Origin of the sequence: Pseudomonas sp. (assembly GCF_046581935.1) — a bacterium.
Lineage (GTDB): Bacteria > Pseudomonadota > Gammaproteobacteria > Pseudomonadales > Pseudomonadaceae > Aquipseudomonas.
Map to the genome: position 1 here is coordinate 1 of NZ_JAYGFK010000002.1, position 57,671 is coordinate 57,671.

Annotated in this window: 50 protein-coding genes; 22 read left to right on the top strand and 28 right to left on the bottom strand. The window is 58.2% G+C overall.

What is annotated here, in order from left to right:
* Nucleotides 1–984 precede the first annotated feature (984 nt).
* The 7 genes from trfA to VCA57_RS01565 form a co-directional block, all read right to left on the bottom strand.
* Nucleotides 985–1,791 (bottom strand): plasmid replication initiator TrfA, encoded by an 807-nt coding sequence (gene trfA, locus VCA57_RS01535; RefSeq protein WP_411183198.1) that lies wholly within the window; start codon nt 1,789–1,791, stop codon nt 985–987.
* A 1,002-nt stretch (nt 1,792–2,793) separates the two neighbouring features.
* On the bottom strand, nt 2,794–3,591 hold the full coding sequence (locus VCA57_RS01540) for an alpha/beta fold hydrolase (protein WP_411183199.1): 798 nt from the start codon (nt 3,589–3,591) through the stop codon (nt 2,794–2,796).
* An 86-nt stretch (nt 3,592–3,677) separates the two neighbouring features.
* The gene (locus tag VCA57_RS01545; RefSeq protein ID WP_411183200.1) at nt 3,678–4,835 is read right to left on the bottom strand and encodes an iron-containing alcohol dehydrogenase; all 1,158 of its coding nucleotides are present in this window, start codon (nt 4,833–4,835) and stop codon (nt 3,678–3,680) included.
* A 100-nt stretch (nt 4,836–4,935) separates the two neighbouring features.
* Entirely contained in the window at nt 4,936–6,582 is a 1,647-nt protein-coding gene (locus tag VCA57_RS01550) for a 3-(methylthio)propionyl-CoA ligase (RefSeq protein ID WP_411183201.1), read from the bottom strand.
* A 15-nt stretch (nt 6,583–6,597) separates the two neighbouring features.
* Nucleotides 6,598–6,909 carry an EthD family reductase gene (locus VCA57_RS01555; RefSeq protein WP_411183202.1) on the bottom strand — a complete coding sequence of 104 codons (312 nt, stop codon included), beginning with the start codon at nt 6,907–6,909 and terminating at the stop codon, nt 6,598–6,600.
* Nucleotides 6,910–6,945: 36 nt separating this feature from the next.
* Nucleotides 6,946–8,553: a phytoene desaturase family protein gene (locus VCA57_RS01560; RefSeq protein ID WP_411183203.1), complete on the bottom strand. Its 1,608-nt coding sequence runs from the start codon at nt 8,551–8,553 to the stop codon at nt 6,946–6,948.
* 46 nt (nt 8,554–8,599) lie between these two features.
* A complete protein-coding gene (locus VCA57_RS01565; RefSeq protein WP_411183204.1) occupies nt 8,600–9,388 on the bottom strand; it encodes an SDR family oxidoreductase in 789 nt (262 codons plus the stop codon).
* Between the two features lie 104 nt (nt 9,389–9,492).
* Between VCA57_RS01565 and VCA57_RS01570 the strand changes: the two genes are divergently transcribed.
* Nucleotides 9,493–10,221 carry a Crp/Fnr family transcriptional regulator gene (locus VCA57_RS01570; RefSeq protein ID WP_411183205.1) on the top strand — a complete coding sequence of 243 codons (729 nt, stop codon included), beginning with the start codon at nt 9,493–9,495 and terminating at the stop codon, nt 10,219–10,221.
* Nucleotides 10,222–10,226: 5 nt separating this feature from the next.
* Here VCA57_RS01570 and VCA57_RS01575 read toward each other — a convergent pair whose 3' ends face one another.
* A complete protein-coding gene (locus VCA57_RS01575; RefSeq protein WP_411183206.1) occupies nt 10,227–11,249 on the bottom strand; it encodes an AraC family transcriptional regulator ligand-binding domain-containing protein in 1,023 nt (340 codons plus the stop codon).
* A gap of 140 nt (nt 11,250–11,389) precedes the next feature.
* On the opposite strand from VCA57_RS01575, the gene VCA57_RS01580 reads away from it, so the two are divergent.
* A complete protein-coding gene (locus tag VCA57_RS01580; protein ID WP_411183207.1) occupies nt 11,390–12,286 on the top strand; it encodes a TauD/TfdA dioxygenase family protein in 897 nt (298 codons plus the stop codon).
* A gap of 320 nt (nt 12,287–12,606) precedes the next feature.
* Here VCA57_RS01580 and VCA57_RS01585 read toward each other — a convergent pair whose 3' ends face one another.
* Nucleotides 12,607–13,494, bottom strand: a complete 888-nt coding sequence (locus tag VCA57_RS01585) for a LysR family transcriptional regulator (protein WP_411183208.1) — start codon at nt 13,492–13,494, stop codon at nt 12,607–12,609.
* A 115-nt stretch (nt 13,495–13,609) separates the two neighbouring features.
* Between VCA57_RS01585 and VCA57_RS01590 the strand changes: the two genes are divergently transcribed.
* From VCA57_RS01590 to VCA57_RS01600, 3 genes are all read left to right on the top strand, one after another.
* Nucleotides 13,610–14,308 (top strand): CoA transferase subunit A, encoded by a 699-nt coding sequence (locus VCA57_RS01590; protein WP_411183209.1) that lies wholly within the window; start codon nt 13,610–13,612, stop codon nt 14,306–14,308.
* Nucleotides 14,309–14,334: 26 nt separating this feature from the next.
* The gene (locus VCA57_RS01595; RefSeq protein WP_411183210.1) at nt 14,335–14,991 is read left to right on the top strand and encodes a CoA transferase subunit B; all 657 of its coding nucleotides are present in this window, start codon (nt 14,335–14,337) and stop codon (nt 14,989–14,991) included.
* Between the two features lie 112 nt (nt 14,992–15,103).
* Nucleotides 15,104–16,285, top strand: a complete 1,182-nt coding sequence (locus tag VCA57_RS01600; protein WP_411183211.1) for an acetyl-CoA C-acetyltransferase — start codon at nt 15,104–15,106, stop codon at nt 16,283–16,285.
* Nucleotides 16,286–16,501: 216 nt separating this feature from the next.
* On the opposite strand, the gene VCA57_RS01605 is transcribed toward VCA57_RS01600, so the two are convergent.
* The gene (locus VCA57_RS01605) at nt 16,502–17,521 is read right to left on the bottom strand and encodes an AraC family transcriptional regulator (protein ID WP_411183212.1); all 1,020 of its coding nucleotides are present in this window, start codon (nt 17,519–17,521) and stop codon (nt 16,502–16,504) included.
* A 409-nt stretch (nt 17,522–17,930) separates the two neighbouring features.
* On the opposite strand from VCA57_RS01605, the gene VCA57_RS01610 reads away from it, so the two are divergent.
* A complete protein-coding gene (locus VCA57_RS01610) occupies nt 17,931–18,770 on the top strand; it encodes a metal-dependent hydrolase (RefSeq protein ID WP_411183213.1) in 840 nt (279 codons plus the stop codon).
* A 117-nt stretch (nt 18,771–18,887) separates the two neighbouring features.
* On the opposite strand, the gene VCA57_RS01615 is transcribed toward VCA57_RS01610, so the two are convergent.
* Entirely contained in the window at nt 18,888–19,829 is a 942-nt protein-coding gene (locus VCA57_RS01615; protein ID WP_411183214.1) for an alpha/beta fold hydrolase, read from the bottom strand.
* A gap of 81 nt (nt 19,830–19,910) precedes the next feature.
* On the bottom strand, nt 19,911–20,597 hold the full coding sequence (locus VCA57_RS01620; protein WP_411183215.1) for a TetR/AcrR family transcriptional regulator: 687 nt from the start codon (nt 20,595–20,597) through the stop codon (nt 19,911–19,913).
* 111 nt (nt 20,598–20,708) lie between these two features.
* Here VCA57_RS01620 and VCA57_RS01625 point away from each other — a divergent pair, with 111 nt between their 5' ends.
* Nucleotides 20,709–21,545, top strand: a complete 837-nt coding sequence (locus tag VCA57_RS01625) for a hypothetical protein (protein WP_411183306.1) — start codon at nt 20,709–20,711, stop codon at nt 21,543–21,545.
* Here the strand turns inward: VCA57_RS01625 and VCA57_RS01630 are convergent.
* The 4 genes from VCA57_RS01630 to VCA57_RS01645 all read right to left on the bottom strand — a co-directional run bounded on the left by VCA57_RS01630 (nt 21,534) and on the right by VCA57_RS01645 (nt 29,982).
* The gene (locus VCA57_RS01630; RefSeq protein WP_411183216.1) at nt 21,534–24,257 is read right to left on the bottom strand and encodes a LuxR C-terminal-related transcriptional regulator; all 2,724 of its coding nucleotides are present in this window, start codon (nt 24,255–24,257) and stop codon (nt 21,534–21,536) included. The genes VCA57_RS01625 and VCA57_RS01630 overlap by 12 nt on opposite strands.
* 279 nt (nt 24,258–24,536) lie before the next feature.
* Complete coding sequence (locus tag VCA57_RS01635; protein WP_411183217.1) at nt 24,537–25,904, bottom strand: DUF1329 domain-containing protein; 1,368 nt, start codon at nt 25,902–25,904, stop codon at nt 24,537–24,539.
* A 34-nt stretch (nt 25,905–25,938) separates the two neighbouring features.
* Nucleotides 25,939–28,191 carry a DUF1302 domain-containing protein gene (locus VCA57_RS01640; protein ID WP_411183218.1) on the bottom strand — a complete coding sequence of 751 codons (2,253 nt, stop codon included), beginning with the start codon at nt 28,189–28,191 and terminating at the stop codon, nt 25,939–25,941.
* Between the two features lie 108 nt (nt 28,192–28,299).
* Nucleotides 28,300–29,982: a fatty acid--CoA ligase gene (locus VCA57_RS01645; protein ID WP_411183219.1), complete on the bottom strand. Its 1,683-nt coding sequence runs from the start codon at nt 29,980–29,982 to the stop codon at nt 28,300–28,302.
* Between the two features lie 171 nt (nt 29,983–30,153).
* Here VCA57_RS01645 and VCA57_RS01650 point away from each other — a divergent pair, with 171 nt between their 5' ends.
* Entirely contained in the window at nt 30,154–31,329 is a 1,176-nt protein-coding gene (locus tag VCA57_RS01650) for a thiolase family protein (protein ID WP_411183220.1), read from the top strand.
* A 90-nt stretch (nt 31,330–31,419) separates the two neighbouring features.
* On the opposite strand, the gene VCA57_RS01655 is transcribed toward VCA57_RS01650, so the two are convergent.
* The 6 genes from VCA57_RS01655 to VCA57_RS01680 all read right to left on the bottom strand — a co-directional run bounded on the left by VCA57_RS01655 (nt 31,420) and on the right by VCA57_RS01680 (nt 36,830).
* The gene (locus VCA57_RS01655) at nt 31,420–32,031 is read right to left on the bottom strand and encodes a DUF2846 domain-containing protein (RefSeq protein WP_411183221.1); all 612 of its coding nucleotides are present in this window, start codon (nt 32,029–32,031) and stop codon (nt 31,420–31,422) included.
* Between the two features lie 75 nt (nt 32,032–32,106).
* Nucleotides 32,107–33,264 (bottom strand): phospholipase D-like domain-containing protein, encoded by a 1,158-nt coding sequence (locus tag VCA57_RS01660; RefSeq protein WP_411183222.1) that lies wholly within the window; start codon nt 33,262–33,264, stop codon nt 32,107–32,109.
* A 172-nt stretch (nt 33,265–33,436) separates the two neighbouring features.
* Nucleotides 33,437–33,775 (bottom strand): amidase, encoded by a 339-nt coding sequence (locus VCA57_RS01665; protein WP_411183223.1) that lies wholly within the window; start codon nt 33,773–33,775, stop codon nt 33,437–33,439.
* On the bottom strand, nt 33,772–34,887 hold the full coding sequence (locus VCA57_RS01670) for a serine hydrolase domain-containing protein (protein WP_411183307.1): 1,116 nt from the start codon (nt 34,885–34,887) through the stop codon (nt 33,772–33,774). Before VCA57_RS01670 ends, VCA57_RS01665 begins: the two co-directional genes overlap by 4 nt.
* Nucleotides 34,888–35,007: 120 nt before the next feature.
* Complete coding sequence (locus tag VCA57_RS01675; RefSeq protein WP_411183224.1) at nt 35,008–35,793, bottom strand: MBL fold metallo-hydrolase; 786 nt, start codon at nt 35,791–35,793, stop codon at nt 35,008–35,010.
* Nucleotides 35,794–35,942: 149 nt separating this feature from the next.
* Nucleotides 35,943–36,830 (bottom strand): acyl-CoA dehydrogenase, encoded by an 888-nt coding sequence (locus tag VCA57_RS01680; protein ID WP_411183225.1) that lies wholly within the window; start codon nt 36,828–36,830, stop codon nt 35,943–35,945.
* Nucleotides 36,831–37,062: 232 nt separating this feature from the next.
* Between VCA57_RS01680 and olsB the strand changes: the two genes are divergently transcribed.
* Nucleotides 37,063–37,821 (top strand): L-ornithine N(alpha)-acyltransferase, encoded by a 759-nt coding sequence (gene olsB, locus VCA57_RS01685; protein ID WP_411183226.1) that lies wholly within the window; start codon nt 37,063–37,065, stop codon nt 37,819–37,821.
* A gap of 311 nt (nt 37,822–38,132) precedes the next feature.
* Nucleotides 38,133–38,912, top strand: a complete 780-nt coding sequence (locus VCA57_RS01690; protein WP_411183227.1) for a lysophospholipid acyltransferase family protein — start codon at nt 38,133–38,135, stop codon at nt 38,910–38,912.
* Here the strand turns inward: VCA57_RS01690 and VCA57_RS01695 are convergent.
* Nucleotides 38,909–39,493, bottom strand: a complete 585-nt coding sequence (locus tag VCA57_RS01695; RefSeq protein ID WP_411183228.1) for an ACP phosphodiesterase — start codon at nt 39,491–39,493, stop codon at nt 38,909–38,911. The two genes, VCA57_RS01690 and VCA57_RS01695, sit on opposite strands and share 4 nt — an antisense overlap.
* Nucleotides 39,494–39,619: 126 nt before the next feature.
* Between VCA57_RS01695 and VCA57_RS01700 the strand changes: the two genes are divergently transcribed.
* From VCA57_RS01700 to codA, 6 genes are all read left to right on the top strand, one after another.
* Nucleotides 39,620–39,922 carry an ArsR/SmtB family transcription factor gene (locus VCA57_RS01700; protein ID WP_411183229.1) on the top strand — a complete coding sequence of 101 codons (303 nt, stop codon included), beginning with the start codon at nt 39,620–39,622 and terminating at the stop codon, nt 39,920–39,922.
* Nucleotides 39,923–39,961: 39 nt separating this feature from the next.
* Nucleotides 39,962–41,128, top strand: a complete 1,167-nt coding sequence (locus tag VCA57_RS01705; protein WP_411183230.1) for an MFS transporter — start codon at nt 39,962–39,964, stop codon at nt 41,126–41,128.
* A gap of 17 nt (nt 41,129–41,145) precedes the next feature.
* Nucleotides 41,146–42,201, top strand: a complete 1,056-nt coding sequence (locus VCA57_RS01710; protein ID WP_411183231.1) for an alkene reductase — start codon at nt 41,146–41,148, stop codon at nt 42,199–42,201.
* Nucleotides 42,202–42,596: 395 nt separating this feature from the next.
* Nucleotides 42,597–43,871 carry a cytosine permease gene (gene codB, locus VCA57_RS01715; RefSeq protein ID WP_411183232.1) on the top strand — a complete coding sequence of 425 codons (1,275 nt, stop codon included), beginning with the start codon at nt 42,597–42,599 and terminating at the stop codon, nt 43,869–43,871.
* Entirely contained in the window at nt 43,868–45,109 is a 1,242-nt protein-coding gene (locus tag VCA57_RS01720; RefSeq protein WP_411183234.1) for a PucR family transcriptional regulator, read from the top strand. The genes codB and VCA57_RS01720 overlap by 4 nt, the downstream gene beginning before the upstream one ends.
* Nucleotides 45,106–46,344, top strand: coding sequence for a cytosine deaminase (codA, locus tag VCA57_RS01725; protein ID WP_411183235.1), 1,239 nt, complete (start codon nt 45,106–45,108; stop codon nt 46,342–46,344). Before VCA57_RS01720 ends, codA begins: the two co-directional genes overlap by 4 nt.
* A gap of 109 nt (nt 46,345–46,453) precedes the next feature.
* Here the strand turns inward: codA and VCA57_RS01730 are convergent, their stop codons facing one another.
* Nucleotides 46,454–47,305, bottom strand: a complete 852-nt coding sequence (locus tag VCA57_RS01730; protein ID WP_411183236.1) for an ATPase — start codon at nt 47,303–47,305, stop codon at nt 46,454–46,456.
* A gap of 483 nt (nt 47,306–47,788) precedes the next feature.
* On the opposite strand from VCA57_RS01730, the gene VCA57_RS01735 reads away from it, so the two are divergent.
* Nucleotides 47,789–48,100 carry a hypothetical protein gene (locus tag VCA57_RS01735; RefSeq protein WP_411183237.1) on the top strand — a complete coding sequence of 104 codons (312 nt, stop codon included), beginning with the start codon at nt 47,789–47,791 and terminating at the stop codon, nt 48,098–48,100.
* Between the two features lies 1 nt (nt 48,101).
* On the opposite strand, the gene VCA57_RS01740 is transcribed toward VCA57_RS01735, so the two are convergent.
* A complete protein-coding gene (locus tag VCA57_RS01740) occupies nt 48,102–49,094 on the bottom strand; it encodes an NAD-dependent epimerase/dehydratase family protein (RefSeq protein ID WP_411183238.1) in 993 nt (330 codons plus the stop codon).
* A 163-nt stretch (nt 49,095–49,257) separates the two neighbouring features.
* Here VCA57_RS01740 and VCA57_RS01745 point away from each other — a divergent pair, with 163 nt between their 5' ends.
* Entirely contained in the window at nt 49,258–50,313 is a 1,056-nt protein-coding gene (locus tag VCA57_RS01745) for a saccharopine dehydrogenase family protein (protein ID WP_411183239.1), read from the top strand.
* A 2-nt stretch (nt 50,314–50,315) separates the two neighbouring features.
* Here VCA57_RS01745 and VCA57_RS01750 read toward each other — a convergent pair whose 3' ends face one another.
* Nucleotides 50,316–51,209 (bottom strand): LysR family transcriptional regulator ArgP, encoded by an 894-nt coding sequence (locus VCA57_RS01750; protein WP_411183240.1) that lies wholly within the window; start codon nt 51,207–51,209, stop codon nt 50,316–50,318.
* A 99-nt stretch (nt 51,210–51,308) separates the two neighbouring features.
* Between VCA57_RS01750 and VCA57_RS01755 the strand changes: the two genes are divergently transcribed.
* The 3 genes from VCA57_RS01755 to VCA57_RS01765 all read left to right on the top strand — a co-directional run bounded on the left by VCA57_RS01755 (nt 51,309) and on the right by VCA57_RS01765 (nt 53,097).
* Complete coding sequence (locus VCA57_RS01755) at nt 51,309–51,710, top strand: ACT domain-containing protein (RefSeq protein ID WP_411183241.1); 402 nt, start codon at nt 51,309–51,311, stop codon at nt 51,708–51,710.
* Between the two features lie 5 nt (nt 51,711–51,715).
* Nucleotides 51,716–52,327, top strand: coding sequence for a LysE/ArgO family amino acid transporter (locus VCA57_RS01760; RefSeq protein WP_411183242.1), 612 nt, complete (start codon nt 51,716–51,718; stop codon nt 52,325–52,327).
* 188 nt (nt 52,328–52,515) lie between these two features.
* The gene (locus VCA57_RS01765) at nt 52,516–53,097 is read left to right on the top strand and encodes a superoxide dismutase (RefSeq protein ID WP_411183243.1); all 582 of its coding nucleotides are present in this window, start codon (nt 52,516–52,518) and stop codon (nt 53,095–53,097) included.
* A 221-nt stretch (nt 53,098–53,318) separates the two neighbouring features.
* On the opposite strand, the gene VCA57_RS01770 is transcribed toward VCA57_RS01765, so the two are convergent.
* Together VCA57_RS01770 and VCA57_RS01775 are read right to left on the bottom strand one after the other, a co-directional pair.
* Nucleotides 53,319–53,963, bottom strand: a complete 645-nt coding sequence (locus tag VCA57_RS01770; RefSeq protein ID WP_411183244.1) for a hypothetical protein — start codon at nt 53,961–53,963, stop codon at nt 53,319–53,321.
* A gap of 1 nt (nt 53,964) precedes the next feature.
* A complete protein-coding gene (locus VCA57_RS01775) occupies nt 53,965–55,260 on the bottom strand; it encodes an ammonium transporter (RefSeq protein ID WP_411183245.1) in 1,296 nt (431 codons plus the stop codon).
* A gap of 258 nt (nt 55,261–55,518) precedes the next feature.
* On the opposite strand from VCA57_RS01775, the gene VCA57_RS01780 reads away from it, so the two are divergent.
* A complete protein-coding gene (locus tag VCA57_RS01780) occupies nt 55,519–57,582 on the top strand; it encodes a putative bifunctional diguanylate cyclase/phosphodiesterase (protein WP_411183246.1) in 2,064 nt (687 codons plus the stop codon).
* Nucleotides 57,583–57,671 lie beyond the last annotated feature (89 nt).

A 57,671-nucleotide genomic window follows, 5' to 3' on the forward strand; every position in this document is an offset into this window, starting at 1 on the left:
TAGCCGCTGCGAAGCGTTCGCAGCGGCTAAAAACACTGAAATATGCGAGATACTGATCGTTTTTTGGTCAGTTGCCGTTTTAAAAATCAGCAAGGGCTGAAGTCGACCGGAAATACAGGGCTACTTCAGAGCATCCCTAAGAGTCGAAGTTGGTGCTAAAAACCCTCACCAATTTAGCGCTTGGATTCAAGAGAGCGCCATGAGTTTTAACTGGCCAGACTTGGTTGACTCCAACCGACTATATAAATACTTCAAAGGCCGAGTCAGCCGACACCCTTCCCAGATACTTAAAATGCTTGGCCAAGTCTTCAGCGATGTCGATATAAAGTATTGGGAGGGGCCAGAGGGACTATGGATAGCTCTATGGGGAAGCCACCTTGAGCTATCTGCAAGTATCAAAAAGGCATGCGCTTTCTCAGAAAGAGACTCCTTAGATAACGCAATAAGAAATTTCTTCATGCGAATACTCGTACATGGAGAAAGCACTCTACTTGCTTCACTTTCAATATATAGATATTTATCCATCACTGACCCTTACTCCCGGTTTTCGGACGGCAATGGGTTTTCAATGGCCTACAGCGCGTATCAGCAGGCTCTTAAAGATTTAGAGACTGCAGAAGTCAAGAGCACTCTTAATGAACTGGGGGTATATGAAGGCGTCCGGCAAGAGATCACCGAGATAGAGAGGACTCGGATTGCTTCTAAGCCCACCTGGGTCACTCCGCTAGAGTGCGCGCGACTGTAGTCATGGCTGGGGGTGATCAACACCCGCTACCTGCTTGGAGCAGAAGTTACCCACAGGCCTACCAGGTAAATATAGGGTAGAAGAAAGGTAGGGAGCATTTACCGTCTCTGCAGCCCACGCCAGCCGGGGTTTTCAGCTTGAGGGGAAGAATGCAACCCCGATGCCGATAGAATGCAACCCCGATAGAATGGAATCCAACCCCGATGCCGGTGGAATGCAACCCCGATGGCTAGGCGGAGCTACAACCGTACCCACACGGTCTGCTCTTCCCCCTTGGTGCTCATCTCGATGCGCGCCGCTGCGATGATCTCAACGCGCTCCAGCTCCTGCATGGCAGCCTTGAGTGACAGCCTGAACTTGCACATTGGGCTGCAGTACTGGAGACGCTCCTTCAGCCAGCTCAAACGGAAGCGCTGCACACGCTCATCTGATGTCGACACCAATCGCTGCAAAGCCTTGGCTATGTCCTGCCCCTTGCGAATCTGCAACCGCTTTTCCCAATCGATCAACGCATACTCGCAATTGCCATAGAGGAGCCGCCACCTAGGATCGATAGAGATCGTGTAGCACTCACGCGCTGGGTCATATGCAAACTTGTCGATCATGTGCAGGGTCTCGGCCTTACCGACTTCAAGCTTAGGTTTGCCTTGCTTGGTCGTCTCGATAACAAGCATCGCAAAGGCCAGAGCCTTCATCGTTCGATGCAGCCACTGGTACTCGTAATTTCCGGTCTTCCTGCCAATGGCTTTCAGCAGCCTGGCACGGTTGATAGGCACAGGTTCTCCTAGCGGAGCTTTTGTCGCCTCGAGCATCAACTGCATCCAAACATCGGCCTGGGTTTCATCGAGCTGCTCGCCCCAGAACGTGATTACTGCATCTTTCCGACTGACCAGCACGCTCGCCTTGTGCATCTGCTTGGGCCCACGGGCCACAGGGGCAAATAAGCTGGAGCGGGCAATATGGTTCGGCATGGCCCGGTAAATCTCGTGAAGACCAGGCAAGAACAGTTGTCGAGGAGCAGGCTTAGCCAGATCCTTAACCGACACGGATCTCCGGATACGCTCCACTCGTGCCGCAAGCGAAGCCGGAGAGACTGAAACCTCTCGGCTCATCGAACCAGGCGCCGCTGACGGCTAACCTGCTCGACCTTGCTCGGCCGCCCGCGTCGAGTCTTTTCCTGGGGCACAGTGGAAGCAATGGCATCCACACTGACAACATGCTCTGCCAGCCACTGCTCGACATCCTCTACCCGCCACAGCAGCCTCTTGGTGCCGGGCAACCGACATATCGGCGGAAGAGCCAGGGGATTGCGCGTAACGTCGCTACGGATGCTTGCGACTGACTTTTGCAAATAGATGGATAGCTGATCAACGGTAAGCAGAGCTTGCATGGCCTGGCACTCGTCTCAGCCAGATCACGACTCGTGCTCATGGCTGCATTGGTTTGCGAATGCCGCCAGACTCGTGCAACACACTGCTGCACTCACGGTACGGTTTGCGAAGATTTCTTACCAATCGCAGGGCGCTACGGGTGAACGCACAAGGAGGCTGGGCCTTGGGCAAGCAGCAGCTAATTCAGTGGAGGAGGAGCCTGCAGGCCACCGGGAAACAGCTCCTTGGCTTCGGCACAAATTTGGCACACCTAGACTGCAAAAGCCTGCAAAACACCGATAAACGATGCAATGCACTGCTCACACCCAAGCTATTGATAAAAAAGAAGAAAATCAGATAAACCCAGAAGAATCAGTCACTTGTAAAATCAGTGATTTGCGCAGTTGCACTGCAAAGGCCCGACAGGGAAGGTTTCGCGGATTAGCGTGGGCTGCGCAGTTTGCATAAGGGCTCCAACGGGTTGAATGGCGCAATTGTGGCACGTCTGGCATCAAGCGCTGGTCCGCAGCTCGGTTGGCAAACTGACGCCTCCCAAAAAATTGCTTCCACATAGTAGAAGAGTCTATGCCGATGGATTGCTGACATGCACTCAGCACCCCTACTGTTTTTAGATGCATCTAGCCGGAGCCAGCGAGTCGCTAATCGGCATTCGCGGTATCAAATCTTCAGTGCAAACCACTCAGAGACAGCGTTATTGAACTGCTCTGCGCAGTCCACCATTACCCAATGGGAAGCTTTGAAGGCCTGTACCTTGCAGCCCGCTGTGGCGCTCAATCTTTGCAGCCATTCCTCAGACTGAAACTGAAACGGCTTGTAGCGACCGTATGCGTAGAAGATCGGGCACTCCAACTGTGTAGGCCCGGCCAATACGTTTAATCCGCCAAGTGCCCCCATCCAGCGCATCGCATAGGGGAAGCTCATACCTGCATGGATATTGGCCTGCCCAGCTTTGCAGCGTAAGAACTTAGCTATCGAACGCGCTACGTAGTTACCCACAGCCCCCTTCATGTACCAGGTCAATGCCAGCGGCATCTGGTACGCAAAAATGGCTAATTTGGCACGCCAACTGAGCTGGCGAGAAAATGCCGGTGAGTTTGCATCACCAACATCGACGGCAACGACTTGCGCCACCTTATCCGCGTAGAGGGCGGCGAAGTGAAACCCGAACAAGCAGCCCCAGTCGTGCAGCATCAGTGTGACTTTGCTGTTCGGGCTGACCGCGTTCACAACGCCAAGAATCAATTCAACTACCTCACTAACGGAGAATCCACGTGTGTGTGGGTCGTCAAATCCTGGCAGAGTAAACCTCACGCAGCGGTGGGTGTTTTTGAAATGCTCAACCTGCCGCTCCCATATTTCATATGTATCCGGCCAGCCATGCAGCATCACGATGGTCTCGGGGCCATCACCGTCGATGTACACCCGAATGCCGGAGACGATCAATTCACTGTTCATGTTTCTGCCATCTCAGAAAATCACTTCATAGGGTAATTTGCGCGGCCAAAAGTAACTCGCAACGCCGTACAAACGCGTAGCACAAGCTACAAGCTTTTCTCCAACACCTCGGCACTAATCGCAAGCGTTACATCACGGCGTTCGCCCAACGCTCGCATGCCATGACGCTCGAGCTGCTGGATCAGTTTGGGTAGGTCATTGCCATTCACGCCATAGCTACGCAACTGGGTGGGGACACCCATGCGTTCGAAGAAATCACGCGTACAAGCAATAGCTGCCTCAATCCGTTCGTCGTCAGATCCATCTCGAATACCCCAAACGCGCTCGGCGTATTGAAGCAATTTCTGTGATTTTTCCTTCCTACGCACGCTGAGCATAGAGGGCAAGACCACAGCCAGGGTCTGCGCATGGTCAAGGCCATGCAGCGCCGTGAGCTCATGGCCGATCATATGTGTGGACCAATCCTGCGGCACACCCGCACCGATCAAGCCGTTCAGCGCTAGGCTGGCCACCCACATGAGATTGGCGCGGATGTCATAGTTTTCCGGGTCGCTCAGTGCCAGCGGGCCTTCTTCGATAAGTGTCATCAGCAACCCTTCGGCGAAGCGATCCTGGACTTTGCCGTTGACGGGGTACGTCAGATACTGTTCGACCACATGGGTGAATGCATCGACCACGCCATTACTGACCTGACGCACCGGCAGGGTCATGGTCCGGGTCGGGTCGAGAATCGCAAACGCAGGGAAACAATGACGGCTGGCAAACGGCATCTTATCGTGGGTTGACACGCGGGTAACAACGGCGCTGTTGTTCATTTCCGAGCCAGTCGCAGCCAGCGTCAGTACAACCCCTACGGGGAGCGTGCGGCTGATACAGCGCCCGCCTGTTTCAAGAATGGTCCAGCCATCCGCCTCCATGCAGGCTGCGGCAGCGATGTACTTGGCACCATCGATTACCGAGCCGCCGCCCACGGCCAGAAGGTAGGAGATCCCCTCCTCTTTGACCTGCGCTACTGCCTGACTAAGCCGCTCATAGCTGGGGTTTGGCTCAATGCCGCCAAACTCGCTGATATAACGCTCGCCAAGCGCGTGACGTACTTCAGCCAAAGTGCCATTGGCGATGACACTGCCACCGCCATAGAGCAGCAGCACTTTGGCATTCGCAGGTATTTCCTGATCCAACTTCGACAGCTTGCTTTTGCCAAAGTGGATCCGTGTCGGGTTGTAATACGAAAAATCTAACATGGGAAATGCGTCTCTAATTGCCGGAAATGTGCACGCGCGCAAGCAGAAGTTTGAATGAGCCAGTGCGCTTTCTTTATAGATACGTAGTGGCATAACTCTGTTAGCGAACGGGACTCTCAACAGTGCCTGGCAGTACGTAGTTCACGAGCTGTTTGCGCAGCTCTGTTTTCAGCATTTTCCCCGTTGCACCAAGCGGTATGTTGTCCACGAAAACGACATCGTCCGGTGTTTGCCATTTTTCCAACTTGCCTTGATAGAGGCCAAGCAGCTCTTCGCGGGTAACAGCGGAACCTTGGCGCTTGGCAACGACTACGATGGGGCGCTCACCCCACTTCGGATGCGGTACCCCTAGTGCAGCCGCTAGCGCGACCGCTGGGTGGCTCATGGCGATGTTTTCGATATCAATCGTCGAAAGCCACTCCCCGCCTGACTTGACGACATCCTTGCTGCGATCCGTAAGTTGCAGGTAGGCATTTGCGTCGAGAGTGGCGACGTCCCCCGTGGCGAACCAACCGTCGTCCAGGCGCTGGTTACAATCGTCCTTGAAATACGAGCTGATGACCCAGTGCCCTTTTACCTGCAAATGGCCGCAATTCTGACCATTCCAAGGTTGAGCCGCACCTAGGTCATCGACAATCCGCAGGTCGATGCCAAATACCGGCCGCCCCTGTTTCAAGCGAAGTTGCTGTTGCTCCTCGCGGCTCAGGCTAAGATGCTCTGCCATTAGCGAGGACGTCGTGCCAAGCGGCGATGTCTCGGTCATCCCCCAGGCATGAATCACCTCCACGCCATACTGATCCTCAAAGTGCTTCTGCATGCTCGACGAACAGGCTGCTCCGCCAATCGTGGTCTTCTTCAGCGAAGAAAAAGTACCTTTGCGAGCATCGACGTGATCGAGCAACATCTGCCAAACCGTAGGGACGCCCAACGCAAGCGTCACGCCCTCCTCCTCGATCAACTCGTAAACCGACTGACCGTCCAGCGCCGGGCCCGGCAAAACTAACTTGCAACCCGCCATGGCTGCGCAGTAAGGCGTACCCCAGCCATTCACATGGAACATGGGCACGACAGGCATCACCACATCCTGAGGGCCGATACTCAACGCACTGGGAGTGCTCAGAACCATACTGTGCAGCACCGTTGAGCGGTGCGAGTAAAGCGCACCTTTTGGATTACCAGTGGTTCCGCTGGTGTAGCAGAGGCTTGACGCAGCCAGCTCATCAAACTGCGGCCATGTGTACTCGCCACTGTGTTTGGCCAGCAAGCCCTCGTAACTGACAACCGCTGGCATGTCGTTGATGCGCTCAACGGCGACCTGATCGCCAAGCAAAACCCAGTGCCGAATACGGGGCACCAACGGCTGTAGCGTTCGTACCAGCTCAACGAAACTGGCATCAAAAAATACCACGTCGTCTTCTGCATGCTGCAGAACCCAGGCCACCTGCGAAGCATGCAACCGTGGGTTGATGGTGTGCAGCACGCGCTGCGAACCACTAACGCCGTAGTACAACTCCAGATGGCGATAGCCGTTCCAGGCGATGCTCGCCACCCGGCTGCCCGCCGGTAAATCCATGTCGTCGAGCGCCATGGCCAGTTGCCGAGAACGCTTTGCTGCATCCGCCCAGGTATATCGGTGAACGTCACCTTCTACCCGACGCGATACCACTTCAACCTTTGCACTGTAGCGCTCAGCATGCTCCAGCAACGATGAGATAAGCAGCGGCTTCTCCTGCATCAATCCGTTCACGGCATGGCCCCTCAATCACTGAATGACTTGGCTGATAACCACGACAGGGATTATGTCGGTGTAGTTCGTACGGTCGGCACCGAGCACCTTGCCTTCAGCTGCCATCGCTGCTTTGAAACTGTCAGCATCCTTGAAGAACATGTGTGCCGCCGCGACGCTCGCAGGTAACTTATCGCTACGCTCGACGAGAGCTTGGTCGATCTCCAGCTTTACCAACCCATGGGCACCAAGTCGATCACGGATCAACTGCGCATGCGTGCTCTGGTAGTACGCGTGGTCGAAGTGAAAGGCTTCGTGGGGTGGATATGAAACGGTCACTCTGATCATGGTGTTCTCCGGATATTGATGGTCAGTACAGGTAAATCAAGCGAGCTCTCGCAGCTCACGGAACAGGTCCCGGCCAAGTGCAGCTGACGCCGCTAGCAGCCCGCCGACCATGGCACCGCTGACGCCGCCCATTGCTACATCCTGCCCGGTGAAGAGCAGACCTTTCACCGGGCTGAACGCACGGGTCCAACGCTGCTGATAACGCTCTGGCGTCGGCGCGAACGACATGAAATCGCCGCGCGTGCGGCCCAGAAAATCATTGAAACTTACCGGCGTGGCCAACTCGGCATGAACAACATGCCCTAGCGCCTTCGGATAGAAGCGGTAGACCTGCTCGAGCATCTCCTCGGTGAGGCGGGCTTTAAGCTCGTCATACTCGTTACCACGATGCTTCCACTGGGTGTCCGTGAACGGCTTCCACAGGTTCCAGTCAGTAAAGCTGCAGATATCCATCGTGGCGCGACCAGGATAGCGCTGGACCCAGGTTGGATCTTTCGCCGAGGGTTGCGAGATGAAATGCAGTGGCATCGCGCGATTCGCAGAGTCTTGAATGTAGTACTGCCAGTCCTCGGTCTGCTTGGCACTCTTGTGAATCCAGATGTTGGCCGGACCGACATCCAAATCCGCGTTACTGGCATCCAGCCCCACATTAAGTACAACAGCTGGCAGCGTGCTTGGCATGGACTGCGCTTTGGCACTCATCTCAGCAACGTCCGAGTGTTCACTTTTGAGTATGTTCAACGTCTGCCGGATGCCGATTCCGCTGATTACCTGCGGCGCTTCTAGCACTTCACCACCAGCCATACGCACGCCGACGACCTTGCCACCATGCTCGACGATTGCAACCACATCCGCACCCGCCAGCACCATCCCGCCGGCACTGCGAATGGTTTCCGAAATTTGATCAGCAATAACCTGCGCCCCACCGATGGGATAGCTCGCACCATCAAGGTAATGACGAATGACGGCAGCGTGCACAGAGAACGATGCAACACTCGGCAGGCTGGCGTAGTCACCAAAATGGCCGCAGAGCACTGCGATCAGCTTCTCGTTACTGGTGATTGAGCGCAGAACCTCCAACGCGGTTTTCTCGGCCCACGGCATGAAGCGCGGAGCAACCTGTTCAAACGCCTTATCCGAGAACGGCTCTGGCATCGCTCGTGCGGCCAAGAACTCGCCTGCGGGACGGCTGGCTTCATTAACCAGTTCAATGTAGCGGTCGATCGCATCAGCATCTTCAGGGAAGTATTCCTTCATCCGCTCCCGGAAAGCGACGCTGCCCGCGTGGTACTCGAAAATATCATCGCCGACCGCGATCTTGTTGTAGATGTCGGGCATTTTCTGCCACGTCAACTCACCTCGCGTGACCTTGTTGAACAGGCTCAGTAGCGTGCCGGGCCGATGCACTTCGCCTATGTAATGAAGGCCTACGTCCCACTCAAACCCGGGCCGCTTGAATACCTGCAGGCAGCCGCCGATGACCGCGTGACGCTCTAGCACCAGAACCCTCTTGCCATCGATAGCCAGCAAAGCGGCAGCGGTAAGCCCACCGGCTCCAGAGCCGATGACGATGGCATCCAGTTTCGTATCGAGATCGCCACGCGCAAGCGCGCGCTTGTAGCTTGTATCAGCTGCACTTTTCATGTTGTTTTCCTTGTTGGGAGGAACAGACTTGCTGCGCTCGGCACGCTTATGCAGAGGGGCCAAACAGTCCGGGGCCGGCCAGCGAAGCGCCGCCATCGACAGGTAGAACAACGCCTGTCACGTAATCACAGACCGTGGAACTAAGCATGACGGCGACCTTAGCCACTGATGTGAGATCGCCATAGCGACGCAAAGGTAGGTTGCGGATGACCGCATCGCGCGCCTCAGGTGTCGGCGTCAGACGCGCCATCCCTTCAGTGCCGTCGATGGGACCGGGGACGATGGAATTGACCCGGATGCCTTCTGGCCCCCACTCCATGGCCAGGACGCGAGTGAGCATGTCGACGCCAGCCTTGGCTGCGCAGACATGCGCTTGCATAGGGGTTGCGATAGACGCTTGAGGAGCGGAAATATTGATGATCGACGCGCCCGGTTTAGTCAGGTACTGATAGGCTCCACGCAACACGTGAAAACTGCCGAGTAGGTCGATATCCATCACACTCTTGAATCCGTTGACGGACATCACCGCCGCCGGTGCAACGAAGTTGCCGGCCGCACCGGAACACAAAACATCGATACTGCCCCAGGCTTCGTAGGTGCTAGACAACGCCTCCTGAACGCTGCTCATGTCGCGTACATCGCCGTTGAATCCCATCGCCTCTGCACCCAGAGCACGCAGGCTGAGCAGCGCACTTTCGACGCGTTCAGGTGAGCGGCTAAAGACTGCTACGCGCGCACCTGCTGCCGCAAATGCTTTGGCTACGCCAAGGTTGATGCCGCTTGTGCCGCCGGCTACGAATACGGTTTTCCCTCTGAACTCGTTCTGATCCAGCATTGACGCTACTCCCGTCTGCAAAATTCTTGTTGTTGTCAGTGGGGACTAGGCTATGAGTAGCGAAGATGGCAGTCTGTCAAAAATTTGAATTTTGAGTCCAAAGCATGGACACACCTGTAGACATCAATTCTTTACTGGCCGATTTGGATAAGGACGAGTGGTTTTCTTCCTGTGCAGACGAGCTAAAACGCGCTCTGGTGCGCGACGCCAAGGTGCACCGACTGCTCGCTGGAGAGGCACTGTATCGCGACGGCGAGTTCGCCAAGCATGCCCTTTTCTGTGTCATCGGGGGTGCCATCCGACTCAGCAGCTCACTGCATGACGGTACGCCTTCGCTGCTGGTTTATCTGGAGCCCTGCCACTGGTTCGGTGACATTTCCCTGATCGATGGCCAGCCCTACATTCGCGACGCGATTGCCGATATTGACGCGCAAATCCTCTGCGTCCCCATGCAATCCTTCACGCAATGGCTGGAGCAAAACCCCAAGCATTGGCGGGACATTGCCCGCCTGAGCATTAACAAACTTCGAGTGGCCTATCAGGTCATTGGCGAACCGGGCGCTCTTCAGCACCGCCTCGCTAGGCGGTTATGGCTAATGGCGCATGGGTTCGGGTCGCGCATGCACAGTCCCTCCATGCAGCTCAGTGTTTCCCAAGAGCATCTGGCGCAGATGATGGGCAGCACTCGCCAGAGCATCAATGCTGCACTCGCCAAACTGGAAGGATTAGGACTGCTTAGCCAGGGCTATAAGTCCATCGACCTCACTAACCTGGAAAGACTGCTGAATCATGCTAATCGCCTAGATGTAGACGACTTGGTTGACCGCCCATGACGCGGTCATTTCCCCTCGCTCTGGCGCTGCCAGTGGCTGGGCGGATAACCGGTCCAGCGGCTGAACGCGCGGGAGAAACTGGCCGCCTCGGCATATCCCAGACGTTGCGCGATTGCGTTTAAATCCAGCTGAGAATCATCCAGCAGCCGTTTGGCTAGCTGCTTCTTGATCTGATCATTGAGCTGCTGGAAAGACTGTCCCTCTGCGGCAAGACGCCGGTGCAAGGTGCGCTCAGAAAGCCCCAGGCGTTCAGCCACAACTGCGCACGAAAGCAACTGCTCTGACTGCCCAATCAGCACCTTTTGCACCTGACGTGCGGTAGGTGCTTTGTGCAACTGGTGTGAGAGTTCCCGGCACTGCACTTCACACAAATGCTCGCCCTCAAGCTGTGCCTCGATGTGCGCCTGAGGCAATGGACTGTGCAGATCCTTGTGTGCAAACAGAATGCCGTCGCGCTGTGCCGAGAAAACCTGTACGCAAGGCACATGAGATTGCTGAGTGGCGGCATCGCTTAAATCTGGGGCGGTCATTTCTACAGCCAAGGGAATAACTTGGCGCTTCAACAGCTCCGAGCTAATGCTGAGGCAGGCGGCAATACCTCGCTCGACGACAAAAGTGCAAGTATCTCTGGGCAGAACGCTGGAGTCGAACAGCAACCACAGACCTCGACGGTCATGTTCCAAGCGAGTGGGGCAAAGCGTCAGCGCCATCAATTGAAATCGGCTAAAGGAGGCAAATGCCTCAAGCAGGCTACGACTCGCCAACATGGTGAATCCGAGCACACCGAGAGAGGTCAGGTGATAACGCTGACCAGCGATAAACCCCAACCCCGGGCGTTTGCAGTGCTCAAGCACGTTACGAATTACCGCCAACTCTTGCCAGGCTTCAATTTGTGCGGCACTGGTGTGCAGATCAGCCGGCGCAATCGCGCTGCCTTTCAAACAACTGCCTGTTGCCACACCTTCTTCCTGGGCTGTCTGCAACAGATAACGAACGCCGGTCAACGGGCGTTTTTGTCGCCAGTCCATCTTAGTAGACTCCTCGCATTGTTCGCGCTGCACAGCGCCACAGCAGGCAGCATTCATCATGAAGTGTCAGTAATTATCATGGAAGCCGCTACTTGCTCAACTCATGCTGTTGTCACCTCAACAGCGGAGACAACAATAAAATGAGCGAATTTATCCATACGCTACCAAGCAGCAACCCCATGACCCACTACCAGCATTTTCGGGCAACTCCCGCGACCGGCGCGTTGGGTGCCTATGTTGAAGGGGTCGATTTGCGTGCCTTGAGCGCTGTGGGCTATGCCGAATTACGCCAGGCCTTGTTGAGGCACAAGGTGCTGTTCATTCGCGAGCAGTCCCTGGGTGTTACAGATCTCGAACAGGTGACCCAGCAGTTTGGCCAGTTTGGCCGTGAACCCTACGTCACCTGCATGAAAGAGCATCCGCACGTCGTACACGTGGTCAAAGAAGCCAGTGAAAAAGCGCCCTTCGTGTTTGGCGGTGCCTGGCATACCGACTGGACCTTTCAAGAGCGCCCACCTGCTTTTACCCTACTCTATGGCCACGATGTTCCGCCGTATGGCGGTGACACCTGCTTCGCCAACCTGGCGCTAGCCTACGAATGGCTCTCGCCCGGCATGCAGGATTTGCTGCAAAACCTCGACGCACAACACAGCCCGGAACGCGCCTACGGGGCCAACGCCAATCACAATGCGCTGCTAGAAAACATGCAGATTCATTACGGCCAAGACACATCAAGCGAAACACGCAGCCATCCGCTCGTGACGTGTCATCCAGAAACCAGCAAAAAAATTCTATTCATTAACCCCGCGTACACCTGTGGCATCAATGGCCTACGTGCAGCGGAGGCACAGCCGCTGCTCGACTACCTGTTCAACTTAGCGATTTCCCCGGCTTTTACCTGCCGAATGCAATGGCAGCAGGGAACTCTAGCCATCTGGGACAACCGCAGCACTTGGCACATGCCCGTGTCGGACTACCACGGCATGCGACGTGAGATGTTCCGCACGACAGTCGTTGGAGAAAAACCGTCACGCTGACATCTGCGACAATAGGCAGCAAAAGACATGGTCACAGACATGCGCAATGCATGCGCCAGATGTGACCAGTCTTTTTATTAACAACGGCCGCTACTCACCGATGACACAAGGCCTAGAGACGCTTTTGCACTCGTTACCGTCGACGTCCCCGCGGGGTCCCCTAAATCATTGAGCCACAACATGTGACATCTCCGGCAGACCCAAACAGGTTACAAAAATGGCTTCGAGCCACAGCCGAAGATGCTCTCTAAATGTGGTGCAGGTTTGGACGATTAGCGCTTAGCCAATCGTAAGCAAGCCCTTCAACCGCAGCCCAACCACTAGCGACCACCCACACTCTCCACCAGCTTATCTGCCAGCGCCTGGGCGGCGGCGGAGATGCTGGTGCCGGCGAGTTGGATCAGGCCGACGCGCTGTTGCACACACGGCTGATCCAGCGCTACGCAGCGCGCGCCCAATGCTTCCATTTGGCTGTGGCATAAGCTGGGCACCACGCTAACACCTAACCCTTGGGCGACCATGCGGCCTACGGTGGCGAGTTGGTGGCTTTCAAACGCTACGGGCAGGTGTCCATAGCGCTCGCGGATACTTTCTTCCAACAAGCTGCGCACTGCCGAAGGTCTTTGCAGGGCGATAAAGGGTTGGCTGAGCAAATCGCTCCAGTGCAGTTCATGGCAAGCGGCCAAGGGGCTGTCTGCCGGCACCACGGCGACAAAGCGATCCAGATACAGCGGGGTAAATGTCAGGCCATCCAGTGATTCGGGCTCCAGCACCACGCCAAGTTCTACGCGGTGGTCGCGGATCATGTCGACTACCTGTTCATTGATCACGTCATGCACCGTGACGTTGATTTTCGGGTAGCACGCACGAAAAGCCTTGAGCGCAACGGGCAACAGGTTGGCGGCGAACGAGGGCAACGCGGCAATGGCCACGCGGCCAAGCTGCAAGGTGAAGTGTTGGCGCAGCAGCTCTTCGGCATTGTCCCAATCGGCCAGCAGGCGGCGGGCAATCGGCAATAACACCTCGCCCTCGGGCGTTAGCGCCACGCTGCGCGTGGTTCGCACCAGCAATGCACCGCCCAGGGACTCCTCAAGGGTTTTGATGGCTAGACTCAGAGCGGGCTGTGACAGGTGCAAGCGCTGGCAGGCCTGGACGAATGACAGGCTTTGCGCAACGGCAAGAAAGGCACGCAGCTGTTTGACGGTCATTAATTTAAATTCCAGATCAATCCTAACTAAAAACAAACTTAACAAATAAGAGTGGAACACAGAAGCTACAACCATCTCCGGTCTTGGACCGACACAACGACAAGAGGCGCACCACATGGCAGGGCTCGACAAACGAGTAGGCAGCTATGCAGAGGCACTGGCCGGCCTGACTGATGGCATGACGGTATTGGCAGGCGGTTTTGGCCTTTGCGGCATCCCCGAAAACCTCATCGCGGAGATCCGCCGTCGCGGTACGCGGGACCTAACCGTGGTCTCCAACAACTGCGGTATCGATGGTTTTGGCCTGGGCGTATTACTTGAAGACCGGCAGATTCGTAAGATGATTGCCTCTTATGTCGGCGAGAACTCGCTGTTCGAGCAACAGTTGCTGAGCGCCGAGCTGGAGGTCGAACTGACTCCGCAAGGCACCCTGGCGGAAAAACTGCGTGCCGGTGGCGCAGGTATTCCGGCGTTCTTTACCGCGACCGGCTACGGCACACCCGTGGCAGAAGGTAAGGAAGTGCGCGAGTTCAATGGCCGCCATTACATTCTGGAGCCCGCCATCACCGGCGACTTCGCCATCGTCAAAGGCTGGAAGGCCGACCACTTCGGCAACGTTATCTACCGCCATACCGCGCAAAACTTTAACCCGCTGGTGGCCACTGCCGGACGCATCACCGTGGTAGAGGTTGAGGAAATCGTCGAGCCGGGCGAGCTTGATCCGGCGCAGATTCATACGCCAGGCATCTACGTCGACCGCCTCATCCAGGGGCGCTTTGAAAAGCGCATCGAGAAACGCACCGTGCGTGCCTGACACCCCGAACAACGGAGAGATTTGCAATGGCACTGACCCGCGAACAGATGGCCCAGCGCGTTGCGCGCGAGCTCAAGGATGGTTACTACGTCAACCTCGGCATCGGCATTCCAACCTTGGTGGCCAATTACGTGCCGGATGATATTCAGGTGATGCTGCAGTCGGAAAACGGCTTGCTGGGCATGGGGGCCTTTCCCACTGAAGAGACGGTTGACGCCGACATGATCAACGCCGGTAAGCAAACCGTTACGGCGATCAAAGGCGCGTCTATTTTCTCCTCGGCGGAGTCCTTCGCGATGATTCGTGGCGGCCATGTCGACCTCACCGTGCTGGGTGCTTTCGAGGTCGACGTGGAAGGCAACATCGCCTCCTGGATGATCCCTGGCAAGTTGATCAAGGGCATGGGTGGTGCCATGGACTTAGTCGCCGGGGCCAGCAATATCATCGTCACCATGACTCACGCGTCCAAGGACGGTGAGTCGAAACTCCTGCCACGCTGCAGCCTGCCACTGACCGGTGCTGGCTGCATCCGTAAGGTGTTAACCGACCTCGCTTACCTGGAGATCGAAGACGGTGCCTTTATCCTGCGCGAGCGCGCACCGGGGATAAGCGTGGAGGAAATTGCCGCAAAAACCGCAGGAAAGCTGATCATCCCCGAGCATGTTCCGGAAATGACTTTCTGATTATGCTGTTCCTCGCCTTGCCCTCGCCTACTTGCGGTGGCAAGGTTTTTTATTCGCTGTAACCTGCGCAAGCTACCTTCAGCATTACCGTTTCAAATAAGGGAAATGCACCATGAATGACGTTGTCATCGTTGCCGCCACCCGCACTGCCATCGGCAGCTTTCAGGGCTCACTGGCCAATATTCCTGCACCTGAATTAGGTGCGGCGGTGATCCGCCAGTTACTTGCGCAAACCAACCTGGATGGCGCGCAGGTCGATGAAGTGATCCTCGGCCAGGTATTGACCGCCGGCAGCGGACAGAACCCGGCCCGTCAGGCGGCGATTCTCGCCGGCCTGCCCCACGCCGTACCGGCGATGACCCTGAACAAGGTTTGCGGCTCGGGCCTCAAGGCCCTGCATTTGGCCGCTCAGGCTATTCGCTGCGGCGATGCCGAGGTGATGATTGCCGGCGGCATGGAGAACATGAGCCTGTCGCCTTACGTTATGCCCGGTGCCCGCACCGGCCTGCGCATGGGCCACGCCAAACTGGTCGACACAATGATCACCGACGGCCTGTGGGATGCCTTCAACGACTACCACATGGGCATCACCGCCGAGAACTTGGTCGACAAGTACAGCATCAGCCGTGAAGAGCAGGACGCCTTCGCCGCTGCCTCGCAGCAGAAGGCCTGCGCGGCTATCGACGCGGGGCGCTTCGTCGATGAGATCACCCCGGTTCTGATTCCTCAGCGCAAAGGCGACCCGCTGGCCTTCGCTACCGATGAACAACCGCGCGCCGGCACCACGGCCGAATCGTTGGGCAAGCTCAAGCCAGCGTTCAAGAAAGACGGCAGCGTGACCGCCGGCAATGCCTCCAGCCTCAACGACGGTGCCTCTGCGGTGCTGCTGATGAGTGCGGACAAGGCCAAGGCGCTTGGTTTGCCAGTGCTGGCAACCATCACCGGCTACGCCAACGCCGGTGTCGACCCGGCGATCATGGGCATCGGCCCGGTCAGTGCCACTCAGCGCTGCCTGGCCAAAGCCGGCTGGCAACTCGGCGAGCTGGACCTGATCGAAGCCAACGAAGCCTTCGCCGCGCAAGCGCTGGCGGTGGGCAAGGAACTCGGCTGGGATGCCAGCAAGGTCAACGTCAACGGCGGTGCCATCGCCCTCGGCCACCCAATTGGCGGTTCCGGCTGCCGGATTTTGGTCACCTTGCTGCACGAGATGATCAAGCGCGACGCGAAAAAAGGCTTGGCAACACTGTGCATCGGCGGCGGTCAGGGTGTGGCCTTGGCCATTGAGCGGGACTGAAACGCTTAAATACTGGCTGCCGATCTTGCGCAAGATCGGCAGCACACCCGCTTCATTGCATCAGTGATCATGCGCCGCCAGATCGCTAAGGTTTGGCGCTACGCTCAAATAGCTACGCATGGCCGTAGCCTTCCCCTAGCGGAAGGCTACGGGCCACATCCCTCGATCAGTCAGCAGCCGTGCTCGTCAGCCAAGAGACTTCGACGGCCCGCTTGCTTATGCGTCCGCCCGGAAATCACTGGGTAACTTACCCGTCCACTTTTTGAACGCACGGCGGAAATTGGACGGGTCGCTGAAACCCAGCAGGTAGGCAATCTCATAAAGCGGCAGATGAGTGGTTGTGAGGTATTGCAGCGCCAGGCTCCTGCGCACCTCGTCTAGCACCTGCTGATAACTCGTGCCCATGTTCGACAAGTGCCTACGCAGGCTGCGGCCACTGGTGTGCAGGGCATCAGCGGCGCTAACCAAGTCAGGAAAATCACCCGGACGGGCCAGCAACAAGCGACGTACACGGGTCAGCAAACCGTCCTGCACATCCAGGCTGGCCAGCAAGGCTTCACATTGCTGCTCACACATCTGTACCGTGGCCGGATTGGCCAAGGCCATCGGTCGCCCCAGATAGGTGCTGGGCATGCTCAGGCGGTGATAAGGCTGAGCAAACCCCACCGGCACACCAAACAGCCGCTCATAGCGCTCGGCGTAATGCGGCGCAGCATGGGCAAACCCCACCTCCACCTCCTGCAAGCGCTCCCCCACCAGGAAGCGCGCAATGCTGTAAAGGCTGGCCAGCAAGCCTTCGGCGGTAAAACGGCTAAGCGAGCCCAGGGGTATCGATTCGCTGGCACGTAACTCAACCCGCCCATCCGACTCGAGCATTTCCAGTTCGTAGGTCAGGCCCAGTACGCGGTAGTACTTCAAGGCAAACTGAATGGCCTTACCCAGGTTGGCGCTAGACAGCACCGCATAACCCAGAATGCCGTGAGTAGAAACATTCAGCCGCTGGCCGAGCAGCAAGCCCAGCGCGGGTTCATTACACAGGCGCAGGGCGCTGCTGATGAGCTGAGTGAAATCAATAAAGGACAAACGTCCCTGTGGGTTGCCAAGCACCTCGGGGCGGACTCGCGCCTCGGCAAACAACTGCTCGCGTGGTACGCCAAGTTCCTCAACCAGGTCCAACAATGCCGCCGCGTAGGTAACTGGCACCAACTCAGCAGAGAGATTCAATGATGGCTTCATGGGCTTCTTATTAGTTTTTAGCCAAATATGACAGCTGGCAATGACGATAACCCTGGTCGAAAAACCCGACAATGCCGCACTACAACAGCGCGCCAAACTTACCGCACAAACAACCGTGCGCGAGTGCGCTCAGAGCGCCCTCCATACTCCAAGACTTGACCCACAAAAAACCACAACCAAAGGTTTGGCAGAAGCATGCAGGCCATAGCGCAGCACAAGCGTAACCAATGAAAACGCCTTAAGAGAGACCAGCCCCAAGGCTGCCAGCACGAGTAGAAACACCGAAAGATCACTGCACTGATACCAATGGCCACATATGACCGACACATTGGCTGTTGTGAACCTTTGCCAAGCGCCTTGCCGAATCCATAGTTAAACCACGTATCAATCACAGGTTTAGGGAGTCCGTATGGTTAGCACTACTCCAGAAGGTTTGCAGATTCGTCCACGGCACATGGATTTCGATTTCCCCAATCCCCTGCCACGACATTGGCACAGCGGTGATGCCTTCAAAAGTCATCTATTCGATGCCATGTCGGCGCTGTTTCCCGATGGCGAGCGCTTCTTCATCGACTCGGTACGGCACTTTCGCGACCAGATTGACGACCCCGTGCTGAAAGAGCAGATCCGTGGCTTTATCGGCCAGGAGGGCCATCACAGCCGCGAGCATCTGGAGTACAGCAATCGCCTGCGTGACCTGGGCTACGACATCACCCGCATCGAAAAACGCGCTCGTATGCGAATTCGCTATACCCAGAAGAAGTTCTCACCACAACGGCAACTGGCCGCCACCGCCGCGCTGGAGCACATCACCGCGATCATGGCTGATGGCCTGCTCAAAGACCCACAACAACTGGCCGGTGCACACCCGACCATGGTGCGTCTGTGGCGCTGGCACGCGCTGGAAGAAACCGAACACAAGGCCGTGGCTTTCGACGTGTACAACCAGGTTTGCGGCAACCGCAAATTGCTGCGCCGAGCAATGCTCATGGGCACCTTGTTTTTCGTCCTCGATACCACCCGCGGCCTGGCGCATATGCTCAAGCGTGATGGCCTGCTGTGGAACTGGCGCGTATGGCGCGACGGCATCCAATGGATGTGGGGCAAGCATGGGGTATTCCGCCCGCTGCTCAGTACCTACCGCGATTTTTTCAAGCGCGACTTCCACCCTTGGCAGCACAACAACCTGGAGCTGCTCTACCAGACCCGCCGTGAGTTCGACCTGCCAGAGCAAAGCCAAGCGGCCTAAATCGGAACTGCAATTACCAAGAAGGGAGCCATCAGGCTCCCTTTATTATTTTTGCCACAGTGGCAAAGCCAAATGGCGGCGGTTGTGAACACCGCCGCCACTCGCCCAACTGAGCAGTCAACCTTGCAGAAAACGTAAGGCATCAGCGGCGCTTTGCTGCGGAATCTCCTCCATCGGAATATGCCCAACACCAGGATAGGTTTTCACCTGGATACCCGGCAGATCGCGCTGCCATAGCGGTACATGCTTGGGCGAGATCCAGCGGTCGCGCTCGCCCCACATCAACAGCGTTGGCGCTTGGATCTGCGCCACCTGCGCCGAAGTACCGTGCAGTTCTTGTTTATTAACTTTGAGCAGCACCCGGAAGATATCCATCATCGCCCGGCGATTGCCCGGCCGGCGGCTCAGGTCGTTGTAACGATCCACCACACCGGGTTTTATCCGAGCCGGCTCGCCATAAACTTCCTTGATGCCCTGGGCGATTAGCGCCCGCGGCATCCACATGGGCATCGCCACTGTGGCGCCGGGCAAGGCAGCAGCGGCAATCATCCACGGCACTTTGTGCATGTGATAACCGGCAGGGTCGATCAGCACCAACTTCTCGACCCGTTGCGGCTGCGCCAGGGCGAAGTTCCAGGCGATATAGCCACCAAGGGAGTTGCCGACGACCGAGGCCTTGCTCACATCCAAATAATCGAGCAACAGGCCAAAAACCTTGATCATCCGTTCGGCAGAATACACACCATCACGGGCTGGGCCAGTTAGGCCGAAACCCGGCACATCAAAGCGGATGACGCGGTAATCAGCCGCAAACGCCGGCAGCCAGTCGTCCCAGGTATGCAGTGAGGCAACCACACCGTGAATCAGCACTAGCACGGGCTTCTCGCGGCTGCCTTCATCGCGGTAATGCACATTAAAACCGTCAAGTTCGATATAGCGCGAACCATTAGCTGCGCTGCCATAGCGCGCCTTGAGGCTTTCCAGCGGCAAGGCACCGAAGCCCAAGCGGGCAAAACCGGCCGCCAGCGGCGGCGTCAGCGAAAGACTGGAAACAGACATGCAGGCACCTCTAGATTGTTGTTATAGGTCAAAAGCCATCCGCACCATCAGAGCATGCCCGCACCGCAGCTGACGCCTAACCTAGGTTGAGGATGCACCCGGCGCGGTACACAGCGAGGCGATTAACAGATCACTGAGCACCCGCTTGGCCTGCTCTATCTCCTCACGGCTCGCCGCTCGCCCAAGCAACTCCAGAGATGCCGCTTCCATGGCCCAGATAAGTGCGCGATAGGTCAGCGGCTCTGCGGCCTGAGTAGCGCCATGCAGGCGTTCGGCCAGCAACCGCGCCATCTCGACATGCGCGCGTTGGCGGTGCGCGGCCAGAGGCGAATCGGCACGCAGGGCCTCTTCCTGCATCAGCCGGATAATCGGCCCGACGGCCAGGTGATAGTCGAAATAGCGCCCGACCATGCCTTGCAGCCAGGCCTGCGGGCTGCCGGCTAAGCTCTGCATCTCGCTAAAGCGCGACAACAGCAGCGACACCGCCGTTTGATAAATACCTTCGAGCACCTGCATCTTGTTCTCGAAGTACTTGTAGAAGGTGCGCCGCGATACATTGGCAGCCGCCAGCAGATCATTCACCGTGGTGTCAGTCAGGCCTTTGCGGGCAAATACCGGAATCGCCGCCAACTGGATATTGGTGCGCTGCAGATGACCAATCAGCGGCCCCTCACCATCCTGCTCCTGTTGCTGAGCCACCGCTCCGTAACCACCGAGGTCTTCAAACACCGCACGAACAGCACCCAGTTCAGCCAATACCTGTTGCATTGCATGCTTCCCAACTAAGGCGCGGGTGACGCAGGCCATTGAGATGGTTACGCTGGGCCACGCCATATCCACAGGATTGTTCTTGTGCCGCACACGCTACCATCACCTCGTATGCTAACGCTGGCCATCCTTTTGCTGGTTTTGCTGTCACCCGTACAAGCGAGCGAGCTGTTCTACCTTGGGCAGAAGATCCCCGACATCCACAAACCGTGGAATAGCGCTGACTATCAGCAACTGCTAGAAGCGCTGAAAAAGGTCGATAGTACGCAGCTCAATGCCCTGCCCCGACGCAGCGGCGAGTTCACCGGGCCGATCTACGAGCGCATGATCAGCGAGGAAAACTTCCGCCCCCAGTTGAACATCTACGCGCCCCTTGAGCTGCGCCAAAACGAAGCCCGCGAATCGCTGTTTCGCCTCAAGGAGTTGATGCGCCTGTATTTCGATTTTCGCGCCGTGCAGCAGCCTTATGCCGCCGAGGCACTGGGACTGATGAGTTATTCCCTGCGCCAGCAAGCCGTACTGTTCACCCTGACCACCGAGTTTTGGATGACCCTGTCGGAAACCGAGCAAAGCAATCCAATGCGCCTGCAAGGACTGCATGAAACCAAAGCGGCAGCGGCCATGCTGACCTCCAGCGCCCTTGATTACCTCGGTTTGACCAAGCAATTCGGCCGTGACGAGCTGGTGCTCTACAGCGCGGAATTAAGCAAACAGCTGCCCGAGCTGTTTATCCACTTGAGTGCGGATGTGCGCGTAACCCTGCTGCAATGCATTGAACAACTGGCCCAGCAGCATGCTTACAGTGAGGTGCAGGCCAACATGCGCGAACTGCTGCCGGTGTTACTGAGCATTCAGCAGGATGTGCAGGCACAACTCGCAACAGCACAACCGCGCAAAGCGCCTACGCGGCCGCTCGATATGTCGGTCCCTGCCGACTCAGCGCAATAGCCCCAGGCCCTTGGCTCGCGCCACGGCCTGGGTGCGCCGCTCGACGCCGAGTTTGCTATTGATATGCCTTGCGTGGGTTTTCACCGTATGCAGTGAGATAAACAGGCGCTCGCTAATCTCCTGATTCGAGCAACCCTGGGCGATCAACTGCAACACCGACAGCTCACGCGAACTCAGGGCATCCACCACTGCCGCAGAGCCCTCCAGACTAACCAGAGGTGCAGCCTGCGGCAATTGCCGCAACAGCGCCTCAATCAAGGGAGTCGTTTCCTGCGTCAACAACTGCTCACGCAACCATTCTGGCTGGCGCACCAAAAAGCCATGAAAGGGTAACAATCCGCCACCCGATGACGCCTGCAAAGCACTGTTCAGTTGCTGCTGGGCTTCCCGTTCACGCCCTGCCTCACGCAACAAGTCAGTGAGCTGCATCTGTGCAATAGCGCCCAACAAATGCCCTCCTGCGCTCTGCGCTAAATCGCTCAGGTCACGCAAGCGCCGCTCGGCCCGTTCAGCATTGCCCACCAAGCGCTCGTAAGTGGCCATGTGCAACTGAATATGCAGCGGCAATTGCGGATGGAACTCAGGAGCGGCAGCGGCCTTCTCACCCGCGTAGGTATCCAGCAAACGCCTCAACCAGATCCCCGCCAACTCGCTCTGACCTTGACGAAGCCACAGCTCACATTTGGTCAGGGTGATCATCGCCAGATAGTAAATCGGCGGAATATCCCACACGTGCATCAAGCGCTCAGCCTCGGCCAACTGGGCAAAGGCCTCGGGCACGTTATTGCTGCGCCCCTCCAGGCTGGCCAGAACGCAGTAACCGATTAACACACTGATGTCTCGGCAACTGCGCGCCTCAGCAATCCCCGCGAGTAGCTTGTGCCGCGCTTGCTGCGGCTGCAGGCGCAGAATCAGTAGGTAGCCTTCATAGAGGGTCAAACGCCCACGCACGGCATAATGGCGCTGCGCAGGCAAACTGGCCAGACGCTGCAGGCCTAGGCGCACTTCATCCAGCGCGCGGATTACTTCGCCACGCGCTTGCAGAACGCGTGCTCGGTCGTAATGCGTCAAGCCTTCGAACAGCGGATTGCCCACTCGCTGAGCCAACTCCAAGGCTTCACGATTCAGTCCACGGGCACGCCATAAATCGCCTCGTGCAATCGCCAGATTGGCCAAACTGGACAGACACATCAGACGTTGCCCATAACGGTCCTGCGGCAGGCAGTTCAACGCCTCACGGCAATAGGCCTGTGCCTTGGCGCTTTCACCGCGACCACGGGCAATTACGCCACTTAATGCTAGCCACTGAGCCAGCAAGCCCACCTGTTCACAACGATCACGCGCGGGTAAAAAGCGCCCCAGCTCAACCAGCAATTCCTCGGCCGCATCCAGTTGGCAAGCCAGCGCCAGCGCCCAGCCGTACAGCAATATCAGGCGCGGGGTACTGGTAAGCAGGCTATCCGGCAAGTCCATCTTCCAACGCAGCAAGGTGGCGACATTCTGCTCAGCCAGCAGTTGTTCTTCGGAGAGGTTCTGCACCAGATTAGCTGCCACATCTGGCTGGCCGGCGCGCAAGGCCTGCTCAATCGATTCATCCAGCAGACCCGCGCCGCTGAACCATCGGCACGCACGCAAGTGCAGACCCGCCGATGGCTGCGGTCGGCTGCGTAACAAGTCGGAAAACAAATGGTGATAACGGAACCACTTGCCCTGCTCATCCAGCGGGACCAGAAACACCTGATGGGCCTGCAGGTAGCGGAGAATCTCTGCACTGTCATGGGCATCGCGCAGAGCATCACACAGCTCCGCGCAGAAACGCTCCTGGCTAGCCGTTTGATAAAGAAACTCCTGCACGTCGGCGGGTTGGCGCTCAATGACCTCTTCCAGCAAATAGTCATGAATCAAGCCATCGCCGCTCGGTGCCAGTGCCGGCTGCACACCGGACTCCTGCGCCTCTCTAGCCGCCAGTGACGCCAGACGTAACCCCGCAACCCAGCCCTCACTTCGCTGCAACAATGCAGCTCGCGCATCGGCCGACAATACAGTCCCTTGCTGCAAGAGCAACTCGGTACTTTCCGCATCGGTCATCCGCAAATCTTGCTCGTGTAACTCCAGCAATTGCCGCGACAGACGCAGGCGTGCCAAATGCCAATCTGGGCGCTGACGGCTGGTCACCAAAATCAGCAAACCGGGCGGCATATGATTGAGGAAAAACTGCAAGCAGCGATCAAGTACTGCACCTTGCGCCAGGTGATAGTCATCCAACACCAATAACAGCGGCTGCAGTGGATCAAGACGTAGCGTCAGCTCATCGAGCAGGCCATCAAGCCACTCTTCATAGGCAAAAGGCTGATGCCGCTGACGTAAACGCAACAACCCAAGCGCCTCTTGTCCAAGACCGGGGAAAAACTGCTGCAAACCACCCAGTAAGCGTTCCAGAAAGCGCCCTGGGTCACTGTCGCGCGAACTCAAGCCCAGCCACAGGCTTTGCCACTGCTCGGGCAAGTACTCACAAAACTCAATTGCCAGTGAGCTCTTACCAAAACCGGCCGGGGCACTGACCAGCACCAAGCGCCCCGCCAAACCGCCCAACAAACGCTCACACAAGCGCGGGCGCGGAACATAACTGGCAGGTAATGGCGGCCGATAATAGTGCCCGCCCAGCATGTTGGGCGCAGCAACATAATCAGCAGTTCGTGAGAGATCAGTCATCAACCGGTTCTTGTAGTCTTCAGGCAGGGACACTACCCATGCACCGCAGCCTAGCGTCTTGATGTGATCATTTGAAGCCCCGGCGTCTATCTAGGGGTTAACAGCAATGATTACTCATACATATGCTGCATTTTCATCGCTATCTCACGAACATAAATATTCTGGAAGGTTAACGCCACGCAGGAACGCCGCCCGCTAGCGGTAATCCCCTACCATAGATGGCCAGCCATAAAAAAACCGGCCCTCTCGGGCCGGCTCTTTATGCAGCATTACTCAGGCTTAACGTACACCAGCCTGGCGCAAGGCAGCTGGGGTGTAATCGCTTTCCTTGGCTGGGTAGTCGAACTCGTAAGCACTCTTCTCTTCGTTCTTCATACCCAGAGCCAGGTAACGACCCGACAACAGGTCATACAGGGTCTCTACGCTGTACCACGGCACCTTCTTGTCGTAGTAATACTCAGCCTGGGCTTCAGCCACACGCCACAGAGTACCGCGACCGTCGTAGTGATCAATCACAGCAGCTTGCCAGGTGTCTTCATCAAGGTAGAAGTCACGTTTGGCATAGATATGACGCTCGCCCGACTTCAGGGTCGCAGTCACATTCCATACACGGTGCAGCTCGTACCGGGTCAGATCCTGGTTGATATGGCCAGCTTTGATGATGTCGTCATACTTCAACTTCGGTGAGTCCAGACGGTAGCTGTTGTAAGGAATGTAAATTTCCTTCTTACCGTTGAGCTTCCACTCGTAGCGGTCAGGTGCACCGTTGTACATGTCGAAGTTGTCAGAGGTACGCAGGCCATCAGCCGCAGTACCTGGACCGTCATAAGACACCTGCGGGGCACGACGCACGCGACGCTGACCGGCGTTGTACAGCCAAGCCAGACGTGGCTCTTTCACCTGGTTAAGGGTTTCGTGCACCAGCAGCACGTTACCGGCCAGGCGCGATGGAGCGGTTACCCGCTGCTTGAAGTAGAACAGCACGTTACTTGGCTTGCTGGTATCGGCATCCTTCAGAGCACCACGGAAGGTGAACTCATCCTGAAAGTAAACCAGGCTGTAGGAACCATTGGCTTGTGGAGTCGCCTGAGTTACCAGACGCTTCACACTGCCACCGCGGTAGCGGGTGATGTGGTTCCAAATAGCCTCTAGGCCGTCCTTCGGAATCGGGAAGGGGTTAGCCTGCTCGAAGTTCTCAAGACCGTTGCCGCCCTCAACCAGCTTGGTGTTAACGGCGTTATTTTTGGTCGCAGCGATGATGAAGTCCGGCACGGTAGCCGAACGATGGGTCGCGAACACCGGCATTTTGTAGCTGTCAGGATAACGCTTGAACATCGCCAGTTGGCCTGGGGTCAGCTTGTCCTTGTACTGATCCACGTTTTGCGCAGTGATGGTGAACAGCGGCTGCTCGTTCGGGAATGGATCGGACAAGAAACCTGCGCTATCCACAGTACCGGCATTGGTTGGCAATCCACCGGTCCAGGCTGGAATCGAACCGTCGGCATTACCCGCCATTTCAGCACCCAGCGGCGTCAGCGTAGTCCCCAGTTTGGCCGCTTCATCCGGCGATACGGCTGCCATCACGCTGCTTGCCAGCAGCGTAAGAGCCAGAGCGCCAGTTTGCAGCAGACTTTTTGTTGTTTTCATAGTCATAGTCGTCCTCAAAATCTCGTCCGCTTACTTAGAAGTTCACGCCAAAGCTGAGCGCAACAAAGTCGCGGTCATCAACAGTGGAATACTTACCGTCAAAAAAGTTTGTATAAGAAAGGCTAGCGGTATACATGTTCTGGTATTCCGCATCCAAGCCTAGGCTCACTGCCTTACGCCCCTCTTCGAAGTTGCCACCTGGGCCTGGAGAGTAGCCAGAAACGTCATGTGACCATGCCACGCTTGGTTTCAGGTTGACGCCGGCAAACGCATCTGGATATTCCCAGATAGCACGAGCGCGATAGCCCCAGGAGTCGGTAGTCGTGAAGCCATCACGATCACAGGCTTTATCCAACATTTGAGACGAACTGCGACCACCACCAGTGGACGCGTTGACCGCCGCACACATATCACCAGCCGTGCCAAAGCTAGGGTCGCGCCCGTAACGAATATCTTTGTCACTTTCCAGGCCACCAACATGGGTCCAGCCGACTTCACCAACCAAAGTTAGGCGAGAGGCTCCCATAACCTGATCAAAGAAGTGTGTGAAGGTAGTTTGCAGCTGAGTGATTTCCTTACGTTTGTATCCATGCAAAAGACCCGAAGAATCAGGGCCTAATGGTGAAACTGCATCATAAGGATTACTAGTAGTGCCCCCCAATCCAACAGGCAAGTCGAAGTGGATACCGCGTAGCCCTGCATACAGGACATCTGTCGAGTTCAATTGAACGGGGGCATTAGGGCGGTAGCTGACTTCGCCGCTCCATGCTGTACCAGTAGGCAATGTGGTAGAGAAGCTCAAGCCATACAGCTTGATGTCTTCCGGATACTCCATGAAGTAGCCGCCATTCGCGCCGTAGGCCAAAGCACCAACGCCAGCCGCACTTGCGCCAGCCTGACCAGCCGCTGCAACGGCCCCCATACCACCGCCAGTTAACCCAGCATAAGTCTGATTAAATGTCGTTTGAACCAGCGCATCGATAGATCTCAGCGAAGAAGCACTTTGCGACGCACCACTGAAAATCGGCGCGCGACTGTGATAGTTCATGAAGTACGCACCGAACTCGGTATCAAGCGGCTCAAACATATAGCGGAAAGCTAAACCCCACTGGCCACTGTCACGCGCATCTACATCGCCCTTACGCGGAACAGTAATGCCTTCGCTGGTTGAGGATACCAACGCGGCATCGCCACCCAACAGGCCGTTAAACGTAGTAAGACCGCCATTAATTTGCGCCAATTGCGCTGGGCTTAAAGATGCCAGAACATTCAAGTTCTGGTCGCACCCGTCAGATGCAATATCAGCTTGACCAAAGAACGTACCGCAGTTGTCAGTAACAGTCTGATCCCACTCCAGCTGATAGAAGGCTTCCATCGAGAGGTTTTCAGTCAAGCTTTGCGCGACATAAAACATATTGACCGGAATCAAGCCTTCCTTGACTTCCGCGCCTGGACGGCGAAAAGCGGATACATCAACCGGGTTGATCGAGTTAATACCACCTTGAATAAAAGTACTCTCGCCCCAGCTCACAACTTGCTTACCTAAACGCACGGAACCCGGTTGATCGGCAATAGCGTAGTTGTGGTAAACGAAGGCATCGAGAATTTGTGCACCGGAGGATTTGGCACCCTCTTTGCGGTTGCTATCACTTATGTCTTTAAACTCACGGCCTTCATCTTTCAGTTCAAAGTCATACCAGTATTTGCCACGAACAAACACACCGGTATCACCGTACTTCAGTTCAAGGTCATGGATGCCTTTGAAGATTTTGGAGAATGTCTCACCACGCTTGAAATTCAGGTGGCCATCATCGGATGTCTGCGACAGACCGCGACCACCGTTGTTAACACCAATCAGATCTTTATTGGCGTTTGCAGTAGACCAGCTTGCGCCAACCGACAGCGACGAGTCGAACTGGCCCTCGATCTCACCGATATTAAAAGTAACGCCGAATGCAGGTGCGGCGAGGGTGGATGCGAGGCTGACGGCCAATGGCAGTTTTGCCAGGCGCCAGGTTTGTTTTGTTTTTGTCATCGACGCTACTCCATGTGTTTTTTTGTTATGGATGGTGCGGACTATAGCCAGCGGGTACTTCTGCTTGATCCCTCGAAAGTGTGATTTGCAACCCCAGGCACTCTGGCTCGCTGGTTTCGGCGTGCTTGTCACGACCGGTAGAGCCAAGGATGGCTTGAAACGAGCAATTAGCAAGCCAAACGCTTGTTTGACTGACCAGTCACCAAAAACCGTCTCATTCAATAGGTCGTAGTGCCATGTAAGTGACGCCATAAAACCACTAACTAGCAGGCTAAAAGCTTTTATTTTCAAACCCTTAGGGATATTTAGCAGCAGCAGTGTAGCGGGAGAGTCGAAACAGCCTCTCCCGCTACGAAAGTATTAAAGCGTGGACAAAAATGGGCTGCTGTCCGCCTGCCACTGGACGATATCTAGACGAATGCGTTTCTTATCCAGCTTGCCGACACTGGTCTTGGGAACTTCGGTAACAAGGGCAATCTGCGAAGGTATCGCCCACTTATTGATACGACCCTGGTCGACAAAAGGCTTGAGGTGCTCCTTCAGCCCCTTGGCATCCAAACTCTGGCCTTCACGCAATACGAGCAGGGCAAACGGCCGTTCGCCCCACTGCGGATCGACCACACCAACCACCGCCACTTCGCGCACGGCAGGGTGACGGCTGATCAAGTCTTCCAGCTCCAGAGAGGAAATCCACTCGCCGCCAGTCTTGATCACGTCCTTGATACGGTCGCGAATATCAATAAAACCAAAGTCGTCGATGGTGGCCACATCCCCCGTGTGCAACCAGCCGTGCTCCCAGAGTTCTGCGCCCTTCTCCGGCTCACGGAAGTAGCCCTGAGTCAGCCACGGTGCACGCAGCACCAACTCACCCTGACTTTCACCATCGGCCGGTAACAGGGTGCCATCAGCAGCCATGATGGCGGCCTCGACCAGCGGTACCGGCACACCCGCTTTGATCCGGTAGGTAGTGCGCTCATCTTCACTACCGACCATCAACTCATCATTGATATGCGCGCAGGAGATCAACGGGCAGGTTTCCGACATGCCATAGGCGGCGGTTAATTGGATACCGCGCGCCTTGGCGGCGTCATACAGCGAACGGTTGAGGGCGCTGCCGCCGATGATCATTTTCAAGCCGCCGAAGTCATGCTGCTGGGCGATGGGCGCGTTCATCACCATTTGCAAAATGGTCGGTACACAGTGGGAAAACGTAACCTTCTCCTCACGGATCAGGTGGCACAGCATGTCCGGTTCATAACGACCGGGATACACCTGTTTGACCCCCAGCATGGTCGCCACATAAGGGATGCCCCAGGCGTGTACGTGGAACATCGGGGTAATCGGCATGTACACATCATTGCTGCCTAACAGGCGGATGCTGTCCAGGCTGCCCAGCACGCTGGCTTCGGCCATGGTGTGCAGCACCAGCTGGCGGTGGCTGAAATACACACCTTTAGGGTTACCGGTGGTGCCGGTGGTGTAGAAGGTAGTGGCGACCGAGTTCTCGTCAAAATCCGCGAAGTCATAACGCGAGCTGGCGGCGGCCAGCAGGTTTTCGTATTCACCGACCAAGCCGCCTAAGTCTGCGGTTTTGTCCGCTGCATCCGTCAGCAGGATGGTCTTCTGCACCGTGGTCAATTGGTTTTCGATGCCTTTGTACAGCGGGACAAATTCGCTGTTAACCAGCACGAACTTATCTTCGGCATGGTTCATGGTGTAGAGAATCTGATCGGCCGATAGGCGGATATTGATGGTATGCAATACCGCGCCGATCATCGGGATGGCGAACATGCATTCCAGATAGCGGTGGCTGTCCCAGTCCATCACGGCCACGGTGTCACCGGCCTTGACCCCAGCATCGCTGAGCACATTGGCCAGCCGCGCGATACGTTCATTGAGGGTGGCGTAGCTGTAACGCAGCTGGTCGCGGTAGACGATCTCACGGGTTTTCTCGTAGCGGATGCCAGACAACAGCAAGCGTTTGATCAATAGCGGCGCTTGGTGAGCATTGTCAGCTGGGGCAATCAGACGGGTCTGCAGCATGGCGGTACCTATTTTTGGTTTTTATCAATGCGCCAAATCTAGAGCGCTTAGCGCTTACTCAAATCAGCCCAAAGAATGATTTTAAACGTGACTCTTTGGACACTTTTAGTCACGCAGTAGAATCGACCGCTCGTTATTCGCTTTGTTTGGCTCACATTAAGGAGTTTCTCGATGTCCGATATCGTCATCGTCAGCGGCGCCCGTACGCCGATGGGTGGTTTTCAAGGCAGCCTGTCGAGCGTTGCGGCGGTCGACCTGGGCGCAGCCGCCATTCGTGCCGCCGTTGAGCGTGCCGGCATTGCCCCAGCTGATGTGCAGGAAGTGATCATGGGCTGTGTGTTGCCCGCTGGTTTGAAGCAAGGCCCGGCGCGCCAGGCTTCACTGAATGCAGGCCTGCCCGCCGCCACTGGCTGCACCACGATCAACAAGCTCTGCGGTTCGGGCATGAAAGCGGTGATGCTGGCCTTTGACTCGCTCAAGGCAGGCACGAATAACGTGATGATCGCCGGTGGCATGGAAAGCATGTCCAACGCGCCCTACATCATGACCAAAGCCCGCGCCGGCCTGCGCATGGGCCATGGCGAAATTAAGGACCACATGTTCCTCGACGGCCTGGAGGATGCACGCACAGGCCGCCTGATGGGTTCCTTCGCCCAGGAAACAGCCGACCAGTACGGCATCACCCGCGAAGACATGGATGCCTATGCCATTGAGTCGCTAAAACGCGCTCTGGCGGCCATCGCCAGCGGCGCGCTGGACGCGGAAATCGTTCCTGTCACGGTCAGCGGGCGCAAGGGTGATGTACTGGTCAAGGACGATGAACAGCCGTTGAACGCCAACCTGGAGAAAATTCCAGGCTTGAAACCGGCCTTCCGCAAGGACGGCACGATCACCGCAGCTAACGCTAGCTCGATCTCCGATGGTGCTTCGGCCCTGCTCCTGATGACCGCCGAAGAAGCCGCTCAGCGCGGCCTCAAGCCGCTGGCGAAGATCGTCGCCCACGCCACACAAAGCCAAGACCCGAGCGAATTCACCATCGCGCCGATTGGCTCAATCAGCAACCTGTTGAAGAAAACCGGCTGGGACAAAGCTGACGTCGACCTGTTCGAGATCAACGAAGCCTTCGCCATGGTGACCATGCTCGCCATGCGCCAACACGGCCTGGATCACGCCAAGGTCAACATCTACGGCGGTGCCTGCGCCCAGGGTCACCCGGTTGGCTCCACAGGATCGCGGATCATCCTGACCCTGATCAACGCGCTGAAAAACACGGGCGGCAAACGTGGTATCGCGTCACTGTGTATCGGTGGCGGCGAGGCAACAGCCGTAGCGGTTGAGCTGATTTAAAACGAGACACTGGTAGCCCGGATGCAATCCGGGGGGATGCTTACCCTTTCCCGGATTGCATCCGGGCTACTGGTTTATAAGCCGTGCGTCTTAGATACCGATATTGTCCAGCGCCTTGCCAACTTTGCGCCAGAAGCTGCGCTGCATGCGCTCGGTCTCACCGCTGGCGGCAATCTGCTCGGCAGGCTGGATTTCACGGGTAGCGCCGATTTCTGTCGAGGCCACCGTCTGAGATACCAGCTGCAGCGGACCATTGCCCTGGCTGGGGACCTGCTCATTGACCGCTGGCGGGTTGAGTTCGTCATAGCGCAGGTAGTAAATGCCACCGGCTTCGGCATCCAGGGTGAAGCTGCTGATCAAGGTGAAATCCAGCGGGCCATCGGCAAAGAAGGTCCAGTGCGTACCAAACAACGGCCGACGCATTTCCAGTTTATAACTGGCGATATCGAACTCCAGCACCATATAAGCATTGCTCGGCAAACTTCCGATTTGCCCGTTATTGATAAACAGCGCTGGTGCTTCTAGCTCCTGATCAGCCCAGTCACTTTGCGGGCGGTACAGGTAGACCAAGGCATGGTTTTCATCACTGAGCACATGCTCACGGAACGCCTCGCCCTGCGTCGCACCAAAAAAAGCGCCGGGGGTCGAGCAACCGCTCAGGGCAATGGACAACAACACAGCAAGCCAGGGCAGACCACGCATCGAGAGCATCCTTATTAGTGTTATTGACCGAGCATAACCGTGCCCCGCACGCCTCACACCCGACAAAAGTGCGGGTTAGCGTCGACGATCAAGCAAGTTGACCAGCAACTGATCCAGAGCCCCCCACAACGATTGCTGCAAGCGTCGCCACCAAGGTCGCGCACGCCAATGCGCCAGGGTAATTTCCTCACTCTCGGCAAAGTCCGCCTGGAAACTCGCCGCCACGCTGGCGGTAAACAACGGATCCAGCGCTTCCAGATTGGCGTCCAGATTGAAGCGCAGGTTCCAATGGTCGAAGTTGCAGGAACCAACGCTGACCCACTCATCCACCAGCACCATCTTTAAATGCAGAAAGCGCGGCTGATACTCGAAAATACGCACGCCGGCTTTAAGTAGGCTGGCGTAGTAACGCTGGCCAGCAAAGCGCACCTGCGGATGATCGGTATGCTGCCCAGCCAACAGCAGGTGCACTTCAACACCTCGCTTCGCGGCATTGCGCAGGGTGCGGCGCACGCGCCAGGTCGGCAGAAAATAAGGCGTTGCCAGCCAGATACGCTGCTTGGCTCCGCGCAACGCACGCACCAGCGACAAGAGAATATCGCGGTGCTGCGAGGCATCGGCAAACGCTACTCGCCCCAAACCCTGCCCCAGGGCGGGTAATTTCGGCAGGTTCTTCAAGCGCAGTGGCATACGCGGTCGCCAGGCAATCCAGGCGTTTTCGGCCTGCCACTGGCGCTCGAATAACTGTTGCCAGTCGGCCACCAGCGGCCCGCCGATCTCCACCATTACCTCATGCCAGACGCTGCTGGCTTGGTCTGGCTGCCAAAAGTCATCGGTCGCACCACTACCGCCAACAAAAGCAAACTGCTTATCGACCAGCAACAGCTTGCGGTGATCACGGTGAAAATTACTCAGCCCATGCTTCCAGCGCAGGGGGTTGTACCAACGCACCTGCACACCAGAGACCAACAGACGCAGCCGATCAGCCGCCAACAGCCCTTGCGCACCAAACGCATCAAACAGGCAACGCACCGCAACGCCACGTTGCGCTGCAGCGCACAGCTCATCCAGCACGGCGCTGCAGCAAGCCCCGCTTTCTATCAAATAGAGTTCCAGTTCGACCTGTTCGCGCGCCGCACTGATACGCGCCAGCATTTGCCCAAAAAATTGCGGGCCGTCGATCAGCAGCGTCAGCGTGTTACCGCGCCGCCAGGGAAAGACGTTATCGGCCATGGGCGTTCACTCTGGGCATGCATCTCAGGCTAATCCGGGAGGCGTCACCATAGCCGCCCGACAGAGCCTTGCAAACCCTACCCAACCACACCCGAGCGCTTACGGCCTCAGCAAGCACGTTATAGGCGCTTGCAGCAGGTAAGAACACAGCGACAGTCGCGCAATCAATGGCTCAGGCATCCGGCAGCGGTGCCGCCTCAGGTAACAACTGGCAACCCTGCCGCGCCCCCTGCCACTGCGCACTTTGGCTACTGCCCAGACCACGCGCGGTCACCCGCTTATTGATTGCATCATCGAAGAAGCCAGAAAGCGGCATGTACAGCGTCACATAGGCCTTGCAGTAATCCGCCGGATTATTCGCCACGTAACGGCACGAGCAATATTCCTTGGCCGAGTAAGCCCCGACGATGCCTGGAAACGCCTGCAGGTGCACACGGTTCTGCCAAGCCAGTGCAACGAGAAACAACAAAATCAGCAACAGCAGACTGAGAAACGGTCGGCGACGAATCATGGCTGCACCTCCTGGGACAACGCGGCCAGAACCAGCTTGAGAAAGTGATTGCGATCAAAGCTGCCATCGCGGTCATCGGCATAACGCACGATCAGCAGATTTTCGCTGGCGATCACATACAAGCCCTGCCCCCAATGCCCCGACGCCACCAGGGTGTCCTCCGGGGCATCCGGCCATGGCCGGCGCGCGCCAGCCACCGCCGCATTAAGCCACCACTGCCCACCTGGCACCGCCTCATCAGGTTTTTCAGCCTGCGGCTGGTAGTTCGCAAATGGCGTGCGGTTGAAGTCGACCCATGCCTTGGGCAGCAGCTGCTGATCGCCCCAGCGCCCATCGTGCTGCATCAGCAGGCCAATGCGCGCCAGGTCACGGGCACTCATGTAGGCATAGGACGAGCCGACAAAGGTGCCCGCCGCATCGCGCTCCCATACGGCCGTCTTAATGCCCAACGGGTCAAACAGTGCTGTCCACGGGTAATCGGCATAGGCCTCTTCGCCGACCATATTCTTCAAGGCGGCAGCCAGCACGTTGCTGTCGCCACTGGAATAACGGAAGCGCGCACCGGGTTCGGCATCAGCAGTGTGCGCCGCAGTGAACGCGGCCATATCAGCGCGGCCACGGGTGTAGAGCATCGCCACCACTGAAGATTTCAGTGGTGCGTATTCATAATCTTCCTGCCAGTCCAACCCCGATGCCCAGTTGAGCAAATGACCGACCTTGATCTGCGGGTGCGCGGCAAATGGCTGGTAATACTCGGCCACCGGCGCATCCAGACGGAACCGCCCTTCGCCATAGGCCACACCCATAACGGTTGCCATCACACTCTTGGCCATCGACCAGGTCAGGTGCGCAGTGGCCGCAGTGGTGGGCGCGGCATAGCGTTCGTAAACCACCTGTCCATCACGAATCACCAGCAAGGCATCGGTGCGCACGCCCTTGCGGGTCGCGTCATCACGGGTGGGGAAGGCGTAGCTTTCCAGCTCATTGAGTGCGGCACTAGGTGCTGCCAGCCGGCTTTGCCAATCGTCGCCAGGCCAGTTCTCAGCCTGCGCGGCCGTGCAACCTAAGCCGAAGACGCACGCCAGCAGCAAGCGCCGTGCGGGAAATAGCATGAAGGACATGGGGGCATCTCTTCGGGATCGAATGCGGCACCCTAGCACGGCCCTGATGACGACAAAAAGCGCCGAACATGCCTGTTTATCCGGCGATTTGGCGCGAAAGGTTAGCGCCCACTATTTCGGCAGGCGGTAATCCTCAGGGCCCATCAGGTCCATGCCGCACTCCAGGTTCTCGATCCAATAGAGGAAGGCATTGATCATTTCCGCGCCGACAAAAGGCCGCCCGTGCTGCGGCACGATCATCTCCACATCCATTTCCCGCACCATCGCTGCCCATAGTCGGCAGACCTTGTTACCGGCCATATAGCGTCGATGAAAACCGAGCATGTTCGGTACATGATTGACGAAGTCCGTTACCGGATGCGCGTCATCGACCAGCGATGCGCCCATGTCGCCGGAGAACAGGATCTTACTCACAGGGTCATACAGCTGGAAGTTGCCCACCGAATGCAGAAAGTGCGCCGGCACCGCTTTGAGCGTGCATTTGCCCAAGGTGAACGACTGGCCGCGATCGGGCAGCGCGATAATCCGGTCAAAGGTGTTAATACCCCGGCTGAGTGCCAGGTAGTTGGCCGTCAGGTGCGGTAAAAAACGCGCCCACAGCTTGGAGCAGATAACCCGGGCACGGGTGTGCAGCAGCCACTTGTCCAGCGAGGCAATGATGTCCGGGTCCTGGTGCGAGGCGAAGATGTAGGTCAGGTCCTGCACGGGGATGTGCTTGGACAACTCCATCGACAACGGCGTGTAGGTCAGGTCACCGCCCGGATCAAGCAGCAGGTACTGCTCGTGGTCGGTAATCAGAAACTGGTTGGACTGCACGCCCTCACCGCTGACCAGATCATCAAACATCATGCACTGATGCTTGCCGTTATCGAACAGCACTATAGGCTCGCGTCGCATGGCAGACCCTCTCCGAAAGCCGGCGAGCTTAGCCACGTAACGCCCCGGCCTTACTGATCTGGATCAAGCCAACACGCATGCACCGGGAAAACCCGTAGCCGTATGCAATCCTTTGCCTATACAACCGATCCCGGATTACATCCGGGCTACTAGATAGTTATGCCAAGCACTGCCTGCGCCTTCTGTAAACGCTGACTGCGCGCACTGGCGGCAATCGACAACAGCCCCTTATCGCGTTGCCACAGCTGTGCCCAATGCTTATCACCGGCAGCAAAGGCGCTGTCCAGTTCGCCGCGCAGGCTGTCGAACTGGGCGAACAGCCCAGCCAGCAGCAGATGGCTAGCGACGCTATTCGGGCATTGCCGCGCCATTTCCGCACAGCCGGCCAGCAAGCCGAGTAGACGTAACTGCAGAGCCTGTGGCCAGGTCGACTCCTCTCCCACCGCGAACAGCCAAGCACCCAGCGCCGCCAGCACGTAGGTGTCTTCCAAGGTGCGGAAGGGTTTCACATAGTCATCCCAGCCATCGCCGGGCAGCCGTTCGCAATGCGCGCCCTGCAGGTGCAGACGACCATGGCTGATATCCGGCATCAGCGGCAAAGCCGGCAGCGCCTCGATACGTACGCCCGGCGCGCCATTGCGCACCACGCCCAGGGCCAGATGCACCGGCTGATCAGGCGCTTCTTCACGTGCGGCAACCAGCAGCCAGTCAGCCGCTTCGGCAGCGGTGACGAAGTCCTTGCGACCATCGAGGCTCAGCGCGCTGATCCGCGTGCTCATGTCCGCCGGGCGGGTGCTGCGGTTTTCGGTCACGCACAACGCGCCCAGCGTCCAAGGGGCCGCAGGCCAGAGTGCACGTAGCGCGCCCTGATAACCGGCGAGAAACGCCAACCCCGGCGTCGCCGCCAACCGCCCGCCGAGCAAGGCCAGCTGTAACGGGTTTGGGTTGCCGATGCGTTCAAGCAGGCTGGCGTACCACGCCTCCAGGCCCGCTACCGGCAAACGATTCTGCGGGCTCAACAACTGTTGCCAGGGCATGCATTACTCCTTGTAGAGGTTGTTGAAATCACTGTCACACAAGCATCACCAAAGATTCATGGAGGTGACACCGCCACTACCTAGCCTGAGCCTGCCCAACAAGATCGACCGGCTGCAAGTTAAAAGCCGGCTCAACAGGCCACGTGACGACACTACGCACAACGGTTAGGCAACGCGAAAGCAACATAACCGAGCGCAGGCGTTTGCACACCGCCGAAATGGAGATGACGGCATGACCCAGATGGCAATTACCCGCGACCGCACCACCCCAGCACGTCGCCTGCAAGCCGAGCGCTTAGTCGGCGCTTTTGCCCTGCGCGAAGCTCAGGCCCTGCGCTTTCGCGTATTCAGCGCCGAATTCGATGCACAGCTCAAGGGTGCTGAACTGGGCCTAGACATGGATGACTACGACATTCACTGCCAACACATCGGCGTGCGTGATCTCAACAGCGGTGAATTGGTCGCCACCACCCGTTTACTCGACCATCAGGCTGCAGCCGGCCTAGGGCGCTTCTACAGCGAAGAAGAATTTAGCCTGCACGGCCTCACGCACCTCGAAGGGCCAGTGCTGGAAATCGGCCGCACCTGCGTTGACGTCGCCTACCGTAACGGCGCAACCATCGCCGTATTGTGGGGCGAGCTGGCCGAAGTGCTTAACGAAGGCGGCTATCGCTACCTGATGGGTTGCGCCAGCATCTCCATGCAGGACGGCGGCATTCAGGCCCAGGCCATCATGCAGCGCCTGCGCGAGCGCTACCTGTGCAACGAGCACCTGCGTGCCGAGCCGAAAACCCCGCTGCCGGCGCTGGATATACCGAGCAATGTGATTGCCGAAATGCCGCCGCTGCTCAAGGCTTACATGCGCCTGGGCGCGAAGATCTGCGGCGAGCCGTGCTGGGACCGCGACTTCCAGGTAGCCGACGTGTTTATCCTGCTCAAGCGCGACGAGCTTTGCCCGCGCTATGCACGGCATTTCAAGGCAGCGGTTTAACCGCCCATGAGCACAACAGCACAAGCGCCGGCACTCTGTAGAGATCGCGGCGGCTTGTGCCGTTGTTCGGTGTTGAGTTGCAGGGGCTCTTAACCGATGCTTGAAGACGGCAAACCGTAGGGTGGGTTAGGCGCGGGACCGCTGACGGCAAATTGATGCATAGTACGTTGCGCCGTAACCCACCAAACAGATCTGACCAAGCAACGTTTGCTGAGTTACGTGGCGCACAAACGCCGTGGCTACGGTGCCACCCTACACAATCTGCATGCACCCATAATGTGACCAAGCTTTTTGGCTCGCCGGAGTGGTCAATGAAGAAATTGCGTTTATATCTACGCCTGCTGCGCCTGCTGGCGGTGATCAGCCTTGGCACCCTGCTGGCCGCTGGCATCACCCTGCTGGAGCGCCTGGTACGGCATGACCTGATGCCAACCCGGCAACGCCTGACCCGCTGGTTTCTCGCCCGCCTGGCCGCCACGCTCCCATTTCGCCTGAGCGTACAGGGCGAGCTGCCGCGTCAGCCCATGTTGTGGGTCAGCAATCATGTGTCCTGGACCGATATTCCGCTGCTCGGCATGCTCACCCCACTGTCCTTTCTGTCCAAGGCGGAAGTACGCACCTGGCCGGTGGCCGGCTGGCTGGCGCTCAAGGCTGGCACCCTGTTTATCCGCCGTGGTTCGGGGGACAGCAGCCTGCTCAACCAGCAGCTCGGCCGCCACCTGCAGCAGGGCCGCAATCTGCTGATCTTCCCTGAAGGCACCACCACCGACGGCCTCGGCTTGCGCACCTTTCATGGTCGCCTGCTGAGCAGCGCCATCGACAGCGGCGTACCTGTGCAACCGGTGGCCATCCGCTACCTGCGCGGCGGCCAGCCCTGCAGCGTGGCGCCATTTATCGGTGATGACGACATGCTCTCGCACCTGCTGCGCTTGCTGGGCAGTGACCTGGCCGAGGTACAGATCCAGCTACTGATGCCGATTGCCAGCGCAGAGTTCAATCGCAACGCCCTAGCCCGCGCGACCCAGCAGGCAATCAGCCAGGCGCTGTTTGGTAACGCTGCAATGTCCCCAGCAGAAAGCCAAGCGGCCTAACCAGCCAGCCCTTGCTCGCGGGCGACAAAAGCCTGCAACTCGGGATAGAACTGGCGAAAGTCCTCCAGCAGCGGTTGATACAACCGCTCCAGTTCATTCAGGCCGCCCGCCAGCAACCCCGGCCGCGACAAGCGCCGATCAATCCCCGCGACCACCTGTTCAAGCACGGCAAATTCGCGGTAACTGCCTAGCCAGTCCTGCGCAGCCATGCGTGGCGCAATCAGCGCCAGGCGCTCAGGTAGGCGCGGCTCGCTATTGAGTACCTGATAAACCCGCCCGGTGAAAATCGGCAACGGCTCGGCGGCGTAGTCGGCCCAGTTCAGCGCCAGGCAGTGATCGAAAAACACGTCGAGGAGAATCCCGCAATAGCGCCGCCGCTCGGCAGGAAAGCGCGCCCGCGCCTGCAATTGCAGCGGGTGGCTGTCCGTGAATACGTCGATGCGCCGATGCAGACGGATTGCTGCCTCAATATCCGCAGGCCATTGCCCGGCCAGCGGCCCTTTGACGAAGTCGCCATACAGGCTGCCAAGCAGTTGCGCCGGCGCGTTACCACCGAGGTGTAAATGGGCGAGGTAATTCATGCCTGACAGCTTACACATCAGCACAGCTGATGATGACTATCGTCACGAACAATCTGTATATCGCCTGCGACCGATATAAGGTTCGCCCCATCGCGATACAGCGACAGCACACACGGGAAGCCGCGCATGCCATTCGACATCGATGAAGTAATCAAAGCCCTGGCTCACCCAGTGCGGCGCGACATCCTGCACTGGCTGAAAGACCCTCAGGCCTACTTCGCCGACCAGGACCACCCGCTGGAAATCGGCGTCTGCGCCAGCAAAATCGACCAACGTACCGGCCTGTCGCAGTCGACAGTCTCCGCCCACCTGGCGACCTTGCAGCGGGCGGGCTTGATCAGCAGCAAGAAGGTCGGCCAGTGGAACTTCTTCAAACGCAACGAAGACGTCATCCAAACATTTGTCCGACTGATCAGCGACGAGCTGTAAGCCCATAACACGTATCGATCTATTCAAGGAGTCGCTGACATGCCCCCAGCTCTACTTATTCTTGCTCTGTCGGCCTTTGCCATTGGCACCACCGAGTTCGTCATCATGGGCCTGCTGCCAGAAGTAGCCGGCGACCTTGGTGTATCGATCCCAGGTGCCGGCTGGCTGGTCACCGGTTACGCCCTGGGCGTGGCCATCGGCGCGCCATTTATGGCTTTAGCCACCGCCAGTTGGCCGCGTAAAGCCTCGCTACTGATGCTGATGAGCATCTTTATCGCCGGCAATCTGTTCTGCGCACTGGCCAGTGATTACCAAATGCTGATGCTGGCGCGGGTGGTTACCGCCCTCTGCCATGGCGCGTTCTTCGGTATTGGTTCGGTGGTTGCCGCCAGCCTGGTGCCAGCCAACCGCCGCGCCTCGGCCGTGGCCCTGATGTTCACCGGTTTGACCCTGGCCAATGTGCTCGGCGTGCCGCTGGGCACCGCACTGGGACAATATGCCGGCTGGCGCTCGACCTTCTGGGCAGTAACGCTAATCGGCGTGATTGCGCTGATCGGCCTATGGCGCGTGCTGCCGAACAAAACCGATGAAGTCAAAGCTGACTTCGCCAGCGAAGTTCGCGCCCTGCGCGGTGCCGGCCTGTGGCTGGCGCTAAGCACCACGGCGCTGTTCTCCGCCTCGATGTTCGCCCTGTTCACCTACATTGCCCCGCTACTTGGCGACGTCACCGGCGTATCACCCAACGGCGTGACCTGGACCCTGCTGCTGATCGGGCTCGGCCTGACCCTAGGTAACGTGCTTGGCGGCCGCCTAGCCGACCGCAATCTGAAAGCCACCCTGCTCGGCGTGTTCGTCGCCATGGCGGTGGTTTCCAGCGTGTTCAGCTGGACCAGCCAAGCGCTGGTTCCGGCCGAAGTTACGCTGTTCCTCTGGGCCATCGCCGCGTTCGCTGCCGTGCCGGCGTTGCAGGTCAACGTGGTGGCCTTCGGCAGTGGCGCACCGAACCTGGTATCGACCCTGAATATCGGCGCGTTCAACCTCGGCAACGCGCTCGGTGCCTGGGTCGGCGGCCTGGTGATTGCCGAAGGCTTCGGCCTCACCCGCGTGCCGCTGGCTGCTGCGGCGCTGGCCATATTGGCGCTACTCGCCACCCTGCTGACCTTTAGTACCCGTATCCCTGCACCTGAACTTGCACTCAACGAATAACCTGAGAGGACCGCTCCATGACTACGCTTTTTGACCCGATCAAGATCGGCGACCTTGAACTGAACAACCGCATCATCATGGCCCCGCTGACCCGCTGCCGCGCCGATGAAGGCCGCGTACCCAACGCGCTGATGACCGAGTACTACGTACAACGCGCCTCGGCTGGCCTGATCATCAGTGAAGCCACCGCCGTCACCCCGATGGGCGTTGGCTACCCGGATACCCCCGGCATTTGGTCGGCTGACCAGGTGCGCGGCTGGAGCAATGTGACCAAGGCCGTGCACGCCGCTGGCGGCAAGATCGTCCTGCAACTGTGGCACGTTGGGCGCATTTCCGACCCGCTGTACCTGAACGGCGAGTTGCCGGTAGCACCAAGTGCCATCCAGCCAGCCGGCCACGTCAGCCTGGTACGGCCGATGAAAGGCTTCGAAACCCCGCGTGCGTTGGAAACTGAGGAAATCATCGACGTCGTCGAGGCCTATCGCCTCGGTGCGGAAAACGCCAAAGCGGCCGGCTTTGATGGCGTGGAAATCCACGGTGCCAACGGTTACCTGCTCGACCAGTTCCTGCAAAGCAGCACCAACCAGCGTACGGATCAATACGGCGGTAGCCTGGAAAACCGTGCACGCCTGCTGCTGGAAGTCACCGATGCCGCCATCGACGTGTGGGGCGCTGGCCGCGTGGGTGTGCACCTGGCACCACGTGCCGACTCCCATGACATGGGCGACGCCAACCGCGCCGAAACCTTCACCTATGTCGCCCGCGAACTGGGCAAGCGTGGCATTGCCTTTATCTGCGCCCGTGAGAAGGAGGCCGACGACAGCCTGTCGCCAAGCCTGAAGCAAGCCTTTGGCGGCGTGTTTATCGCCAACGAACGCTTCACCAAGGATCAGGCCAATACCTGGCTGGCTGAAGGCAAGGCCGATGCAGTGGCCTTCGGTATTCCGTTTATCGCCAACCCAGACCTGCCAGCCCGCCTGGCACAGGACGCCGAACTGAATACCCCGCACCCAGAAACCTTCTACGGCCAAGGCCCAGTCGGCTACATCGACTACCCAACGCTGTACGTCTGAGAGGGGCTTCTGCAGCCCTGACTCGGCTTAGCTCTATCTGGATAAACGCCAGACCTCAAAGCGCCCGATGCCTAGCATCGGGCGTTTTCCTTGTACGCCAGACTCTCGCCTGCAACCCCACACAAAAACCGCCCCCCTGTTGCCGCTAATTTCGACACTGCCCACGCCTCAGCGACTAACTGAGCCAAATGCGTGCAGGCCAGGCACAATCTGCACCGCCGCAGACCATACTGTTCACTTACTACAACAATGAAGCTTAAAAACCCGCTATAAACTGCATTTCATTGTGCTAACTGCACAACAATCCTTGTCCGTGTCGCCCAAGTTTACCCAGCGATCTAAATTGGCACGCTGCCTGCTATCACCAGGTTCTTACCCACTCTGGAGTGATGGACATGAATCAAGCCCCGCAAGACAGCGACTACCCCCTGAGTGAAGTGCCAAGTGGCGCGCGCAAGGGGCTGCTATCAACCGCCATTCTGCTGTTCGGCTTCACCTTCTTCACCGCCACCATGTTCGCTGGCGGCAAAATCGGCATGGCCTTCGACTTCAAAACCCTGCTCTGGGCGGCGGTGATCGGTAACCTGCTGCTCGGTCTGTACGCTGCCGCACTTGGCCTGATTGCCTGCCGTAGCGGGCTCAACTCGGTGCTTATGGGGCGCTTCTGCTTCGGCGAAGTGGGGAGCAAACTGTCGGACTTTCTTCTCGGTTTCACGCAGATTGGCTGGTACGCCTGGGGCACCGCGACCATTGCGCTGGTGCTGGTACGCCTGCTCGACCTGCCCGAAGGACTGACTATTCCGCTGATGGTGCTGTTTGGCTTCGGCTTCTGCATCACCGCCTTTATTGGCTACCGTGGCCTCGACCTGCTGTCACGCGTGGCCGTGCCGGCGATGCTGGTTCTGCTGGTTTGCTCTCTATGGATCGCCACTCGCGACGCCGGTGGCTGGACGGCATTGCTGGCCATCGAACCCAAGGACAGCATGACGCTGAGCATGGCCATCACCCTGGTCTTCGGCACCTTCGTCAGCGGCGCAACCCAAGCCACCAACTGGACCCGTTTCGCCAAAAGCGGCCGTGTAGCGGTGTTTTCGAGCCTGATCGGCTTCTTCATCGGCAACGGCCTGATGATCATCGCTGGCGCTTACGGGGCCATCGTTTACCAACAACCTGATGTGGTTGAAGTGTTGGTACTGCAAGGCCTGTCGATGGCTGCCGTGGTGATGTTGTTCCTCAACCTGTGGACCACCCAAGACAACACCATCTACAACTTCGCCGCTGCCGGCTGCAACATGCTGCGCACCGACCGCCGCAAAACCGTGACTCTGGTCGGTGCCGGTATCGGCACCCTGCTGGCAATCGGCGGCATGTATGAAATGCTGATTCCATTCCTGATCCTGCTCGGCTCGATCATTCCGCCCATTGGCGGGGTAATCATGGCTGACTATTTCTACTGCCATAAACAGCACTACCCAAAGCTGGCCGAAGCACAATTGCCGGCCTTCAACTGGACCGGGCTTGGTGCCTACCTGATCGGCGCGGTGTGTGCGTACCTGTCACCCTGGGTTGCCCCCATCGTTGGCATTCTGGTCGGTGCACTTGCCCATATCGTGCTGTTTGAAGTGCAACGGGCGCTGAGCGGTCAACTGCCGGCCAAAGCTAACCCATGAGCCTACGCGTGGCCGACGTACTCGCCCTCCCCGGCCTGCAAAGCCTGCAACTGCGGGCCGGCGCTGCTGGGCTGGACAACCCGGTACGCTGGCCATACGTGGCCGAGAACGAAGGTATTGCCGATTGGGTGATGGGCGGCGAACTGATCTTCGTGACCGGCATCAACCACCCGCGTAACGAAGCCAACCTGCTGCAGCTGGTACGTGAAGGCCACCAGCGAGTGGTCGCCGGCCTAGTCATTCTGACCGGCGAGGAGTTTATCCAGCACATCCCCCGCTCGGTCATAGATGAGGCCGAGCACCTCGGCATCCCTCTACTGGAGCAGCCGTACCAGTTAAAAATGGTCATTGTCACCCAGGCCATCGGTACGGCGCTGGTCGAGGAGCAAGTGCTCGGCCGCTCACGTCAGCATGTGCTGGAACAGCTATTAGAAGGTGACTATCGCTCGCTGGATGTGCTGCTGCAGCGCGCCAACAACCTGCGTCTGCCGCTGGCGGTGCCGCGTCAGGTTGCCCTGTTCAAGCTCGACGGTGGCGAACGTTTGTTCACCGTCGAGCCGCCAGAACAGGCCGAACGCCAGTTGCAAAGCCACCGCCAGCAACTGCAACGCCAACTGGAACAGAGCCTGAGTGAACTCGGCGATGCCCTGGCGCCGATCTGCCAAGGTGAACACTGGATCGCCCTGCTGCCAGCCCACGACAGCCAACACGAACAACGCAACCGACGCGCCATGATGAAGCTGCTGGAGCAGCTCAATCAGCAACTGGCACCGCTGCGCCTGTTTCTCGGCCTAAGCGACGGCGATCATCGCCCCGAACGCTATGCCCACGGCCTGAGTGAAGCACGCCAGGCCTTGGTCGCGGCGCAATCATTCCCGGAGCGCCTGGGGCTGTGCAGCTTCAACGAGCTGGGCGTGCTTGAATTGCTCGGCGCAATTCGTGATCGCACCCTGCTCGACCGCTTCGTCGAGAACATACTCGGTGCCCTAATCGGCGACGACTCGCGCCACGAGCCGGTGCTGATGCCGACCCTGGAGGCGTGGTTCCATGAGAACGGTAACCTGGCTCTGGCCGCCCAGCGTCTGGCCGTACACCGCAATACCCTAGGCCATCGCCTACAACGTATCGAAGCCCTGACCGGCTGCTCGTTCGACGACCCGCATGATCGACTGAACATCGCCGTAGCCCTGCAAATCTGGCGGCTCTCACCGCCGCGAAGTACAAGGAATAGTGGATGAATATCGTCAACGCCCGCCTACGCAAGCAACCCGGCCTGTACCGCATAAAACTGGACGGCGAGCGCATTGCCGCGATTACGGAACAGCCGGCCCTCGTCGCTGCCGATGCCAACGATCTGAACGCCGCCGGCAATCTGGTTACCGCGCCCTTTATCGAGCCGCACATTCACCTCGACGCCACCCTCACCGCCGGCGAACCCGCCTGGAATATGAGCGGCACGCTGTTTGAAGGGATTGAGCGCTGGGGTGAGCGCAAGGCGCTGGTCACCCATGAAGACACCAAACAACGCGCGCGCAAAACCATCGACATGCTGGTCGACCATGGCATTCAGCACGTGCGCACCCACGTCGACGTGACCGACCCGACGCTCGCCGCGCTCAAGGCGATGGTCGAGGTGCGCGAAGAGGTGCGTCACCTGATCGACCTGCAGATTGTTGCCTTCCCTCAAGAGGGTATCGAGTCGTTCGCCAACGGCCGCGCGTTGATGGAACAGGCGATAGCCCTCGGCGCCGATGTGGTTGGCGGCATTCCGCACTTTGAGAACACCCGTGACCAGGGCGTTAGCTCGATCAAGTTCCTGATGGACCTGGCCGAGCGCACCGGCTGCCTGGTGGATGTGCATTGCGACGAAACCGACGATCCGCACTCGCGGTTTCTTGAAGTGCTGGCTGAGGAGGCGCGCGTGCGCGGCATGGGTGAGCGCGTTACCGCCAGCCACACCACGGCCATGGGCTCTTACGACAACGCTTATTGCTCAAAGCTGTTCCGCCTGCTCAAGCAATCGAAGATCAACTTTATCTCCTGCCCTACCGAGAGCATCCATCTGCAAGGTCGCTTTGACAGCTTCCCTAAGCGCCGTGGCCTGACCCGCGTGGCGGAGCTTGATCGAGCGGGGATGAATGTCTGCCTGGCGCAGGACTCCATCGTCGACCCCTGGTACCCGCTGGGTAACGGCAACATTCTGCGTATTCTCGAAGCCGGCCTGCACATCTGCCACATGCTCGGTTACGACGACCTGCAGCGCTGCCTGGACTTCATCACCGACCACAGCGCGAAAACCCTGAACCTTGGCGAGCGTTATGGATTGGCGGTAGGACGTCCGGCGAATTTGCTGATTCTGTCCGCGCCTGACGACTATGAAATGCTGCGCAGCCAGGGCCACGCGCTGATTTCGATCCGTGCCGGCAAGGTGCTGATGCAGCGCACACCCGCACAGATCAGCCGCGCCAGCTAGCAGACCGTTACACGACGGGGGCGCACCAGCCTAACGCTGGCCGCCCCCGCCGAGTAGTCAATTCGCCGGGCTGCTGAGCACCGGCACATAACCCTGCAGAGCGAAGCCCTTAGCGGGCGTCGATCTGCTGCTGCAGGTTCTGTACCTGGGCTTGCAGGGTGCTGATATTGCGCGTCATCTGCGCGCGGAAGGCATCGAACTCCGCTGTATTGGTGCTATTAGCGGCTGGGCGGGTTTCCAGATCGCCTTTCAGCACCAGCAAATCCTGCTCCAAACGGGCAATGGCCTGATTCGGATTGCCCAGCTTCTTCAGCGCCGCAACATCGCTGCTCAAACCGGTGATTTTTTCAGCCAATTTGGCCTGATCAGCCTGGGCGCTCTTCAGGGTAGCCTGCTCGCTCTTCAGCACGGCCTGATCGGCGTTGAGCTTGTTGAGCATGCTCTCAAGCTTCTCGCCACCGCCCGCCTGACCTTTTACCTGCACGGCCAGTTGCTCAAGGCTTTGGCTTTGCTCACTTTGTTTGCTGATTGTGCCCTGCTGCTGCTTGCTCAGCTCCGCCAGCTTGCTTTCCAGTTGCTTGACCTGCAGTTTCAGCGCTTCACTGCCGCTGGTTACCGACGATTCGGTGGCCACCACCTTGCCGGAAATATCCTGAATCCGCCCTGCGGCCTCTTCGCTGATGCGCGCGAAGCTTTCCTGAGTGGCCACCAGTTGCTGCTCCATCAGGCTGATCTGCTGAAAGCTCCACCAACCAAGCCCACCCAAAGCAATCATCAAGGCTCCAACCAGCGCCCAAAGCGCGCCGGTGTTGGCCGATTTTACGGGTGCAGCAGTTGCCGCACGGGCATATGCGGAGCCGCGCGCAGGCTCTGGCTCATCTGCCGCATAGTCATCGTGATCACGCAGATCAGCCCGCAGGCTAGGCACGTGATCGAGTTCATCGTTGGCATCGTTACGCATGGGTCAACCTTCAAAAAAGCGCGGGGTGAGGAGCCTGTCGGACTTAACATGGCTCGGCTGCGGAAAAGCCGGATGGCCACTTTAGCTGCTCTTTTTCGTTAAATAGCTGGCTATTCGCCTCAAAAGACCAACAAAACTGACTCAAACCGGACTTTCCCTCGCTACGAACGGTCAAGCCCGACAGGCTCCATGCAAATTTGCCGCGCAGTATAACGGTTCGCGCGCAGCGCTTCAGTGTCGCGCCATCGCAGTGCAAGGCGCACCGACGAAGAGCATGGCCACAGGCCATCGACTCGCTGCAGGCCACGCAGTTCCACAAACTGTGAACTGGTATGCGCTTTGCACTTGTCTATTTGCGACGTTTCGCAGCTCTAGAGACCCATGATGCTGCAAACGCGACCCGCACGCGGCAAACGCGGCGAGACCAGGCTGGGCTTTCGGGATAAAAGCACCCAGTCCACTTCTAATAACGGGGGAAGGTCCATGGAACTGAATAGAGAAGTGTTGGATTGCATGAAGAGCCTGCGCCGCCGGCTGCGCGAGGAGCAGGCGGTGGATATTCGCATGAGCCAGCCTGATGCGATCAACCAAATGCTAAGCGCCTGTCTGACCTCCAGTAATGAAGAAACCCGCCAGCTAGGGCAGATGTTAGCGCGCTACAACGACCTGCCATTCGCCGAGCCTGCCACCCCGCAACGCATGCAAGCCGGTCACCCGTTGCTGGCCGAAGAGATCGATCAGCGGCCGCCCAGCGGCTCGGTGCGAATGTATCGCGGGCAACGCGTCTACGCCTGATTCAGCCGGGATGATGCGCTTGCCACCAAGCGCAGAACTCATCCAGTGCAGTCCACAAACTGGTCTTGGGTTGGTACTCCAAGTAATGCTGGGCGCGGCTGATATCCAGGGAGAAATCCTTGGCCATAACGGCCACGCCTAGGCGAAACAAAGTAGGCTCCGGGCGGCCTGGCAATAGCTTGCATACCCCTTCATTTAGCGCCGCCGCGCCATACGCCAAGCCATAGGGCAGATGCCGAGTCACGGGCGGCATATCAAGCTTGCGCAACACATAGTTGACGACATCCCACAGCGGCACCGGCGCGCCATTGCTGATGTTGTAAACCTGCCCCAGCGCCGGTCCTGCGGCCAGCAGGCAACTCATCAACGCCTCGTTGAGGTTGTGCACGCTGGTGAAATCAACCTTGTTCAAGCCATTGCCGATGATCGATAGCCGGCCTTTGCGCTGCATACTGATCAAGCGCGGAAAGATGCTGGTATCACCCGCCCCGGTAACAAAGCGTGGACGCAGCGCGAGCACTTCCAAGCCAAATTCCTGAGCGGCAAACACCTGCTGCTCGGCGAGAAACTTGGTCTTGCCGTAGTGATCGGAAAAGCGCTTTGGTAGTTGTTCTTCACGCAGCCCAACATGCGCCTGACCATCGAAATACACCGACGGCGAGGACAGGTGCACCAAGCGCCGCACCTTCTGTTTAAGGCAGGCGTCCACCACGTTCTCGGTAACCGTGACGTTGGCCTGGTAAAAATGCTCGTAACGCCCCCAAACCCCAACTGCGCCAGCACAATGCACGACCGCGTCGACGCCACGGCACAGCTGCTGCACCAGCTCCGGATCGGACAGATCACCCTGGACAAACTCAGCGCCCTGCGCACGCAAGTGCTCAACCGCCTCAGCGCGCCGCCCGTTAACCCGCACATTCAACCCCTGGGCAAGGGCAAAACGAGCAAAACGCCCACCAATAAAACCACTGGCCCCGGTTACCAGAATATTCATTGCCGCCCCCTTCGCCTTGATCGCAGGCCACTCTAGCAGCGTGTACCGGCAGTTGCCGTGGCATTACAAGCCAGAACAACGACTGTGCAAACCGCGCAATAAACCAACAGAGAAGCACACAGCGGCTAAGCTGCCCCCACACCACACAACAAAGGAGCTGCGCATGGCCACCCACTGGATGATCTACGGCGCCAACGGTTACACCGGGCACTTGATCGCCGCCGAAGCCAAGCGTCAGGGCCTCACGCCTATTTTGGCCGGCCGCAACCCGGCTGCGGTGCACGCCCTAGGCAGCTTGCTCGGCCTGGAGTGCCGCATATTCGATATCCAGCAGTTGGATCGAGCCAAGGCGGCGCTGGCTGACATCGCGGTAGTCGCCCACTGTGCCGGGCCGTTCTCCGCCACCAGCGCGCCGATGCTCGACGCTTGCCTGGCCAGCAGCACCCACTATGTTGATATCACTGGCGAAATTAGCGTGTTTGAAGCCGCACAGCAGCGCGATCAGCAGGCCCGTGAACACGCTGTGGTGGTCTGCCCTGGCGTAGGTTTCGATGTCATCCCCACTGATTGCCTGGCCGCCTGCCTGCACCAGGCGTTGCCCGACGCCACGCAGCTGGAATTGGGTTTCGACACTGGCAGCGGATTGTCACCAGGCACCGCAAAAACCTCGGTGGAAGGCCTCAAGTTCGGCGGTAAAGTGCGCCGCGCGGGGATCATCACCGATGTGCCGCTGGGTTATAAACGTCGCGCCATCAACTTTGGCCGGGGAGAGAAACCCGCAGTGACGATTCCCTGGGGCGATGTATCAACCGCATACCACTCGACCGGTATCGAAAATATCGAGGTGTACCTGCCTATGCCGACCGCCGCCGCGTTGGTCATGCGCCTGCTCGACCCGTTGCGCGCCCTGTTGGGGCTGGATGCCGTGCAGAACTGGCTCAAACGGCTGATCGAAAAACGCGTAAGCGGCCCGAATGAAGCGACTCGCGAGCGCCAGCGCACCTGGCTCTGGGGCGAAGCACGCAATGCCGCTGGCGTGGTGAAAACCGCGCGACTGGCAACCGCCAACGGCTATGACGTTACCGTGCATAGCGCCCTGCTAGCCGTACGGCACTTGCTGGACTACAACGGCCCAGGCGGCTACTTCACCCCCAGCAAACTACTCGGCGAACGTTGTGTGGAACAGCTACCGGGCTCGGGCAAGGTGCTTATTTCCTAAACTTAGTGCAGCGGCACCAGGCTATAGCTCGCGGCCTGCGTGAGGTGCTGCGTCAACTGGTTGAGCAGTTCGCCGCCATTGCGCCAGTGGTGCCAATACAGCGGCACATCAATCGGCCGCTCAGTGAGCAACTCAACCAGTTCGCCACGGGCTAACTCCGCCTGCACCTGCAATTCAGGAATCAGCCCCCAACCAAAGCCGGCCTGAGCCAGGCGAATAAAGCCCTCAGACGACGGGCACAAGTGATGAGCAAAACCACCTTCGACACCCAGGCTGGATAAGTAACGATGCTGCAGCAGGTCGTCAGGACCGAAGACAATGGCCGGCACATGGGCCAGTGCTTGCGGCGTGACGCCAGTGGGGAAATGCCGGGCAATAAACGCCGGGCTGGCCATGGCCCGGTAACGCATCGCCCCCAATAAGATGGCGCGCGCACCCGCTACCGGACGCTCGCTGGCACACACGCAAGCGGCCACATCACCTGCACGCATGCGCTTGAGGCCGACCTCTTGGTCCTCCACCACTAAATCCATCAGCAGACGCTGCTCGCTGCAAAAAACACCCACCGCGCCCGCCCACCACGTGGCCAGACTGTCCGCGTTGAGGGCGATGCGCAGCCGCTCCGGCAAACCACCCTCATCCAGCCCGGGCACCTGCGCCTGAATATCGCGTTCCAGCAGTCGCACCTGCTGCACGTGGTTGAGCAGGCGACGGCCGATTTCTGTGGGCGCGGGCGGTACGGCGCGTACCAACACGGGCTGGCCGACCCGCGACTCGAGCAGCTTGATCCGCTGCGACACGGCAGACTGCGACAAGCCCAGCACCTGTGCCGCCCGCTCGAACCCCGCCTGCTCCACAACAGCGGCTAAGGCAGCGAGTAACTTGTAGTCGAGCAAATCAGTTTTCCTAATGAGTGATCAGCACTATTGGTTTCTCTTATACATCCGGCCGCAGCAGACTTGCCAGCATCATCCTCCCGGAATAAGGCAGCTCAGATGGCCGGCGAAACTTCACTGACAACCTTGCTACGCAGCATGAGCCCACAACTGAACGAGGGTGCTTACGTCTTTTGCAGCCTTAGCGATGCAGCGCAGCTACAAGGCGTGCTGCCGCTAGGTAGCTTTCAGGAAGCCGAAGGCCTGACGGTGATCCTCCTGCGCCAGCAGGCCGAGCACCTGCGGTTGCCGTACAGCTACGTGGCCGCCTGGCTGACGCTGTACGTGCATTCGGCACTCGAAGCCGTCGGTTTGACAGCTGCTGTTGCCAGCGCCCTGGCGCAAGCCGAGATCAGCTGTAACGTAATCGCCGGCTTCTACCACGACCACCTGTTCGTCGCCCACGCCGATGGGCCACGCGCACTGACCGTCCTGCAACAGCTCAGTGCGCAGGCGGAGTAAGCGATATGTGGCAAAGCTATAGCAACGGATTATTAATCGCCGCCGGGCTGATCATTGCCCTTGGCGCACAGAACGCCTTCGTACTGGCACAGAGCCTGCGCCGCGAACATCACCTTCCGGTCGCTCTGCTCTGTGTCATCTGCGATGCCCTGCTGGTGGCTGCGGGCGTATTCGGCCTGGCGGCGCTACTGGCACAGAACCCCGTGTTACTGGGTGTTGCACGCTGGGGCGGTGCCGCCTTTCTACTCTGGTATGGAACCCAGGCGCTGCTACGCGCAGCCCGCCCGCAAGCGCTGAGCCAAGCTAGCAACAGCAGCACACGCTCACGCAAAGCGGTCCTGCTTGCGACGCTGGCGGTCACCTTGCTCAACCCACATGTCTACCTAGACACCGTCCTACTGATCGGCTCGCTCGGTGCCCAACAAGCAGTACCCGGTGCTTACGCCCTGGGAGCCGCCAGCGCGTCATTAATGTGGTTCTTTAGCCTGGCCTTGGGTGCTGCCTTGCTGGCCCCTTGGCTGGCACGCCCAAGCACCTGGCGCGTTATAGACCTGGGCGTGGCCCTGATGATGTTGAGCATTGCCTGGCAGCTGCTGAGCGACGGCAAACTGGGCTGAAACAGCTCTGCAACAAGCCCGCGCAGGCAGAGCCAAATTGCTTTCCCACACAGTTGCTGCGTGTTTAAGCCGCAGGGCCAGTGCTATGATTCGTGGCTTGCGGCGCAAAGAGATAACTCCCGCCGCTTAGATAGCCGCCCGTGATCGGCTTCGCGCACACCGCAACTGACCTGATTAGGAGATAACCCATGGCTTTCGAATTGCCTCCGCTGCCTTACGCTCATGATGCTCTGCAGCCGCATATTTCCAAGGAAACCTTGGAGTTCCACCACGACAAGCACCACAACACCTACGTCGTGAACCTGAACAACCTGGTCCCTGGCACCGAGTTCGAAGGCAAAACCCTGGAAGAGATCGTTAAAACCTCTTCGGGCGGCATCTTCAACAACGCTGCTCAAGTCTGGAACCACACCTTCTACTGGAACTGCCTGGCACCAAACGCCGGCGGCCAACCGACTGGCGCGCTGGCTGACGCCATCAACGCGGCCTTCGGTTCCTTCGACAAGTTCAAGGAAGAATTCAGCAAGGTTTCCATCGGCACCTTCGGTTCCGGCTGGGGCTGGCTGGTGAAAAAGGCTGATGGCTCCCTGGCCCTGGCCAGCACCATCGGCGCCGGTTGCCCGCTGACCAGTGGCGACACTCCACTGCTGACCTGCGACGTTTGGGAACACGCTTACTACATCGACTACCGCAACGTGCGTCCGAAGTATGTTGAAGCGTTCTGGAACCTGGTCAACTGGGACTTCGTAGCGAAAAACTACGCAGCCTGAGTCCCGGTGTAGCCGAGCGGTCACAAACCGCTACGGTCACCTCGCAAACGCCCTGGCCTCGGCCGGGGCGTTTGCGTTTTAGCACCAACACGGAGTTGCCATGCAAAACATTGAGAGGAACCACTCAGCACCTGAAGAGCACGTGCATAACACCTTCAAACACTTATTCCACCAGGCAACTAGTCCTCGCCACAGCCATCTTCGTCATACCTAAACAACACTCAGAGCAGCTTCTGCGGTGCCAGTTTAAGGTTGTGGCGCTCGGCCTTCTGCACCGCCCGCGTCAGCACCTGATCGGCCGTAACGGGGCCCAGGTACTCGCACAAACCGATATAAAGCAGGTTGAGCAACATGCGCAACTGCTCCAGGTTGAGTACCGTCAAACCGACCGAGCCGCCGTGCTCCAACCAACTGCCGAGGCGCATACGCAATTCAGTTTCCACCGGCATATTGCTCAGGTTGCCAGCAGCAAAGCGGCGTAATCGCCGCACCATTTCAGCATCAAGTAGGCTGAATAACTCGCGGCTAAGCACCTCGAACGTCTGCCATGCCAAGGTATCGGGCACAGGCATTTCCTTGCTCATCACGCCATCGCCTTCGCGCCAGGCTTGTAAGCGCGGCGCAGGATCCGGTAACAGATTGCTGGATGGCCCGGTCAAGGCACTCACCAGTTCGCGGTAGAGGCGTGCGCGCTCCAGCTTGCGTTCACTGCGCTTGACCACTTCAGCCAGAAACTCGTTAAGGGCGAAGGGCGGTTTATCGGCGTACTTGGTTTCCCATAGAGAAAGCAGCGGCAGCACCTCATCCTCGGGAAAGTGACTGGCAAGCCCGGTATAGATAGCGCGTCGACGGATAGTCAGGCTCATCTCAGCCCCTCCGCGCCAGTTCGCGCTCATCGTAGGTTACTGCCTGATTGAACTCCGGATACCCCGCCTCGGCATGCTCTGAATAATCCAGACCACGCTGTTCATGCTGGGTAGAGGCGCGCAAGCCAAGTGTTTTCGCCAGAATAAAGTACATCGCCAACGCCAGTGGAAATGCCCAGAGAAAGGCCGCGCCAGCACCGATCAACTGCACACTGATTCGCGCCCAACTGAACAGATCACCATTGAAGAACATCCCGGCAGCTAGCGTGCCCCACACACCGGCCAGGCCATGTACCGGCACAGCACCAACCACATCATCGAGACGCAGGTAATCCATCAGGCGCATGCCGAACACCACCACGCAACCAGCAACCAGACCAGTAATCAGGGCATACCCAGGATGCATGGTGGCGCAGCCGGCCGTGATGCCCACCAGGCCGCCCAAGGAACCATTCACGGTGGTGCTCAGCAGCGCCGGGCTCGCGGTACTGCGCTGCGCGAGAAATGCACCGAGCGCCCCGGCCGATGCCGCTAAGTGAGTATTCAGGGCAATCAGACCGAGGCTGACATTCATTTCAAGACTGCTGCCGGCATTAAAACCAAACCAGCCCATCCATAGGATGAATCCGCCTAGCGCAACCAAACTGAGGTTGTGACCGGGAATCGTGCGCGGCGTACCATCTGCGGCAAAACGCCCCAGACGCGGCCCCAACACCAGAATCCCAGCCAACGCACACCAGGCGCCGACACTGTGCACCACGGTTGATCCGGCAAAGTCGATAAAGCCCAATTGCGCCAGCCAACCCTGACCACCATAAATGCCGCTCCACACCCAACTGCCAAACACCGGATAGATAAAGCCGCTGATCACCACTGCGCCAATCAGGTAGGCCGAGTAACGCGTACGCTCAGCCATGGCACCACTGGCAATGGTGGCTGCCGTAGCCGCGAACATCATCTGAAACAACAGGAAGGTAAAGTCCCAGGGTTGGCCATCATGCGGCGCAAAATGACTCATGCCGAACCAGCCAGTAATGTTGCTACCGAACATCAGACCGAAGCCGAACAGCCAGTAGGTAATGCCGCCAACACAGCCGTCCATGTAATTTTTCATCATCACATTGACCGCATTTTTCGCCCGCGACATGCCGCTTTCCAGCAAGGCAAAACCAGCCTGCATGAAAAACACCAGGACGCTGGCCAGCACCAACCAGGCGGTGTTGAGTGCTTCATCGCTGGCGGCCTGAGACAATGGCGAAAACCCCAGTACAGCCACTCCTACTAGTCGAGCCTTCATCGCAGCGTCCCCCATAACGGTGAGTACGCTGGGCATCGCAACTCTCATGCCAAAAGGAAACAGCCAAACGGCGCTCCAGTCTCCGGCTAGTCGCACCGACACAGTGCAAGCAGCGCGTTTACTCGTTAGCATTCGCGCTATCGCCGGGCAACAGAATTTTGTTCGACAAACTTTAGTAATGGCCCTTTGACTGCTGACGCGACTTTGCCAATACTTCAGTGCGTCTGACGCCAAAGGCATCGAACAAGGAATCGTCATTTGAAGCTGGAACTCAAAAACAGCTTGTCACTTAAGCTGCTCCGCGTAGTGCTGCTCTCAGCACTCATCGTCGGGGTAGTCCTAAGTTTTGCGCAGATAGTTTTCGATGTGTACAAAACACGCCAAGCGATCACTAACGACGCGCACCGCATTCTTGGTATGTTCCGTGACCCATCTACCCAGGCGGTCTACAGCCTTGACCGAGAGATGGGCATGCAGGTCATCGAAGGCCTGTTTCAGCACGAGTCAGTGCGTATGGCCTCCATCGGTCACCCCAATGAGCCCATGCTGGCAGCGAAATCCCGAGAGCCTGCCGACATTCCAACACGTTGGTTGACCGACCCGATCCTTGGCGAAGAGCAGAACTTCACCACTCAGTTAGTCGGCCGTGGCCCCTACAGCGAATACTACGGCGACCTCAGCATCACCCTCGACACCGCACGTTATGGTGAGAGTTTTGTCACCAACTCGGTCATCATTTTTATCTCCGGGGTACTGCGCGCATTAGCCATGGGCCTGGTGCTGTATCTGGTTTATCACTGGCTACTGACCAAGCCGCTGTCGAAGATCATTGAGCACCTAACCAACATCAACCCGGACCGTCCCAGCGAACACAAGCTGCCGATGCTCAAAGGCAACGAGAAGAACGAACTGGGCCTGTGGATTAACACTGCCAACCAGCTACTCTCCTCCATCGAGCGCAACACCAGCCTGCGCCGCGAGGCGGAAAACAGCCTCCTGCGCATGGCGCAATACGACTTCCTCACGGGCCTGCCAAACCGTCAACAACTGCAACAGCAACTCGATCAGATTCTCGAAGATGCCGGCCGCTTGCAGCGCCGCGTAGCCGTACTATGCGTCGGCCTCGACGACTTCAAAGGCATCAACGAGCAGTTCAGCTACCAAACCGGTGACCAGTTGCTGCTGGCCCTCTCTGATCGCCTGCGCAGCCATAGCGGGCGTCTCGGTGCCTTGGCGCGACTCGGCGGGGACCAATTCGCCCTGGTACAAGCCGATATCGAACAGCCCTATGAGGCCGCCGAATTGGCGCAGAGCGTACTCGACGACCTCGACAACCCGTTTATGCTCGACCAGCAGCAAGTGCGCCTGCGCGCCACAATCGGTATAACCCTGTTCCCAGAGGATGGCGATACCACTGAGAAGCTGCTGCAAAAAGCCGAACAAACCATGACCCTGGCCAAGAGCCGCTCACGCAATCGTTATCAGTTCTATATCGCCAGTGTCGACAGCGAAATGCGCCGCCGCCGTGAGCTGGAAAAAGACCTGCGCGACGCCTTGGCCCTCAATCAACTGCACCTGGTTTACCAACCACAAATTGACTACCGCGATCACAGCGTAGTCGGCGTCGAAGCCCTGCTGCGCTGGCAACATCCCCAGCACGGCTTCGTCCCGCCAGACCTGTTTATCCCGCTGGCCGAGCAGAACGGCACCATCATCCCGATTGGCGAATGGATTCTCGACCAGACCTGCCGTCAACTACGTGAATGGCACGACCAAGGCTTCACCGGGCTGCGCATGGCGGTCAACCTGTCCACCGTGCAGCTGCACCACGCCGAACTGCCACGGGTGGTCAATAACCTCATGCAGGTTTACCGCCTGCCGCTGCGCAGCCTTGAGCTGGAAGTGACAGAAACTGGTCTGATGGAAGATATCAACACCGCCGCCCAACACTTGCTTAGCCTGCGCCGCTCCGGCGCGCTGATCGCCATTGATGACTTCGGGACCGGCTATTCCTCACTGAGCTACCTGAAGAGCTTGCCGCTGGACAAAATCAAGATCGATAAGAGCTTCGTACAGGATCTGCTGGAAGACGAGGACGACGCGACCATCGTGCGGGCGATCATCCAACTGGGTAAGAGCCTCGGCATGCAAGTTATCGCCGAGGGCGTTGAGACCGTTGAGCAAGAGGCCTACATCATCGCCCAAGGCTGTAACGAAGGTCAGGGCTACCTGTACAGCAAACCACTGCCTGCCCGTGAACTGACCGCCTACCTGAAACAGACCAAACGACTGAACAACACGGCCAATCCCGCAACGCTCTAACTTGAGGAGCTTTAAGCAAGCTCACCAACTGATGTAGCGCAAACCCACTCAAGTATTTTAGCGACGGCTAAAGCTGGAACCCCACGAAA

What these genes read in the sequence shown, in the direction of transcription:
- VCA57_RS01605 (WP_411183212.1), bottom strand. Translation starts at nt 17,521, where the DNA reads ATGAAGCCATCATTGAATCTCTCTGCTGAGTTGGTGCCAGTTACCTAC.
- VCA57_RS01590 (WP_411183209.1), top strand. Translation starts at nt 13,610, where the DNA reads ATGGCAGGGCTCGACAAACGAGTAGGCAGCTATGCAGAGGCACTGGCC.
- VCA57_RS01595 (WP_411183210.1), top strand. Translation starts at nt 14,335, where the DNA reads ATGGCACTGACCCGCGAACAGATGGCCCAGCGCGTTGCGCGCGAGCTC.
- VCA57_RS01585 (WP_411183208.1), bottom strand. Translation starts at nt 13,494, where the DNA reads ATGACCGTCAAACAGCTGCGTGCCTTTCTTGCCGTTGCGCAAAGCCTG.
- VCA57_RS01635 (WP_411183217.1), bottom strand. Translation starts at nt 25,904, where the DNA reads ATGAAAACAACAAAAAGTCTGCTGCAAACTGGCGCTCTGGCTCTTACG.
- VCA57_RS01545 (WP_411183200.1), bottom strand. Translation starts at nt 4,835, where the DNA reads ATGTTAGATTTTTCGTATTACAACCCGACACGGATCCACTTTGGCAAA.
- VCA57_RS01540 (WP_411183199.1), bottom strand. Translation starts at nt 3,591, where the DNA reads ATGAACAGTGAATTGATCGTCTCCGGCATTCGGGTGTACATCGACGGT.
- VCA57_RS01650 (WP_411183220.1), top strand. Translation starts at nt 30,154, where the DNA reads ATGTCCGATATCGTCATCGTCAGCGGCGCCCGTACGCCGATGGGTGGT.
- VCA57_RS01710 (WP_411183231.1), top strand. Translation starts at nt 41,146, where the DNA reads ATGACTACGCTTTTTGACCCGATCAAGATCGGCGACCTTGAACTGAAC.
- codA (WP_411183235.1), top strand. Translation starts at nt 45,106, where the DNA reads ATGAATATCGTCAACGCCCGCCTACGCAAGCAACCCGGCCTGTACCGC.
- VCA57_RS01600 (WP_411183211.1), top strand. Translation starts at nt 15,104, where the DNA reads ATGAATGACGTTGTCATCGTTGCCGCCACCCGCACTGCCATCGGCAGC.
- VCA57_RS01765 (WP_411183243.1), top strand. Translation starts at nt 52,516, where the DNA reads ATGGCTTTCGAATTGCCTCCGCTGCCTTACGCTCATGATGCTCTGCAG.
- VCA57_RS01760 (WP_411183242.1), top strand. Translation starts at nt 51,716, where the DNA reads ATGTGGCAAAGCTATAGCAACGGATTATTAATCGCCGCCGGGCTGATC.
- VCA57_RS01575 (WP_411183206.1), bottom strand. Translation starts at nt 11,249, where the DNA reads ATGGACTGGCGACAAAAACGCCCGTTGACCGGCGTTCGTTATCTGTTG.
- VCA57_RS01745 (WP_411183239.1), top strand. Translation starts at nt 49,258, where the DNA reads ATGGCCACCCACTGGATGATCTACGGCGCCAACGGTTACACCGGGCAC.
- VCA57_RS01720 (WP_411183234.1), top strand. Translation starts at nt 43,868, where the DNA reads ATGAGCCTACGCGTGGCCGACGTACTCGCCCTCCCCGGCCTGCAAAGC.
- VCA57_RS01610 (WP_411183213.1), top strand. Translation starts at nt 17,931, where the DNA reads ATGGTTAGCACTACTCCAGAAGGTTTGCAGATTCGTCCACGGCACATG.
- VCA57_RS01630 (WP_411183216.1), bottom strand. Translation starts at nt 24,257, where the DNA reads ATGACTGATCTCTCACGAACTGCTGATTATGTTGCTGCGCCCAACATG.
- codB (WP_411183232.1), top strand. Translation starts at nt 42,597, where the DNA reads ATGAATCAAGCCCCGCAAGACAGCGACTACCCCCTGAGTGAAGTGCCA.
- VCA57_RS01615 (WP_411183214.1), bottom strand. Translation starts at nt 19,829, where the DNA reads ATGTCTGTTTCCAGTCTTTCGCTGACGCCGCCGCTGGCGGCCGGTTTT.
- VCA57_RS01660 (WP_411183222.1), bottom strand. Translation starts at nt 33,264, where the DNA reads ATGGCCGATAACGTCTTTCCCTGGCGGCGCGGTAACACGCTGACGCTG.
- VCA57_RS01735 (WP_411183237.1), top strand. Translation starts at nt 47,789, where the DNA reads ATGGAACTGAATAGAGAAGTGTTGGATTGCATGAAGAGCCTGCGCCGC.
- VCA57_RS01695 (WP_411183228.1), bottom strand. Translation starts at nt 39,493, where the DNA reads ATGAATTACCTCGCCCATTTACACCTCGGTGGTAACGCGCCGGCGCAA.
- VCA57_RS01655 (WP_411183221.1), bottom strand. Translation starts at nt 32,031, where the DNA reads ATGCGTGGTCTGCCCTGGCTTGCTGTGTTGTTGTCCATTGCCCTGAGC.
- VCA57_RS01670 (WP_411183307.1), bottom strand. Translation starts at nt 34,887, where the DNA reads ATGCTATTTCCCGCACGGCGCTTGCTGCTGGCGTGCGTCTTCGGCTTA.
- olsB (WP_411183226.1), top strand. Translation starts at nt 37,063, where the DNA reads ATGACCCAGATGGCAATTACCCGCGACCGCACCACCCCAGCACGTCGC.
- VCA57_RS01700 (WP_411183229.1), top strand. Translation starts at nt 39,620, where the DNA reads ATGCCATTCGACATCGATGAAGTAATCAAAGCCCTGGCTCACCCAGTG.
- VCA57_RS01705 (WP_411183230.1), top strand. Translation starts at nt 39,962, where the DNA reads ATGCCCCCAGCTCTACTTATTCTTGCTCTGTCGGCCTTTGCCATTGGC.
- VCA57_RS01730 (WP_411183236.1), bottom strand. Translation starts at nt 47,305, where the DNA reads ATGCGTAACGATGCCAACGATGAACTCGATCACGTGCCTAGCCTGCGG.
- VCA57_RS01555 (WP_411183202.1), bottom strand. Translation starts at nt 6,909, where the DNA reads ATGATCAGAGTGACCGTTTCATATCCACCCCACGAAGCCTTTCACTTC.
- VCA57_RS01775 (WP_411183245.1), bottom strand. Translation starts at nt 55,260, where the DNA reads ATGAAGGCTCGACTAGTAGGAGTGGCTGTACTGGGGTTTTCGCCATTG.
- VCA57_RS01620 (WP_411183215.1), bottom strand. Translation starts at nt 20,597, where the DNA reads ATGCAACAGGTATTGGCTGAACTGGGTGCTGTTCGTGCGGTGTTTGAA.
- VCA57_RS01625 (WP_411183306.1), top strand. Translation starts at nt 20,709, where the DNA reads ATGCTAACGCTGGCCATCCTTTTGCTGGTTTTGCTGTCACCCGTACAA.
- VCA57_RS01580 (WP_411183207.1), top strand. Translation starts at nt 11,390, where the DNA reads ATGAGCGAATTTATCCATACGCTACCAAGCAGCAACCCCATGACCCAC.
- VCA57_RS01690 (WP_411183227.1), top strand. Translation starts at nt 38,133, where the DNA reads ATGAAGAAATTGCGTTTATATCTACGCCTGCTGCGCCTGCTGGCGGTG.
- VCA57_RS01740 (WP_411183238.1), bottom strand. Translation starts at nt 49,094, where the DNA reads ATGAATATTCTGGTAACCGGGGCCAGTGGTTTTATTGGTGGGCGTTTT.
- VCA57_RS01680 (WP_411183225.1), bottom strand. Translation starts at nt 36,830, where the DNA reads ATGCCCTGGCAACAGTTGTTGAGCCCGCAGAATCGTTTGCCGGTAGCG.
- VCA57_RS01770 (WP_411183244.1), bottom strand. Translation starts at nt 53,963, where the DNA reads ATGAGCCTGACTATCCGTCGACGCGCTATCTATACCGGGCTTGCCAGT.
- VCA57_RS01645 (WP_411183219.1), bottom strand. Translation starts at nt 29,982, where the DNA reads ATGCTGCAGACCCGTCTGATTGCCCCAGCTGACAATGCTCACCAAGCG.
- VCA57_RS01755 (WP_411183241.1), top strand. Translation starts at nt 51,309, where the DNA reads ATGGCCGGCGAAACTTCACTGACAACCTTGCTACGCAGCATGAGCCCA.
- VCA57_RS01675 (WP_411183224.1), bottom strand. Translation starts at nt 35,793, where the DNA reads ATGCGACGCGAGCCTATAGTGCTGTTCGATAACGGCAAGCATCAGTGC.
- VCA57_RS01570 (WP_411183205.1), top strand. Translation starts at nt 9,493, where the DNA reads ATGGACACACCTGTAGACATCAATTCTTTACTGGCCGATTTGGATAAG.
- VCA57_RS01560 (WP_411183203.1), bottom strand. Translation starts at nt 8,553, where the DNA reads ATGAAAAGTGCAGCTGATACAAGCTACAAGCGCGCGCTTGCGCGTGGC.
- VCA57_RS01640 (WP_411183218.1), bottom strand. Translation starts at nt 28,191, where the DNA reads ATGGCGTCACTTACATGGCACTACGACCTATTGAATGAGACGGTTTTT.
- VCA57_RS01565 (WP_411183204.1), bottom strand. Translation starts at nt 9,388, where the DNA reads ATGCTGGATCAGAACGAGTTCAGAGGGAAAACCGTATTCGTAGCCGGC.
- VCA57_RS01665 (WP_411183223.1), bottom strand. Translation starts at nt 33,775, where the DNA reads ATGATTCGTCGCCGACCGTTTCTCAGTCTGCTGTTGCTGATTTTGTTG.